Source organism: Streptomyces lacrimifluminis (assembly GCF_014646095.1).
In the GTDB taxonomy this organism is placed as follows: Bacteria; Actinomycetota; Actinomycetes; order Streptomycetales; family Streptomycetaceae; genus Streptomyces; species Streptomyces lacrimifluminis.
The window spans coordinates 172,243-229,913 of the sequence record NZ_BMMU01000013.1 but is presented as its reverse complement, the minus strand read 5'-3'; the positions used below and the strand labels follow the sequence as shown (position 1 = coordinate 229,913).

The following is a 57,671-nucleotide window of genomic DNA, read 5'->3' as shown; positions in this document are numbered from 1 at the left end:
GGAAACTTAGGGGACACGTCGGCCTCCGTTGGTGCGTATTGCACAACATGGTGAGCGATACGCAACATGGTCGGCTCGGTGGCCGCTCCGGTCAAGGGCTGCCGGGTAGCTGTGCCCGTCCTGCTGAGCCCCTACTGAGCCCCTGATGGGCCCCTGTCGAAATCGTCATCCGCCAACTACTTGACGTATGTCTGCACATTCGCGAGGGTGTTCCACCACAAGCAATTGGGTGCACGATGCGCAACGAATTCCCCTGGAAAGGCTTGGCGCGTGGCAGACCTGTATGTGGACGGTGAATGGCGGGAGCCGGTGGCCGGTGGCCGCCGGGACATACGATGTCCCGCCGACGGGAGGCTCGTCGCCACCGTCTCGGAGGGGACACGTCCCGACGCCGAGGCCGCGATCGCCGCCGCCCGCCGTGCCTTCGACACAGGACCCTGGCCGCGTACCCCCGAACGGGAGCGCGGCCAACTGCTTCTGCGCACCGCGGATCTCATCGAGCGGGATGCCAAGGAGTTCGCCCGCGCCGAGTCGCTGGACACCGGCAAGCGACTGGTGGAGAGCGAGTACGACATCGCCGACGTCGTCTCCTGTTTTCGCCACTACGGCGGGATCGGGGGCACGGATGCCGGCCGCGTGATCGACACCGGCCGCGACGACGCCGTCAGCAGGGTGGTGTACGAGCCCATCGGTGTCTGCGGGCTCATCACTCCCTGGAACTACCCCCTCCTGCAGGCCAGTTGGAAGGTCGCCCCGGCCCTCCTCGCCGGCAACACGATCGTTCTCAAGCCGAGCGAACTCACCCCCTCCACCTCGATCCTGCTCATGAAGGCGCTGGCCGAGGCCGGGCTGCCGGCCGGTGTCGGCAACCTCGTGCTGGGGGCCGGGCCCGAGGTGGGCGCTCCGCTCTCCGAGGACACGGCCGTCGACATGGTCTCCTTCACCGGGGGCCTGGAGACCGGCAAGCGCGTCATGGCCACCGCCGCCGCGGGGGTGAAGAAGGTGGCCCTGGAACTCGGCGGCAAGAACCCCAACGTCGTGTTCGCCGACGCCGACTTCGAGACGGCCGTGGACTTCGCCCTCACCGCCGTCTTCCTGCACTCCGGGCAGGTCTGTTCCGCCGGAGCGCGGCTCATCGTCGAGGACTCCCTCCACGACCGGTTCGTGGACGAGGTGGTGCGGCGGGCCCGGCAGATCCGGCTCGGCGGACCCTTCGACGCCGAGGCCGAGACCGGCGCGCTGATCTCCGCCCAGCACCTGGAGAAGGTCGAGGCGTATGTCGCGGTCGGGCTCGCCGAGGGCGCCGTGCTGCGTTGTGGTGGTGAGCGGCCGGACGATCCCGCGCTCGCCGACGGCCACTACTACCCGCCGACCGTGCTCGACGAGTGCACGCAGGACATGCGGGTGGTGCACGAGGAGTCCTTCGGGCCCGTGCTCACCGTGGAGCGCTTCAGGGACGGGGACGAGGACGACGCCGTCCGCATCGCCAACGACACCGAGTACGGACTTGCCGGGGCCGTGTGGACACAGGATGCCGGGAAGGCCCAGCGGGTCGCCCGGCGGCTGCGCCACGGCACCGTCTGGATCAACGACTACCACCCCTATGTGCCGCAGGCGGAATGGGGTGGTTTCGGGCACTCGGGTGTGGGCCGGGAGCTGGGACCGAGCGGCCTGGACGAGTACCGAGAGCCCAAGCACATCTGGCAGAACATCCAACCCCGGCCGCAGCACTGGTTCCGCGGCTGAACGCCGAAAAGAGGTCGATCGTGACCCCAGTACAGACCGAGGTGCCGCAGCGGCGCGGCACGCCCCAGGACTCGGACGGCACGCCGGTCATCTCCGTGCGCGGCCTGTGGAAGGTGTTCGGTCCGAAGGCCGAGCGGGTGCCGGAGTCGGAGGAGCTGTGCGGGCTCACCCGACGCGAGCTGATGGACCGTACGGGATGCACCGCCGCCGTTCGCGACATCGACTTCGACGTGGCGCCCGGCGAGGTGTTCGTGGTCATGGGTCTGTCGGGTTCCGGCAAGTCGACCCTGGTGCGCTGTCTCACCCGGCTGATCGAACCCACCGCCGGTGAGATCGTCTTCGAGGGCGAGAACATCCGCGACGCCGACGACAAGCGGCTGCGCGAACTGCGCCGCCAGAAGTTCTCCATGGTCTTCCAGCACTTCGGGCTGCTGCCTCATCGGCGTGTTGTCGACAATGTCGCCTTCGGCCTTGAGATACGCGGGATGGGCCGGGCCGAGCGGATGAAGCGGGCCCTGGAGGTCGTCGAGCTCGTCGGTCTCTCGGGGTACGAGAACTCCTACCCCGACCAGCTCTCCGGCGGTATGCAGCAACGCGTGGGCCTGGCAAGGGCGTTGGCGGGCGACCCGGAGGTCCTCCTCTTCGACGAGCCGTTCTCGGCGCTCGACCCGCTGATCCGCCGCGACATGCAGAACGAGGTCATCCGGCTGCACCACGAGGTCGGCAAGACGATGGTGTTCATCACCCACGACCTCTCCGAGGCGCTCAAACTGGGCGACCGCATCCTCATCATGCGCGACGGCAAGATGGTGCAGTGCGGGACGGGGGACGAGCTGGTGGGCGCCCCGGCCGACGACTACGTACGCGAGTTCGTGAAGGACGTGCCGCGCGCCGACGTCCTCACCCTGCGCTGGATCATGCGCCCGGCGGTGGACGGTGACGCCCTCGACGGCCCCGAGCTGGGTCCGGACGTCGTCGTACGGGAAGCCACCCGGGCCGTCCTCGCCGCCGAGAAGCCGGTCAAGGTCGTCGAGAACGGCAAGCTGCTCGGCATCGTCGGCGACGAGGAGATCCTCGCGGTCGTCGCCGGACAGGAAGTCGCCGGGCAGGGGCAGGGACCGGGGCAGGGACAGAAAGGCGACGCGCGATGACCGTCGCCATGGAGAAACCCCCGACGCCGGAGCCGCCGCAGCCTCAGGACGCGGTGCCGGAGGCCGCCGTGCCCGTCGCGGCCGTACGCCGGGTCAGCCGGCGCATGGTGGTCGGGGCGATCCTGGTCGTCTGGCTGGTGCTGTTCGCCGTACTGCGCGGCACGCACACCCTGACGCTCGCGGCGGCGGATCTCACCGATCTGCACCGGTGGCTGAACGACGTCAACGACTCGATCGGCGCGAACCGCAACTCCAACCCGCTCTTCCTCTACTTCTTCAACGAGATCCGCCTGGTCATCGACACTCTGGTGACCTTCGTCCAGCATCTGATCTCCCAGCCGTCCGACTCCCGTCCCCTGCCGCAGATCGGGTGGCTCGGCGTCGTCGGCATCGCCGGGTTCGTGTCCTGGGCCGTGGGCAACTGGCGGGTGGCGCTGCTGACCGTGGCCGGGTTCACCTTTTTCGGGCTCCAGGGCCTGTGGCAGGAGAGCATGGACACGCTCGCCCTGACGCTCTCCGCGGTGTTCGTGGCGCTGCTGTTCGCGATCCCGCTGGGTGTGTGGGCGGGGCTCTCCGACCGGGTGCACCGGATCATGACGCCGTTCCTGGACTTCATGCAGACGATGCCCACCTTCGTCTACCTCGCCCCGCTGACCCTGTTCTTCCTCATCGGCGGCGCCTCCGCGACCATCGCCACCGTCATCTACGCGGCTCCGCCGGCGATCCGTATCACCGCGCACGCCATCCGTTCCGTGCCGGAGACCACCGTCGAGGCGGCCGACTCGCTGGGCGCGACCCGGTGGCAGTCGCTGCTGAAGGTCCTGCTGCCGATGTCGAAGCGGACCGTCGTGATGGGCGTCAACCAGACCATCATGGCCGCCCTCGCCATGGTGACCATCGCCGCCCTGATCGACGCGCCCGGCCTCGGCAAGACCGTCATCCAGGCCCTCCAGTCGCTCGACGTCGGTACGGCGTTCAACGCGGGCCTCGCCATCGTCGTCATGGCCATCGTCCTCGACCGGGTCACGACCGCGGCGAGCGTCCGCGAGGAGGCGGCCCGGCGCTCGGGCGGCCGACTCCTCGCCAGGCGGCGGCAGTTGGTGGTGGCGGGAGCGGCCGTCACCGCCGTCCTCGTCTACCTGTCGCACACCTACGTGTGGGCGGCGGAGTTCCCCGGCGAGGGCAGTGTCGGCAGTTCCGTCGCGAGCGGCGCCGACACCGCGAGCACCTGGGTGCAGGACCACCTGTCGGGCCTCACCAACACCTTCCGTGACGCCCTCACCAACGGCCTGCTCAACCCGTTCCAGACCCTGCTCACCGACTCGCCCTGGTGGCTCGTCGGCGCGGTCCTGGTCGGTCTCGGCGTGGTGCTCGGCGGCTGGCGGTCCGGGGTCACCACGGCGGTGTGCGTCGGCCTGCTGGTCGCCACCGGTGTCTGGTCGGACAGCATGACGACACTGGCGTCCACGCTCGTGGCCACGGTCATGACGATGCTGCTGGCCGTCGTGGTCGGCGTCTGGATGGGACGCAGCCCGCTCGCCGACCGGCTCGTCCGGCCCACCCTGGACGCGGCGCAGGTCATGCCGCCGTTCGTCTACCTCGTACCGTTCCTCGCCCTGTTCGGCGCGACCCGCTTCACGGCGATCGTCGCCGCCATCGTCTACGCGGCCCCCGTCGCCATGAAGATCATCGCGGACGGGATACGGAACGTGCCCGCGACCACCGTGGAAGCGGCCACCTCCGCCGGGTGCAACACCTGGCAGATCATCACCAAGGTCCAGCTGCCGATGGCACGCGGCGCCCTGACCCTGGCCACCAACCAGGGTCTGATCTACGTGCTGTCGATGGTTGTTGTGGGCGGCCTGGTAGGCGCGGGCGCCCTCGGCTACGACGTCGTGGCCGGCTTCTCGCAGGGGCAGCTGTACGGGAAGGGGCTGGCGGCGGGGCTGGCCATCGTCCTTCTCGGAGTCATGTTCGACCGGATCACTCAGGCAGCGGCGCGGCGTACCAGCGCGTAAGGAGCTAACCCACCATGGCAAGGCAAGCAACGAAGTGGAGAGCCGGCGCGGTCGGCACAGCCGTCCTCGCCCTCACCCTCACCGCCTGCGGCGGCGCGAAGGTCGGCGACGACTCCTCGGGCTCCGACACCTCCTCTTCCGGGTCCGCAGGGTCCTCGGGGAAGTGCGGCACCTTCAACCTCGCGGTCAACCCGTGGGTCGGCTACGAGGCGAACGCGGCGGTCGTCGCGTACGTCGCGGAGCAGGACCTCGGCTGCAAGGTCACCAAGAAGGACCTCAAGGAGGAGATCGCCTGGCAGGGCTTCGGGACGGGCGAGGTCGACGCCGTCATCGAGAACTGGGGCCACGACGACCTGAAGAAGAAGTACATCACCGACCAGAAGACGGCTGTCGACGCCGGCGCGACCGGCAACGAAGGCCTGATCGGCTGGTATGTGCCGCCGTGGCTGGCCAAGGCGCACCCGGACATCACCGACTGGAACAACCTCGACAAGTACGCGGCGAAGTTCAAGACCTCCGAGTCGGGTGGCAAGGGCCAACTCCTCGACGGCGACCCGTCGTTCGTCACAAACGACGAAGCGCTGGTGAAGAACCTGAAGCTGGACTTCAAGGTGGTGTACGCGGGCAGTGAGACCGCGCTCATCCAGGCCTTCCGCAAGGCCGAGAAGAACAAGGAATGGGTGATCGGCTACTTCTACGAGCCCCAGTGGTTCATGGCCGAGGTGCCCCTGGTCAAGGTCAAGCTGCCCGAGTACAAGGCGGGTTGCGACGCCGACGCGGAGAAGGTCGCGTGCGACTACCCCGTGTACAAGCTCGACAAGATCGTCAGTGCCAAGTTCGCCAAGTCGGGCAGCCCCGCCTATGACCTGGTCAAGAACTTCACCTGGACGAACGACGACCAGAACACCGTGGCCAAGTACATCGCCGTGGACAAGATGACGCCCGAGGCGGCGGCGAAGAAGTGGGTCGACGCCAACCGCACCAAGGTGGACGCCTGGATCAAGTAGTGCCTGAGGTGAAGTGAGTTGAGCATGACTGCCCGGTGGGTGGTGCGCGTACGCGTGCGCCGCCTGCCGGGCATCGCTGTGTTTCGCCCCCGCCGCCCTTACCCCGTTCCCATCCTCGGGGCGCTGCCCCCGAACCCCCGTATCGCGCTGAACGCGCTCGTCCTCAACGCCGGACGGGCTGGGGGCGGGCCCTTGACACCCACCTGCACGGCAGGCACATTGAGTTGCGCAACCTGAGTCATGTTGCGTAGACAGCAACTGACGCTGAGGGCCTGGACTGGTTTTCAACCGGAGGTGCGGCGATGGCGGGACCCCGAGTGGTCATCATCGGAGCGGGCGTCGTCGGCGCGGCACTCGCGGACGAGATCTCCGCGCGAGGCTGGACCGAAGTGACCGTGGTCGACCAGGGCCCGCTGCCCGCCACCGGGGGATCGTCGTCGCACGCCCCGGGCCTGGTCTTCCAGACGAACTCGTCCAGGACGATGACCGAGCTGGCCCGCTACACCGTCGAGAAGTTCTGTTCCCTGGACGTCGACGGCAAGCCCTGCTTCCTCCAGGTCGGCGGCCTCGAAGTGGCGACCACCCCCGAGCGCCTCACCGAACTGCACCGCCGCCACGGCTGGATCACCGCCTGGGGCATCGAGTCCCGCCTGCTGACCGCCGACGAGTGCGCGCAGCAGCACCCGCTGCTGAACCGCGACCGGGTCCTGGGCGGCCTCCTGGTCCCCACGGACGGTCTGGCGAAAGCGGTCCTCGCCGTGGAAGCCCAGATCCGCCGGGCCACCGGGCGAGGCGTGACCTTCCTGCCCCGCCACGAGGTACTGGACGTCCAGCAGGCCGACGGCCGCGTCACGGGCGTCCTCACCTCCGAGGGCGAGATCCCGGCCGACATCGTCGTGTGCTGCGCCGGCATCTGGGGCCCGAAGATCGCCCGTATGGCCGGCCTCAGCCTCCCCCTCACCCCCCTGGCCCACCAACTGGCCTGGACCGGCCCGGTCCCCGCCCTCGCGGGCCAGACGGAGGAGGCGGTCCGCCCGATCCTGCGCCACCAGGACGCCGACCTCTACTACCGCGACCGCTTCGACGCCATCGGTATCGGCTACTACGGCCACCGCCCGATGCCGATCTCGGCCGACGACATCCTCTCCGTCGACGAGGCCGACGCGGCCGGGGCGATGCCCTCGGTCCTGAAGTTCACCGAGGACGACTTCGCGGACGCCTGGACGGAGACGCAGTCGCTGCTCCCCTCCACGAAGGACGCGAAGATCGAGGAGGGCATCAACGGCCTGTTCTCCTTCACCACCGACAACTTCCCACTCCTCGGGGAGTCCCCGGACGTCAAGGGCTTCTGGGTCGCCGAGGCGGTGTGGGTCACCCACTCGGCGGGCGTGGGAAGGGCGATGGCCGAGTTGCTGGTCGACGGTTTCTGCTCCTCCTTCGACCTGCACGAGTGCGACCTCAACCGCTTCGAGCCGCACCAGCTGTCCCCGGAGTACGTCCTGGCCCGCGACTGCCAGAACTTCGTGGAGGTGTACGACATCCTCCACCCCCTCCAGCCGTCCGGGCACCCGCGCCCGATCCGCACCAGCCCCTTCCACACCCGTCAGCGGGAACTGGGCGCCTTCTTCCTGGAGGCGAACGGCTGGGAACGCCCGCAGTGGTACGACGCCAACGCCCCTTTGGTGGAAGGCCGTTCGGTGCCCACCCCGAACGACTGGGCGGCGCGGTACTGGTCGCCGATCGTCGGCGCGGAGGCCCAGGCGACCCGCGAGACGGTCGCGATGTACGACATGACGGCCCTGAAGCGCCTGGAGGTGACGGGCCCGGGTGCCGCCGCCTTCCTCGAATCCCTCACGACCAGCAAGGTCGCCAAGTCGGTCGGCTCGGTGACGTACACCCTGCTCCTGGACCACGACGGCGGCATCCGCAGCGACATCACCGTGGCCCGCCTCGGCCGCGACCTCTTCCAGGTGGGCGCCAACGGCAACCTGGACCTCGACTGGTTCACCCGCCACCTCCCTGCCGACGGGACGGTCCAGGTCCGGGACATCACCCCGGGCACGTGTTGCGTCGGCCTGTGGGGCCCGCTGGCCCGCAAGGTCCTCCAGCCCCTGACGGACGAGGACTTCTCGAACGACGGCCTGAAGTACTTCCGCGCCAAGCGCGCCTACATCGGCAGCGTTCCGGTGACGGCGATGCGCCTGTCGTACGTCGGCGAACTCGGCTGGGAGCTGTACACCACCGCCGACCAGGGCCAGAAACTCTGGGACACCCTGTGGCAGGCGGCGCAGCCGCTGGGCGGGATCGCGGCGGGCCGCGGCGCCTTCAACAGCCTCCGCCTGGAGAAGGGTTACCGCTCCTTCGGCACCGACATGACGTACGAGCACGACCCGTACGAGGCCGGCGTCGGCTTCGCGGTGAAGCTCGACAAGGGCGACTTCGTCGGCAGGGCGGCACTGGAACGCCGTAGGACGGACGTACGCCGGAAGCTCACCTGCCTGACGATCGAGGACCCCCGGTCGGTCGTCATGGGCAAGGAACCGGTGTACCAGGGCGACCGGTCCGTCGGCTACGTCACCAGCGCCGCCTACGGCTACACGATCGGCAAGGGCATCGCCTACGCCTGGCTCCCGGCCGAACTGGCCACCCCCGGAACGACGTTGCACATCGGCTACTTCGACCAGCGCGTAGCGGCGGTGGTCGCCGAGGAGCCTTTGTTCGACCCGACGATGTCCCGCCTCCGTGGGTAGGCGCTCCGCTGGGAGGGCGGCGCCGGACTGTCGGTTCGCTGCGGCGCCGTTGTGGCTGGTCGCTCCCCCACTCTCGGCTTCGCTCGAGCGGGGGGACCCCCATCGCGGCGGAGCCGCAGATCGACACAGCCCCGCGCCCCTTTGGGGTGCTCCACTCACCGTAGAAGACGGAGACGCGCGATGAGCCCCCGTACCCCCGGTGCCGAGCTGCCGGAGCATCCCGACTGGCTGTGGCGTACGCCCGAACCGAAGCGTTCGTACGACGTGATCGTCGTGGGCGGCGGTGGACACGGTCTCGCCACCGCCCACTACCTGGCGAAGAACCACGGCATCACCAACGTCGCCGTGCTGGAGAAGGGGTGGCTGGCGGGCGGCAACATGGCCCGCAACACCACGATCATCCGCTCCAACTACCTGTGGGACGAGAGCGCGGGCATCTACGAGCACGCCCTGAAGCTGTGGGAGGGACTGGAGGAGGAGCTGGACTACCCGATCCTCTTCTCCCAGCGCGGAGTGCTGAACCTGGCCCACAGCCTCCAGGACGTCCGCGACAGCGTGCGCCGGGTGGAGGCGAACCGCCTGAACGGCGTGGACGCGGAGTGGCTGGACGCCGAGCAGGTCAGGGAAGTCTGCCCGATCGTCAACATCTCGCCGGACGTGCGGTATCCGGTGCTGGGCGGCACCTACCAGCCGCGCGCGGGCATCGCGAAGCACGACCACGTGGCATGGGGTCTGGCCCGCTCGGCGGACGCGGCGGGCATCGACATCATCCAGAACTGCGAGGTGACCGGCCTGGACGTGGTCGCCGGCAGGGTGGTCGGGGTGCAGACGACCCTGGGCCCGATCGCGGCGGGCAAGGTGGCCCTGTGCTCGGCGGGCCACACCTCGGTCCTGGCCGCGATGGCGGGCATCGAACTCCCGTTGCAGAGCCACCCGTTGCAGGCGCTGGTCTCCGAACTGCTCGAACCCGTGCATCCGACGGTGGTGATGTCCAACGCGGTGCACGTGTACGTCAGCCAGGCGCACAAGGGCGAGTTGGTGATGGGCGCGGGCATCGACTCGTACAACTCGTACACGCAGCGCGGCGCGTTCCACATCATCGAGGAACAGATGGCGGCGGCCCTGGAACTCTTCCCGGTCTTCGCGCGGGCCCATGTGCTGCGCACGTGGGGAGGCATCGTGGACGTGAGCCCCGACGCCTCACCCATCGTCGGCCTCACCCCGGTGGACAACCTGTACCTGAACTGCGGCTGGGGGACCGGCGGTTTCAAGGCCACCCCGGGCGTCGGCTGGGTCTACGCCCACACGATCGCCCACGACACCCCCCACGCCCTCAACGCCCCCTTCTCGCTCGACCGTTTCACCACCGGCGCGCTCGTCGACGAGCACGGCGCGGCCGCGGTGGCCCACTAGGGACCCTCAAGGGAGCCGAACGACATGCTGCTCATCCCCTGCCCGTGGTGCGGGCCCCGCGACGAGGCCGAGTTCCACTACGGCGGCCAGGCACATGTGCCGTACCCGCAGAACCCGTCGGCCCTCACCGACGAGGAGTGGGCCCGGTACCTGTTCTTCCGCGACAACCCCAAGGGCCCCTTCGCCGAGCGCTGGAACCACGGGGCGGGCTGCCGTCGCTGGTTCAACGCGGTACGGGACACGGGGACGAACGAGATCCTGGCGGTGTACCGGGCGGGCGAGGAGCCCCCGGCGATCGAGGAGACGAGGCGAGCGGCAACTCCGAATCCGGTCTCGGCTGTTACTTCCCCTCGGGTCACTCCTTCGGCAACTGGTGAGCCCCGGACGGCATCTTCAGCCCCTCCGGCGCTTGAGGACGAGGCCCCTTCAGGGCCGACCGGGGGCCTGGGGGCGGAGCCCCCAGAACATTCGGGAAGGGGTGGGGCGGGGGAGGAATCCCAGCCGTTCAGACACCCCACTCGAGGCCGGGTCAACCGCGACGCCCCCCTGGCGTTCACCTTCGACGGCACCGAATACCAGGGCTACGAGGGCGACACCCTCGCCTCGGCCCTCCTCGCCAACGGCATCATCCACACAGGCACCAGCATCAGACTCGGCCGCCCCCGAGGCATCTTCTCCGCCGGCCCCGAGGAACCCAACGCCGTCATCCAGATCGAGGCCCCGTTCCCCGAACCGATGCTCCCCGCCACCACCGTGGAGCTGTACGACGGCCTCGCGGCGACCGGCCTCCCCGGGCAGGGCCGCCTGGCCACCACCCCCGACCCCGCCCGCTACGACGCCGTTCACGCCCACTGCGACCTGCTGATCGTCGGCGCGGGCCCCGCAGGCCTCGCAGCCGCCGCCGCAGCCGCCCGCACCGGCGCCCGGGTCATCCTCGCCGACGACCGCCCGGAGCCGGGCGGCAGCCTCCTGGGCACGGCCGAACACCTCGACTGGGTGGAAGCGACCTCCGCACACCTGGACGCGGCCCCCGACGTACGGGTCCTGCCCCGCACCACGGTCTTCGGCTACTACGACGACAACCACCTCCTCGCCGTCGAACGCCGCACCAACCACCTGGGCGCAGCCGCCCCCGAGAACGTCTCCCGCGAACGCGTCTGGCGTATCCGGGCCCGCCGCGTCGTCCTCGCCACCGGCGCCCACGAACGCTCCCTGGCCTTCGCGGACAACGACCGCCCCGGAGTGATGCTGGCCGCCTCGGCGCGTACGTACGTCAACCGCCACGGCGTCCTGCCCGGCCGCAGGGCGGTCGTGTTCACCACGAACGACAGCGCGTACGCGGCGGCACTGGACCTCACCGCGGCGGGTGTGGACGTCACGGCGATCGTCGACACCCGCCCCTACCCGGGGGAGTGGGCGGAGCGCGCGAGGGCGGCCGGTATCGAGGTGCTGGCCGGACACGCCGTCGTCGGCACGGAGGGCACCGTGGAGGGCACCTCGGAAGGCGACCCGCGCCTGACAGCCGTTACGGTCGCCCTGTACGAAGGAGAGCCCACAGAGGCCGGACGAACCGCGGGCCAGCGGGAGTTCGCCGCCGACCTCCTCCTCGTCTCCGGCGGCTGGAACCCGGTGGCGCAGCTGTTCAGCCAGGCGGGCGGCAAGCTCCGCTACGACGACGCGCTCGGCGCGTTCGTCCCCGACACCTGCCGGCAGGCCGTCGAGGTCGCGGGCAGCGCGGCCGGTGCCATGGACCTGCCGTCGGTTCTCGCGCAGGGCGTGGGCGCGGCCTCCCGCGCACTCGCGGCGGAGGGCTACGCACCCGAGGCGCCCCGCCTCCCCGTCCCCGACCCGGCCGCCCGACCGCACACGCCGCCCATGCACGTGTACGCCATCCCCGACGCCTCCGACACCCGCTCCTTCGTCGACCTCCAGCGTGACGTCAGCGTGGACGACCTGGCCCGAGCCACCGGCGCCGGCATGCGCTCGGTCGAGCACACCAAGCGCTACACGACGGCGGGCACCGCCAACGACCAGGGCAAGACGTCCGGCCTCCTGGCCGGCGGCATCGTCGCCGCCCTCCTCGGCGTCGACATCTCGGCGCTCGGTACGACCACGTTCCGCCCGCCGTACACCCCCGTCTCCTTCGCCACCCTCGCGGGCCGCGACCGGGGCGCGCTGCACGACCCCATCCGGACGACCGCCCTGCACGCCTGGCATGTCGAGCAGGGCGCGCTGTTCGAGAACGTCGGCCAGTGGAAGCGCCCCTGGTACTACCCGCTGCCCGGCGAGGACATGGAGACGGCCGTCCTGCGCGAGTGCGCCGCCGCCCGCGACAGCGTGGCCTTCATGGACGCCTCCACCCTCGGCAAGATCGACGTACAGGGCCCGGACGCGGGCGTCTTCCTCGACCTGCTCTACACCAACATGATGAGCACCCTGAAGGTCGGTATGATCCGCTACGGCGTGATGTGCCGCCCCGACGGCATGGTCTTCGACGACGGAACCGTCATCCGCCTCGCCCCGGACCGCTTCCTGGTCACCACGACGACGGGCAACGCCGCCGCCGTACTGGACTGGATGGAGGAGTGGTCCCAGACCGAGTGGCCGGACCTGCGCGTCCACTGCACCTCCGTCACCGAACAATGGGCCACGGTGGCTCTCGTCGGCCCGCGCTCCCGGGACGTACTGGGCTCCCTCGCCCCCCAACTGGCCGTGGCCAACGCGGACTTCCCCTTCATGGCCTGGCGCGAGACGCCCGTCGCGGGCATCGACGCGCGGGTGTGCCGGATCAGCTTCTCCGGCGAACTGGCCTACGAGATCAACGTGTCACCGTGGGAGGCCCGCGCCCTCTGGGAGGCGCTGTACGAGGCCGGCGCCCCGTACGGCATCACGCCCTACGGCACGGAGACCATGCACGTCCTGCGCGCCGAGAAGGGCTACCCGATCATCGGCCAGGACACCGACGGCACCGTCACCCCGCAGGACCTCGGCATGAGCTGGGTGGTGTCCAAGAAGAAGCCCGACTTCATCGGCAAGCGGTCGTACGCCCGCGCCGACGCCGTCCGCCCCGACCGCAAGCACCTGGTCGGTCTGCTCCCGGACGACCCCGGCACCTTCCTCCCCGAGGGCACCCAACTGGTCGCCGACAGCGTGCTGCCCGCGCCGCCGGTCCCGATGCTCGGCCATGTCACCTCAAGCTACCGCAGCGCCGCCCTGGGCCGGACCTTCGCGCTCGCCCTGATCAAGGGCGGCCGGGAACGCGTCGGCGAACGGCTGTACGCACCCGTGGGCGACCGTCTGGTCCCGGTGACCGTCGCGAGCCCCGTCCTCTACGACCCCGAGGGAGCCCGCCGAGATGGCTGACACCACCACCCTGAGCGCCGCCCGGCCGCACGGCGCCCCGACCTCCTTGCCCTCCCCGTCCCCCGTGTCCGCCCTGTCGCCGGTGTCTCCGCTGGCGCACGAGGCCGGCCGCCTGGCCGCTGCCACCCGCACCTCCGGGGGCGCGATCCGGCTGGCCGAACTCCCCTTCCTGACCCAGCTCGACGTACGCCTCGACTCCAAGGGAGCGGCGGCGGACGCCATCGGCCTCGCGCTGGACCTCCCCCTGCCTCTCGCCCCCAACACCGTCGTACGCGCGGGGAGGTCGGTCGCCCTGTGGCTGGGCCCGGACGAGTGGCTGCTCGTGGGCCCGCCCGGCAGCGAACGGGACCTGGAGAGCCGTATCAGAGAGGCCGCCGGAGACGAGCCGGTCTCCGTCACCGACGTCTCCGCCCAGCGCACCACGCTCCTCGTCACCGGCCCCCGCGCCCGCGACCTGCTGGCCCACGGCTGCGCCCTGGACCTGCATCCGCGCGCCTTCGGCCCCGGCCGCTGCGCCCAGACGACCCTGGGCCGCACCCAGGTCGTCCTGGTCGCCCGGGACGAGCCCAGGGCCGGCTTCTGGGTACTGGTCCGCTCCTCCTTCGCCGGCTATCTGACGGACTGGCTGCTCGACGCGGCGACGGAGTACATGGGCTGAGGAGCCCGACACGGACGTCACCGACCGGACAGCCGCCCGCGACGTCAACCGGTAGCGGACAACTGTCCGCTACCGGCCCACGTGCCTGGAGACTCCCTCGCCGGGAAGCAGCTCATCCTCGGTGCGACCGGTCCCACGGGCCGCCATGTCCTCCGCCCCCACTGTTCAATTCGCCAGGAATGCAGGAATGCTCAGCCGAGAATGTCGGGCTCGTACGGGTCCCGTCCCCACTCGGAGGAACCGAGGGGATAGTTGTACGCGGGCCGTCCCACGTTCCCGCTGGTCCGGAACGGGTTGCCCTTGTCGTCGACGCGTACGACACCCTGCTCGTCTCCGCTGGACCAGGTCAGCTCCAGATACCAACTCACGTTGTGGGCCCGGGCGTCGGCGAAGACATAGAAAACCTCGGGATCGGACTCGCTCACCTTGTACGGGAAGTCCCGCTGCCCCGCCCTGGGCGAGACCGAGGGCCGCCCGGCATCGAGATCCACCCCGAACGACGTCGTCTCCACGCCGCCACCGCACCCGACCCCCATCTCGTAGTCGTTCCAGGCGAGCGGCGCGCTCTTCTCCACCACCCGCACATGCAGCGCCTCCAGGACGACCGTCGCCTTCCCGGTGCCCTGCACGGTGAGGGCGAGCATCTGCCGCCCGCCGGTGATCCCGCCGAGCGCGCTGACCCACCCACGGGCGTCCGGCTCGGTCGGCGGCGGTGGCACCTGCCCGGGCTCCTGGTCGATCAGGAAGTGGGGACCGCACGGGTCCTCCCACTTGTACGGGTTGACCGCCACGTTGGGCGCACCCGCCCCGTCCGCGGAACCGTCGCCAGGCGCCGCCCCGACCCCACCGGTCCGGGAGGCGGAGACGATCGGGGAGGCGGACGGCGAGGGTGAGGGGGAGGCCGTGGGACGGCCATCGCGCGAGGCGGACGGTGTGGCCGATCCGCCCTTCGCACCGGCCGGCGCGGAGGCGACCGGGCTCCGGCCGAGCGCCCCGGAGCCCGCGACCCCCACGGACCGCTCACCACTCCGGTCGTCATCCCCCTTGCCGGGTACGAGACTCACCACGAGCGCGGCGGCGGCGACAGCGCCGACCACAGCGGCCCCGGCGAGGACGACGGTACGCCGACGCCGAGCCGAGGAAGCCCCCACCGCCCCGGTCACCACCCCGGCTTCGTCGGCGGCGGGCGGGACGGGCGTGGCGGGCGTGGCGGGCGTGGCGGTCGTGGCTGGCAGGACGGGCGGGACGGCCGTGTCAGCCTCGGCAGCCACAACTACAGCAGCAGCGGCCTCCTCCACCACCACCGGAGGCCCGCCCGCCTTCTGCTGCTGCCCTCGCATGGCGTCCGCGAGAATCCACCGGCGATGAAGCTCCACCAGTTCCTCGGGCGTCGCCCTGCACACGCGGGCGAACCGTTCCAGGGGTGCGTAATCCGTAGGTACGGCGTCCCCGTTGACGTACCGGTGAAGCGTGGACGCACTCATGTGCAGCCGCTTCCCGAGCACTCCGTAACTGAGCCCGGACCGCTCCTTCAACCGGCCCAGCAGCTCCGGGAACTCATCCCCCGTCACCGTTCCTCCCTCTCTCCGCGTCCCGGACCGCCGTTCCAGGCGACGGTCGTTCCCCCAGGTCAGGGGGGTGTGAGCGTTCCAGCGTTCCAGATGTCCCGGCGTGTGTGGCGGCTGGGACGGATCACGGAACAAGCTCTGGCCATCCAAGCACGCCGCTTCCGGCACCCGGTCAAGTGGCCTGCGGGACAGAGCCGTATCGCCTCGACTCCATCGCATCAATCGCCTCAGGGGAATCACATGTCCGCACGTACCGCCCGCACCCGCCTGCTCGCCGCCGCCGCACTCACCGCGGTCACTCTGACTCTGACGGCGTGCAGCAGCGCGGAGGGCACTCAGGACGAGGGAGCCGCGACGGTGTCCTTGTCCGCCGCGTCCGACTCCTCGCCCACGACGACCGGTGGAACTTCGACGGAGGCCGGACAGGCCGGCGCCAAGGACTCGACGGGCGGTACCGGAAGCACGGGCGGCACCGGCTCAAGCGGGACGACGGGCTCCACAGTCTTCACGGGCTCCACAGGCTCGACGGGCTCGAACGACTCCCAGCCCGCCTCCGGATCAGACTCCGGCTCCGCCTCCGACTCCGGCTCCCAGTCCGCCTTCGCCCCCTGCACGCCCGCCTCCACCAGGACGACCGCCACGAAGGTCACCCGCCCCTTGAACCATCTCCTGCTCACCGTCACCAACACCGGCTCGAAGGACTGTGTCCTCGTCGACTACCCGGCCCTGCGGTTCGGTGCGGCGCAGTCCGTCCCGCCGGCCGTCGAGGAATCCAAGCCGCAGGCCGTGGTCACACTGGCCCCCGGTGAGTCGGGCTACGCGAGCGTCCTCCTCTTCGCGGCGGACGGCAGCGGCTTCGCCGGCTACACGGCCAAGACCCTGGACGTCTACTTCAACGTCAAGAGCCCGAGCGCCGCCCGCCCCTCGCTCCCCGCGAAGGGCGTGTACGTCGACAGCTCGATCAGCGTCTCGTACTGGCAGTCGGACATGGGCGACGCCCTGGCCTGGTGACACCGCGCCTCATGGACACCCGGCCACCGCGGTGACGCTGGGCGCCGACACCTCGTCGTGCCTGATCCGGCCGGACGGGTCCAAGGAGTCGGGGCTGCTGAGCCGCGGTCTCGGAGTGGAATGGCTCTTCGCGAGCCGAGGAACGCTGGACGGCTGTCCAGACGACTCCGGCCCCTGCCCTGCGAACAACGCCCCTCCACAGTGGCTGGCTGGGTCCCTGCTTGATCAGCCAACGGCCACCCGCGAAATCCCGGTGACAGCCGGACAGCCCCGGAACCTGCCCCTTGATCGTCGGGGGAGTGTCCGGGGCTGTGGCGTACGAGTGAAACCTGTTCTGACCAGCAAAAAGGCCCTCCCGAAGGAGAGCTGAGACTTGCGCCCCCGGCAGGACTCGAACCTGCGGCCAAGCGCTTAGAAGGCGCCTGCTCTATCCACTGAGCTACGGGGGCCGGGTGTGGTGGCCTCGGTCAGGGTGGGCCCGGGTGTGGGCTGGTCCCTGATGTTGCCGGGGACAAGGATAGGGCTCTCGGGTCCTTGTCCTGGTTGCTTCGCCTCCGTGGCTCAATGTGGAGGTTCAGTGAAGCGGTCCTGATAATCGCAGGCAGGTACGAATCGTGCACCGCTTTTGCCTTCTCGCGCATCGGGTGTTGTGCACTCGTTATGCCTGGACTGTGCCTACGTCCCAGTCATCCCTTCCGTCCCTTGTGTTCCGTCGGCGCGCAGGCGTGCCCATATGCTTCAGAATTCCCCCAAAATTGGGCATTCTTCACATGTGGTGACCTTGGACGTACGGCCTCAGCTGCTCGACGCACTCTCCGCCCTGCGCGACCGTGTCGCCGCCGCACGCTTCCCGCTGCCCCTGCCTGGGGCTCCACGCGCGCGTGCCAACCGCGACGAACTGCTCGCGCAACTCGACGACTACTTGGTGCCCCGCCTGAGGGAACCTGAAGCGCCCTTGCTCGCCGTTGTGGGCGGGTCCACCGGGGCCGGCAAGTCGACCCTCGTCAACTCCCTTGTGGGACGCCGGGTCAGCGAGGCCGGCGTACTGCGGCCCACGACCCGGACTCCGGTACTGGTCTGCCATCCCGAGGACCATCACTGGTTCAGCGGGATGCGCGTACTGCCCGACCTCACGCGCGTGTGGGTGCCCCACCAGGAGCCGGGGCAGGACCCCGGCGACGATCTGCTGCTCCCCGGTGAGGACGGGGCGCGGGTCCTGCGCATCGAGACCGCCGAGAGTCTGCCGCGCGGACTCGCCCTTCTCGACGCCCCCGACGTCGACTCCCTCGTCGCCGACAACCGTGTCCTCGCGGCCGAACTGATCTGCGCCGCCGACATCTGGATCATGGTCACCACGGCGGCACGGTACGCCGACGCCGTCCCCTGGCATCTCCTGCGCACCGCCAAGGACTATCAGGTCTCCCTCGTCACCGTCCTCGACCGGGTGCCCCACCAGGTGGTGTCCGAGGTGTCCCGGCGGTACGGCGCCCTCCTCACCAAGGCCGGACTCGGCGACGTACCGCGCTTCACCGTGCCCGAACTGCCCGAGTCCGCCTGGGGCGGTGGGCTTCTTCCGGCCACCGCGGTGGCCCCGCTGCGCGCCTGGCTCACCCAGCAGGCGCAAGACCCGGCCAGCCGCCAACGGGCCATGGCCCGTACGGCGTACGGCGTCCTCGACTCCCTCAAGTCCCGCATGCCCGAGCTGGCCGGCGCCGCGGCCGCGCAGTACTCGGCCGCCCTACGGCTCACCGCGGCCGTCGACGGGGCCTACGACAGCGAGCACGCGCGCGTACGGGGGCGGTTGCAGGCCGGTGCCGTCCTCGCCGGGGACGCGCTGAAGCGGTGGCGTGCCTTCCCGCTCGACTGCTCCGCGAGCGAACTCCTCGACGCCCTCGTGGAGAGCCTCTGCGCCCTCCTGCTCTGCTCCGTCACCGCCGCCGACGAACGCGTCGACGACGCCTGGCGCCGCGAACCCGCCGCGGACGCCCCGGAACTGACGGGCCGCGACCCGTCCCAGGAGAGCGTCGAGCACCGCATCGGGGTGGCCGTACGGCGGTGGCGGCGCGAGCTGGAGGAGTACGCCGAGGAGGAGCTGCGGAACCTCGACCGGAGCGCCGCCACGGACGTCGAGGCGGTCGCCGCGCTCGTCGCCACCGCGCTGCTGGGCGGCAGGCGTGCCCGGTCCGCGGGCGAGGGGCTCGCCGAACGCATCAGCGCCCATGGCGCCCTGCGACTGCGTGACCGCGGCGGGCGGCTGCTCGCCGATCACCTGGACCGGGTCATGCACACCGAACGCGAGCGCCGCCTAGCCCCGCTCGACGCCCTCGACGTCCATCCGGAGCCCCAGGCCGAACTCATCGCCGCGCTGTCCGTACTGCAGAAGGAGAGGTGACCGCGGTGACCGACGTCACTGACCACGACCACCACGACGCCTCGGCCGAAAACCCGCCTCCACGGGAGGGTCTTTCCGGCAGCGACACAGCCGAGGAGCAGAAAAAGCAGAAAAAGGAGCGGAGGGCAGAGCAGAAGGAGAGCGAGGAGCAGCACACCGCGGGCGAGGCGCCCGAAAGCGACGCCCCCGGGAAAGCCTCTTCCGCCGATACCGATACCGATACCGATGGCGGTGCAGACGGAAACGGAAGCGGAGACGGCCACGCGCGTGTGGCGGGCGGTGCCGAGTCCGGTGTCCCTGCCGACCACAAGGGCGTCCCCAAGGGCATCCGTACCGACGACCCCCGTACCGACGACCCCCGTACCGACGACCCCCGTACCGGCCCCCGCCCGGAATCCGAGTACTCCGGCGCCTGGGACGACGGACTGATCGCGCGACGTGTGTCCGAGACGGACCCTCCCGCGCGCGAGACGGTCGTCGAGCCCCGGGTCTCCAGCAGCGTCTCCCAGCCCGTGATGCCCCTGGCGTACGACGGGCCGCTGCGCTCGCGGCTCGACGCGCTCCGCGAGCTCGTGGGGCTGTCCCGTACCCGGCTGGACAGCAGAACGCTGGCCGAGGCCGGCCGGGTCCTCGACGAGGCGGCGGCCCGGCGCACGCTCTCCGGGCAGCACACCGTCGTCGCCATCGCGGGCGCCACCGGCAGCGGCAAGTCCCAGCTGTTCAACGCCCTCGCCGGAGTGGCCATTTCGGAGACCGGGGTACGTCGGCCGACCACCGCCATGCCCATCGCGTGCAGCTGGAGCGACGGCGCGGGGACCCTCATCGACCGGCTCGGCATTCCGGGACGGCTGCGCCGGCGCCCCCTGCAGAGCGCGGAGGCCGAGGCGCAACTGCGCGGCCTTGTCCTGGTCGACCTGCCCGACCACGATTCGGCGGCCGTCCAGCACCGCGAACAGGTGGACCGCGTCCTGGCACTGGTCGACGCGGTCATCTGGGTCGTCGATCCCGAGAAGTACGCGGACGCCGTCCTCCACGAGCGCTATCTGCGGCCCATGGCCGGACACGCCGAGGTCATGTTCGTCGTCCTCAACCAGGTGGACCGTCTCCCCGGGGAGGCCGCCGACCAGGTCCTCGACGACCTGCGGCGACTGCTCGACGAGGACGGCATCGCCCTGGGGGAGTACGGCGAACCGGGCGCCACCGTACTGGCGCTGTCCGCGCTCACCGGGGACGGTATCGGCGAACTGCGCGAGGCGCTCGGGCAGTTCGTTGGCGAGCGCGGGGCAGCGGCACGCCGGATCTCGGCCGACCTCGACGCCGCCGCGTGGCAGCTGCGGCCCGTCTACGCCACCGGACGGCGCGCCGGGCTGAGTGAACGGGCCCGGGACGAGTTCTCCGACCGGCTCGCCGACGCGGTGGGCGCCACCGCCGCCGGCCAGGCCGCCGAACGTGTCTGGCTGCGCAATGCCAACCGCGCCTGCGGCACCCCGTGGCTGCGGCTGTGGCGGTGGTGCCAGGACCGGCGCGAATCCTCCACCGGCCGGTTCGCCGTGAGCGAGCAACCGGACGAGGAGGCCACGGCCCGCCAGCGGGTCGAACAGGCGGTGCGTACGGTCGCGGAGCGGGCGTCGGCCGGACTGCCCGCGCCGTGGGCACTGGCGGTGCGTGAGGCGGCCGTACGCGGGGCACAGGGCCTGCCCGAGGCGCTGGACCAGCTGGCGACACGCGCCGGGACGCCCTCGGGACGGCCGCCCAGGCCGGGCTGGTGGCCGGTCGCCGTACTGGCGCAGGCGTCCATGACGGTCCTTCAGATCGTCGGTGGGCTGTGGCTGGTGGCCCAGATCGTCGGCGTCATGGCGCCGAACCTGGGCGTGCCGGTGCTGCTGATGTCGGTGGGCATCGTCGGAGGTCCGGGCGTGGAGTGGAGCTGCCGACTGGCGGCGCGCGGGCCGGCCCGCCGATACGGCCTGGAGGCGGAACGCCGGCTGCGGGAAGCGGCGGCAGGCTGCGGCCGGGCCCGGGTACTGGATCCGGTGGCGGCGGAACTGCTGCGGTACCGCGAGGTGCGGGAGCAGTACGGGCGGGTCACGGGGGCTCGGGCGGTGGTGGGATGAGGCCGGGGGAACCGAGGTCGGGCATCAGCGGGTTCGTGGCTGTGTGTGCGTGTGTGTGGCGCGTGTTCGGCCGGAGAAGTGAGGGAACCGGCAGGTCACAGGGGCCCTGGATCCCGGAGGAGTGAGGTGGGGAGGAGACATGGGTACCTCGGACGGGTGACGGAGTTTTCCACAACCGGCCGGTAGTCCACAGGGCTCAGCGGGCTCGGACCGACGGATGCATTCTGGCTTCGCGGCGATCACGACGGACGCGATCGCCGCGCGGCGGTGACCGGCACGTTCTCGCGGTCACCGTGTCGGAGGCAGCCGTACGGGATGGGCCCGTACGGGTATCCGCCCGGCGCGAGTGCGCCGGGACCGGGAGGGGTGGTTCGCGTGAACGAGACGATGGTGTGCGCGGTCGGCAACGTGGCGACGCAGCCGGTGTACCGCGACCTGGCGTCGGGGGCGTCGGCGAGGTTCCGGCTCGCGGTGACCTCGCGCTACTGGGACCGCGAGAAGAACACGTGGACGGACGGACACACCAACTTCTTCACGGTGTGGGCGAATCGAGCGCTCGCGACGAACGTCGGGGCATCACTGTCGCTGGGCGAACCGGTCATCGTGCAGGGCCGGTTGAAGGTGCGCACGGAGATGCGCGACGGGCAGAGCCGGACGTCGGCGGAGATCGACGCCGTGGCGATCGGCCACGACCTCGCGCGCGGCACATCGGCCTTCCGGCGCTCCGCCGGCCCACCCAAGGGCGAGGCGTCGGCACCGCCCCGTCCCGAACCCAGTTGGGAGACACCGGTGGCCGACGAAGGCGGCACCGGGGCGCAACAAAGGCGGGAGCCCGCGGCGGTGACGTGACCTCAGGCAGTGGTGGGCGCGGGTGCCGACCGAACTGAGGCATATCGGTGGACTGACCGGCATACGGATGATCTTGGCGATAACGATTCCGAGTCGGATCGGTTATCCGATGACAGGACTGGGAAGTGCGGTACGCCACGTCCCTAGGATGCCGGGCATAGCTCACGGGGCTTCTGACGCTGCTGGTGGGACCGCACCCCCCACGTCAACGAGTCCTGCTCGAAGGGGAATTCTGTGTTTTCTTCGTTCTCCGCGCTGTCCGGGCGCCGGCGAGCGCCGGCGGCCCGGCTCGCCGCCGCGACGATGGTGTCCGGCCTCGCCGTCACCGGCACACTGCTCACCGCGGGTCCGGCCGTCGCGGACGCGACCCCGCAGCAGCAGGGCGGGGCGACCGCCACCATAGGCGGGCTGAAGACGTACGGCGCGGCCGTCGTCCACGGGGACGACGGGGACCAGCAGCTGTCCGCGGGCCTGTTCGAGATGTCCGTCGACAACGGCGGCACCCTGCAGACGTACAGCGTCGACCTCCACAACCCGACACAGAAGGACGCCAAATACCAGGAGACGTCCTGGAGCGGCACCTCCCTGGGCGGCAACAAGGACGCGGGCCGGATTCGCTGGATCCTGCAGAACTCCTATCCGCAGGTGAACGACCTCGCGACGCTGGCCGCCCGGGCGGGCGCGGCCGGTCTCACCGAGCAGGACGCGGCGGCGGGCACCCAGGTGGCCATCTGGCGCTACTCGGACGGCGCGGACGTGGACGCCATGGACCCGCGGGCCGAGAAGCTCGCGGACTACCTGGAGAAGAGCGCGCGGAACCTCGCGGAACCCCACGCCTCACTGACCCTCGACCCGCCCGCGGTCTCCGGTCACCCCGGAGAGCGGCTCGGACCGGTCACGGTGCACACCGATGCGGACAGCGTCACCGTGATACCGCCCGCCGACGCGGCGACGAGCGGGGTGCGGGTCGTCGACCAGGACGGCGAGGCCGTCACGTCCGCGGTCGACGGCGGCCAGGTGTTCTTCGAGGTGCCCGAGGACGCGCCGGACGGTTCGGCCGCGCTGAGCGTCCAGGCCTCGACCAGCGTGCCGGTCGGTCGCGCCTTCACCTCCGACAGCAGGAGCCAGACCCAGATCCTCGCCGGCTCCAGCGAGTCCACGGTCTCCGCGACGGCGACCGCGAACTGGGCGGCCACAGGTCCCGTCCCCGCACTCTCGGCGCGGAAGAACTGTGCCCAGGACGGCGTGGACATCACGGCCACCAACAAGGGCGACGAGGCGTTCACCTTCGAGCTGATGGGCTTCGAGCACACCATCGAAGCCGGGGAGTCGCGGACGGTGACGATCCCCTTGCAGGAGGACCAGCCGTACGACTTCACGATTCTGGGTCCGAACAGCTTCGAGCAGCGGTTCGCGGGTGTCCTCGACTGCGAGACCCAGGGCAGTGCGGGCGGCGACGAGGTCCAGACGCTCAGCGAGCCGAGCCCGGCCCTGGCGGGCGACACCTCCGCCGACGGCGTCAACCTGGCCGAGACCGGCAGTTCCAGCGCGACGCCGATGATCGCGGGCATAGCGATCGTCCTGCTGGTGATCGGCGGCGGCGTGGTCCTCCTCGTCGGCAAGAAGGAACCGCACGGGGCAGGCCCCCGGGAGTGAACGTGAGCGACATCGCACCTTGACAACTCAACAGTGTGTGACCGCACGGTGACCCACTGGACCTCGCGGCCCAGGCCCCGCCTGCCAGGCGCCCGGGGCCGCTGACGTACTCGTTTCCCCGCAAGGGTGGCGGTACGGCAAGATGGGGTATTTCTGGCGAGTAGGGGCCCACAAGTGGCCCCTGACCAGCGGCGGAGCCGCCTGGCAAGGGCCACTTGTGGGCCGTGGGCCGTCTGTGGGCCGTCAGGCCGCTGAGGCGAGATCCATCGGGTGGATGGGCCCGAACACGGCTGACACTGCTGCTCGTGTCCGCTCCTCGCTGCTCGGCATCAAGTGCGTGTAGATCCGCAGAGTGAAGCCGGGGTCGGAGTGTCCGAGGTAGATGCTCAACGCCTTGATGTTTTCGCCGGCGTCCAGGAGCACCGACGCGTAGAAGTGCCGTAGCGCGTGCATGCCATCTCTCGGCGCGGAAGCGTAACGCTTGCCGGGTTCCTTGGGCGGGATGACGCCAGCGTGCGACAGTGCGGGCTTCCATACGTGGTCGTCGAAGTAGCTTCGCCAGATGGCCTTGCCCACGGCGCTGGTGAAGACAAGCTTCAGTGTCACCAACGGCCCGTCCGGAGTCTTCCACGGCAACGTGACTTCGACGGGCGGGAACTGCCGCATGTGGTCGCGTAGCCCCACCGCTACCACCGGGCTGAGCGGCGTATCTCGGAGCTTGCCCCTCTTGGGCGGGGCAAATACCAACGAGCCGCCCACGCGCTTGACCTGCTGACGGACGTGCACCCACCCCGTGGCGAAGTTGATGTTCTCTTCAGCGAGCCCGAACACCTCCCCCTGACGGAGCCCGCACCCACCGCCGGCGTCCACGGTGGCCTCGTACCGGTCGGGTAGTCCCGAGCGCACGGCGAGTACGCGCTCTGCGGTCCATGGCTGGACCAGTCGGGGCTCAGCCGTCGGAGCCTTGACCGATTGGGCGTGGCAGGGGTTCTTTTTGATCACTCCGTCGTCAGTGGCAGCGTTGAACAGCGACGACACCGAGTCGTAGATCCCGCGACGGTAATTCGGGTTCGGCACCGCTTCCTTGAGCTTGTTCAACCAGGTGCGCATGTGCTCGGGCTGGAACGAACCCATGGGACGCGTACCCAGGTAGGGGACCGCATGCAACCGGATACGTCGGCGCACGACTTCCTGACTGACCACGTCCGTTGTCAGTCCGCCCAACCATTTCGCGGCGTACTCCCGAAACGTGATCTGTCCGGCCTTCGGGTCGATGAAGTGGCCCGAGTCCATGTCTGCCTTGATTCGGTTCAACCACTTCTCTGCGAGCGTCTTCTGACGGTCAGGGAAGCTCTTGGACTGCTCTGTTCCGTCGGGGCCGACGTAGCGGGCGCGGTAACGGAGTCCGACGCCGTAGCGGTCGCTCTTGACGCGGACGGTCTTGCCGTCGGCATTGGTCAGCCTCTGGCCAATGAATTAGACGAACGTAAGAGCGCCGCGCACCTTGTATAGGTGGGCGGCGCTCTCGCGCGGCTACTGTATTGCTGAATTCCAGGAAAAACTAGTTTCTGACCGTTCCGCTGGAATCTGGAGCTCTACGTTTAGCGTCCACGTGAAACCACTCGATCAAGTGAGTTTCGAACAATATGGCCGCAAAATCTGGGTCCCATTCCGAACTCAAGTCCGGCATTACCCGTTGGCTACGGATGAACGTGACTGAGGGGACCGATTCCATCACGAATGTGACAATCGCCCAAACGCCGTCCTCGCGGTGAGCAAGGACTAGGTCACGAAGAGAGCCGGCGTCCTCTTCGGAGGCAAGTTGGTTGCGAAGTTTTTCTTCTGCGTAATCCTGGAATCTGGCGAGCCACTCGTGCGGTGACAGTCCACCGCGAGGCTCTTGATCTGCCAAACTTCCGCCCCCCTTTCGAGGATCACTCCATGAAGGCTGTGATGATGCCTACCGGGCGACCGTCCCCGGATTGACTGTCCTCTCGTTCCGAAAAGACTACCCGGAACGTCCCAGACCCGGTGTTGTACCTGACGGTCACCTTGCCGCCTGAGGGGCTTCCGTAGTTGCCGGAGTCTAGCGTCTTGTCGATGTACCCGTACAGGGAGGTGTCGTTGATGGGGTGCCCGTCTTGGATGTGCACGTAACCGAAATTTAAGTCCCCCTGCCTCAGTGGAATATCTTCGCCCGACCGTCCGAAGAATGTAACCTTGACCTTCCACTTGCCCGTCGGTGCCGCAACGTGCCCAGCATCGACTACTTGAGAAGCTGTCGTCGGCTGGAACGCCTGAGCTGGCGAGCTCATCTGGTTGTACTTCTAGATTCAGGGTTGGTGTGTCACCTGGGATTCCTGTTGTGTCCACGCGACGGCCTGACGTCACTAGTGGGGAAGTGCTGGCTTCTTCGCCCTCTTGCTACGGATATAGGCTTTTGCTACGTCTGTTCGCGCTGCGGCGGGCGACCGCTCGTTGTCCTGTGTCTTTGCCTAGGTGCGTTGTCAGGCGCCACCGTTCACCGCCATACGCGCACCCAGCCCCACGTGCCCTGAACCCCCACGGACGCCCCCCGTACGGCCTACGCACAGTCGGAAAGCATGTGGAGAGCATTGCGCTTCGGTGCTGGCCTGCCTGAGGTGAATCTCTCTCCTCCCGGGGGGGACCCGCCGCCGAGACCCTCGCGGCCATCGGCCGTGAATGTTCGCCGGGCACCGTATCGCAGCAGGTCGGAGCCCATCTCTCGGGCCGTCTACGGGCCGTCCGAGGGCGGCCAGCGACGGCCAACAACGACCAACAACGACGGGTACCGAGCGCGCGCCCGCCCGCTGCGCCCCTGGTCACGGCCCCTCCGCCATACGGGTTTCCCCCCAGGGGTGGCGGTCAGGCAAGATGGGGTGTATCCCACCACTGCCAGATTTCAAGCTGCCGGACGGTTTCTCTTGGCTGAGTACATTTACACCATGCGCAAGACGCGCAAGGCGCACGGCGACAAGGTCATCCTTGACGACGTGACGCTGAGCTTCCTGCCCGGCGCGAAGATCGGTGTGGTCGGCCCGAACGGTGCCGGTAAGTCCACCGTTCTCAAGATCATGGCGGGCCTTGAGCAGCCGTCAAACGGCGACGCCTTCCTGTCGCCCGGATACACCGTCGGCATCCTCATGCAGGAGCCGAAGCTCGACGAGTCCAAGACGGTCCTGGAGAACGTCCAGGACGGCGCAGCCGAGATCATGGGCAAGCTCAACCGCTTCAACGAGGTCGCCGAGCTGATGGCGACCGACTACTCCGACGCGCTCCTCGACGAGATGGGCAAGCTCCAGGAAGACCTGGACCACGCCAACGCCTGGGATCTCGACGGGCAGCTGGAGCAGGCCATGGACGCGCTGGGCTGCCCGCCCGGCGACTGGCCGGTCGTCAACCTCTCCGGTGGTGAGAAGCGCCGCGTCGCACTCTGCAAGCTGCTGATCGAGGCTCCGGACCTGCTTCTCCTCGACGAGCCCACCAACCACCTCGACGCCGAGTCGGTGAACTGGCTGGAGCAGCACCTCTCGAAGTACGCGGGCGCCGTCGTCGCCGTCACTCACGACAGGTACTTCCTGAACAACGTCGCCGAGTGGATCCTCGAGCTGGACCGCGGCCGCGCGATTCCCTACGAGGGCAACTACTCCACGTACCTCGAGAAGAAGTCCACCCGTCTCAAGGTCGAGGGCCGCAAGGACGAGAAGCGGCAGAAGCGCCTCAAGGAAGAGCTGGAGTGGGTCCGGTCCAACGCCAAGGGCCGGCAGACCAAGTCCAAGGCGCGCCTCGCCCGTTACGAGGAGATGGCAGCCGAGGCCGACAAGATGCGGAAACTGGACTTCGAGGAGATCCAGATCCCGCCGGGCCCGCGTCTGGGCTCCATCGTCGTCGAGGTCAACAACCTCTCCAAGGCCTTCGGTGACAAGGTCCTCATCGACGACCTGTCCTTCACCCTGCCGCGCAACGGCATCGTGGGCGTCATCGGCCCGAACGGCGCGGGCAAGACCACACTGTTCAAGATGATCCAGGGCCTTGAGACCCCTGACTCCGGTGCGATCAAGGTCGGCGACACCGTCAAGATCAGTTACGTCGACCAGAGCCGCGCCAACATCGACCCCAAGAAGACGCTGTGGGCCGTCGTCTCCGACGAGCTCGACTACATCAACGTCGGTCAGGTCGAGATGCCGTCGCGTGCCTATGTGTCCGCCTTCGGTTTCAAGGGGCCGGACCAGCAGAAGCCGGCAGGCGTCCTCTCCGGTGGTGAGCGCAACCGCCTGAACCTGGCGCTGACCCTCAAGGAGGGCGGCAACCTGCTTCTCCTCGACGAGCCCACCAACGACCTCGACGTGGAGACCCTGTCCTCGCTCGAGAACGCGCTGCTCGAGTTCCCCGGTGCGGCCGTGGTCATCTCCCACGACCGCTGGTTCCTGGACCGGGTCGCGACGCACATCCTCGCGTACGAGGGCGAGTCGAAGTGGTACTGGTTCGAGGGCAACTTCGAGTCGTACGAGAAGAACAAGGTCGAGCGGCTGGGGGCGGACGCTACTCGTCCGCACCGCGCCACCTACAAGAAGCTGACCCGGGGCTGATCGATCTTGCGGCACATCTACCGCTGCCCGCTGCGCTGGGCGGACATGGACGCGTACGGCCACGTCAACAACGTGGTCTTCCTCCGCTACCTGGAGGAAGCCCGTATCGACTTCCTGTTCCGCCCGGACAAGGATTTCCAGCAGGGGTCCGTGGTGGCGCGCCATGAGATCGACTACAAAAGGCAGTTGGTCCACCGGCACGCGCCCGTGGACATCGAGTTGTGGGTCACGCGCATAAGAGCGGCGTCCTTCACGCTCACCTACGAGGTCAAGGACGCGGACCAGGTGTACGTCCAGGCCTCGACGGTCGTCGTGCCGTTCGACTTCGCGACACAGAGCCCGCGCCGCATCACCTCCGAGGAACGGGAGTTCCTGGAGGAGTACATGGACGCGGCTGAGGACGAGAACGCGGACGACGAGGGCGGGGCCGTCGCCGCATGACGGCTCTGCACCTCGCCGACGAGGGGGAGGCGGCCGACCTCGCCGCCTTCCTCGCCCGGCTGCTCCACTACGACCGTGGGGCGGCGGTGCGTCTCCAGGCGGCGGGCACCGCCGTCGCCGTGTTCGGGCGACCCCCGTCCTTCGAGGTCCTCGCGATTCGCGCGGCCCGGCTCGCCAAGCCGTACGAGAACGGGCTGGACGTCGCCCTCGACGTCACCGTGTCGGCCGGCGAGCTCCTGGAGGCGGTGGACGAGTCGGCAGCCACGCTCACCGTCCCCGGCGCGGTGACCGGTCCGCCCTGGGCCGGGGTGCTGCCCCCGCGCGGCGGCTGGCGACCGGAGGCCGGCCTGCCCGAACCGGAGGCGCTGCGCGCCATGGTCGCCGCAGCGGTCGCCGAATTCCGTTCCCGTACGCAGGAGTTGGCGCCCGAGCTGCGTACCCGCGCCGAACTCGACCGGATCGGGCGGGAGATCTGGACCCGGACGGTGGGGGACACCCACCTGCCCGTACGGGCCGTGCACGCGGCGCAGTCCCTGGGCTTCCTGCGGCCGGCACAGGGCGCCCGGGCGTCCGGTGAGGCGCCGCTCGCGCTGGTCTCGTCAGGGCCCTGGCTGCGGCTGCGCACCCCGTACGGCTCGATCGCCGTGCGCAGGACGGGACTCGGGGCGCTGGACGTCAGCGTCCGCTGAGAACCGCTCAGCTCTCCGTGTTGACCATCGAGGCCGCCGCGTACGTCAGGTAGTTCCACAGCGTCCGCTCGTGCTCCTCGGAGAGGCCGAGCTCCTCGACGGCGACGCGCATGTGCTTCAGCCACGCGTCGTGCGCGGCCCGGTCGACGGCGAAGGGGGCGTGGCGCATCCGCAGCCGGGGGTGGCCGCGGTTCTCGCTGTACGTCGTGGGGCCGCCCCAGTACTGGATCAGGAACAGCGTGAAGCGCTCCTCGGCGGGGCCCAGGTCCTCCTCCGGATACATGGGCCGCAGCAGCGGGTCCTCGGCGACACCCTCGTAGAACCGGTGCACGAGGCGCCGGAAGGTCTCCTCGCCGCCGACCTGCTCGTAGAAGGTCTGCTCCTGAAGCGTGCCGCGCGGAATCTCGTTCACGTCGGTTCGGCCTCACAATGTCGCTCTGGTCGGCCCCAGGCTCTTGCGGCCGGGGGTCCGGGGGTTGTCCCCCGGTAGGTGCAGCACATCACCCATGGTCTCAGACGGACCGGCCGAGGACTGAAGCCCTAGGACCCCCCGCCCGGGGCCGCACTGACCGTCCGCTTCCGTCTCGGCCGGTATCGGCGCTCGCGTCCCGGCGCCGGGCGCAGGACAGTGGACGTATGAGCGCGCACGCTGTCCACGAGGGCAGGGACGACGACCTCGCCGCCTCGGCGCGGGCCGAACTCCTGCGGGTGATCGAGGCGAGCGGGGCCTGGGACGGTGATCCGGTCTGGCGGGAGGCGTTCGAGGCGGTGCCACGGCATCTGTTCGTGCCGTACTACTACGCCGGTGCCGTGTCCGGCCGGCAGCGGCTGTGGGGCGGGAGCCCCGACGCGCGCACGCGTGAGCGCTGGCTGCGCGGCGCCTACACGGACGCTCCGCTCGCGACCCGGGTGCGCGACGGTGAGCTGGTCTCCTCCAGCAGTCAGCCCTCGCTCATGGCCATGATGCTCGCCGCACTGGAGGTCGAGGACGGGCACAACGTCCTGGAGATCGGTGCCGGTACGGGGTACAACGCGGCGCTGCTCGCGCACCGCCTCGGTGACGCGCTGGTCACGACGGTGGATCTGGACCCGGAGATCACCGAGTCGGCCCGCCGGCATCTGGCCGCCGCCGGACACCGCCCGGTCGTCGTCACCGGCGACGGTGCCCGGGGAGTGCCCGAGCGGGGCCCCTTCGACCGGATCATCGCGACCTGCACGCTCACCTCGGTCCCGCGCGCGTGGCTCGCCCAGTGCCGTCCCGGCGCCCGCATCCTGACGCCGTTCGCCACCGGCCTGGCCGCCCTCACGGTCCTGGACGCCGAGCACGCCGAGGGCCGCTTCCTGCACACGTCCGCCTACTTCGTGCCGTTGCGGGGGACGAGCCGGCCGGAACCCGCCGTCCCGCACCTGGCCGCACTCCCGGCCCGGGCACGCGAGCACGAGCTGTTCCGGTTCCTGCTGACGCTCACCCGGGGCAGCCTGGACCCGCAGGAGGCCTACGCGCTGTGGGAGCGCGAGGACCGACCGGTGCGGGAGCGGTACGGGATCACCGTCAGCGGCGACCGGGAGTGGGCCTGGCTCGACGAACCCACGGGTCCGTACTCCTGGCCCCTGTCTGTTTGACAGTACTGTTCCCGGCCTTGTCCCTGGCCCTGTTCCCGGCCGGTCCCCGCCCTAGCCCCGGCGGATCGTGATCGTCGTCCACGCGCCCACGTGCACCCGGTCGCCGTCCTGCAGCGGTACGGGGACGAAGGGCTGGATGGGTTCCTCGGAGTTGTTGACCGTCGTACCGTTCGTCGAGTTCTGGTCGACGATCGCCCAGCTGCCGTCGGGCTGCTGGACCAGTACCGCGTGCTGGTGCGAGACGCCCGGGTCCTCCGGTGGCACCGCCAGGTCGATGTCCGGGGACTCGCCCGTGGAGTGACGGCGGCGGCCGATCGTGATCTGGTTGCCGGTGAGCCGGCGCTGCTGCTCCGGCGAGTACGCGGGCAGGTTCAGGCCCGCGGCTTCGGGGCCGGAGCGCTGCATCATCGCCATGAAGTACTCGCGGTCCGGGCCGATCGTCGCGGACCAGGTCAGCGGCTGCTGCTGGCCGTAGCCGCCGCCGGGCGCGGGCGGGGCCTGCGCCATGCCGGGCTGCGGGTACCCGTAGCCGCCGCCCTGCTGCGGGGGAGGCGGTCCGCTCGGACCGCCGGACGGCGGGGAGATCACCCAGTCGTCGTCACCGCCGCCGAAGCCGCCGCCTGGCTGCGAGCCACCGCGCCGGCCCGTCTCCTGCGGGAACGCGGGCGGGGGACCGGACGGCTGGAACGCCTGCGGCGCGCCACCGGGCCCTCCAGGGCCTCCTGGCGGCTGGTAGCCCTGGGGCCCGCCGGAGGTGGGAGGGAGTCCGGAGGACGGGTACCCCTGCGATCCGCCGGGTCCGCCGTGTCCGCCGGGCGGGTAACCCTGTGGCCCGCCGGCGGACGTACCACCAGGGCCACTAGGGCCACCAGGATTACCAGGACCGCCGGGGGTGGGTCCCGGCGGCGGGGGGACCGGGCGTGAGGGGTCGTTGCCGAAGGGCGGGATCGGTTCGGCGGGGCGGTTCATCTGCGACGGGCGGGAGCCCTGGTATTCGTAGCCGTCGCCGCCACCGCCGTAGGACGGGCCGGGCGGCGGAGACGGGAACCGCTGGCCGGGGGCCGCGCCTCCGGGGCCCGCTCCGTATCCCTGGCCCGGTCCGGGCGCCGGCGGGCGCGGGGCGGCCGGGGTGTACGAGGTCGCCGTGTTCGTCAGGAAGTTCCACCGGCACTCCTCGCAGAACGGAGCGCCCCCCTCACGCGGGGTGCGGCACTGCGGGCACAGCTCCTGCTCGGCGTCCGGCACGGCGGACAGGTGCGAGCGGCTGCCGGGCGCACCGGTGGCGGAACCCGGCGGCGGATAGCCGTAACCGGGCGCCGGGGGTGGCGGCGGGGGCGGGGGCACGGCACCGGCCATGCGGTGACCGCAGACCTCGCACCAGTCGTCGGAACCCGACTGGTGTCCGTTCGGGCAGGTCGGCATGTCGGCGCTTCCCCCTCTCCTCTGAGCAACGTTTGTTCGGTTACTTCTTTACACGAACAGTCTTTGTGGACCGTGTCTCGAGTGTCATCTCGTCGGCCTCTTCGACCTTCGCCTTCAGTCGCACAGTACCTGCCGCGGCGTCGACGACGTCCACCACCTTCGCCAGCAGCTTCGCAGTATCCGCGTTTCCGGAGGCGCTGGCGAGCTGAACGGCCCGCCCCAGCTTGGCCGTTGCGCCGTCGACATCACCCGCTTTGCGGGCGTCCAGACCCTGCTGGATGACTTGTGCCAGTTCGGCCTGACCCGTGTAGTGCGCGACCTGTGGGTTGATCGACGTCGAGGCCGCCATGTCGTCGGTCCACACGGCCCGGACAAGGCCCTGGGCGCCGAGGTTCTGGGCGCTGCCGTCGGGCTGTGGGATCACCAGGGAGACACGGGCTGCCAGCATCTCCTGGCCCAGGCCGGCGGAGGGCACCTCGACACACACGTGGTAGTCACGCGACTCGTCTCCCCAGGAACCGGTGGGGTAGTCACCGGCGCGCGGGCCCGCCTCCGTGCGGCGGTCGGTCAGCTCCGCGACGGTGGGCGCGACCTGCTTGACGAACTTGATCTCCGTGCCGAGCGGGGTCCACAGCCTGAGGGCGACGTCCGCGACCTCCTTGCCCATGGCCGTCTCCATCATCTGCGTGAAGTCGCCGGCGAGGCCGGCCGGGTCGGCGACGATGTCGGCGGTGCCCAGCAGCGCGGAGGCGATGGCGGTGACCTCCTTGACCTCCCAGTCGGTGCCCACGCCCCGCGCGTCGCAGGTGAAGCGGCCGGCGCAGGAGTCCAGGGCGGCCTTCAGGTCCTCCGGCGACTCGTGCTCGTTGCGGCCGTCGGTGAGCAGGATGCCGTGCCGGATGGCGACCTCGGACGAGGACAGCAGCCGGTCGGCGAGGCGCAGCCAGGTGCCGATGGCCGTGCCGCCGCCCGCGCTCAGCCGGCGCAGCGCCTGCTTGGCCTGCTCGCGGGTGGTGGCGTCGGCGACCGCGAGCCGCCCACCGCCCGGATAGACCTCCCTGGCGACGTGTGTGCCGTCGATCACCGTGAAGTGCACACCGTCGCGCACGGCGTCGATCGCGGCGGCCGTCGCCTCCCGGGCGCCCCGCATCTTGGTCGGCGGGTAGTCCATCGAGCCGGAGCAGTCGACCATGATCGCCACGGCCGCGTCCGGACCCTGGCCCGGTGAGTAGAGGTGGGGCGCCGAGACGCCGGTGCCGACCGTGCCGCCGCCGGTCGCGGTGACCGTCACGATCGCGCTGACCTCACGGCCGCCGTCGGGCAGGTACTCGTTCTGGTAGACGTCGACCGAGAACTGCGGCACGTTCGACTTCGAGAAATTGGCCATGCGTGCTTCGCTCCCCCTCGAGAACCCCACATCCGTGGAGCGTTGACTGTATGCGGACCAGTCCCCTCCGGTCCTTCCGCGGACACCCCCGTGTCAGTGCCCTCAGGCCGATCCTGCCCCCTGCGACGGGGCGGGGAACGGCACGACGGCCACTGTTACGTTGTCGTGGCCCCCACCGTCCAGGGCGTGGCCGACCAGAACCCGGGCGGCGTGCAGCGGGCGCGACGCGGCGTCCGGCGGGAGAATTTCGGCCAGTTCGTCCGCCGCCTCCGCGTAGTTCCACAGTCCGTCCGTGCACACCACGACCACACCTGGCCGGTCCGGTTTGAAGGAAGCGGTGTGCGGCTCCAGTTCGTACGCGTCCGCGCCGAGCCAGCCCGTGATGGCGTGGGCGCGCTCGTCGGCGTACGCCTCCGCCTCGTTCATCAGGCCCGCGGCGACCATCTGCGCGGCCCACGAGTCGTCCTCGGTGAGCCGGGCCGGGGCGGTGGAGCGGTCCAGCGGGACCCAGTAGGCGCGGCTGTCGCCGACCCAGCCGACGACCAGCAGCGTCGGGGTGACGACGGAGCCCACCAGCGTGCAGGCCGGGGAGTTCTGGTGCGGGGTGTGTTCGCGGGCCCCGCCGGGCTCGTCCGCCAGCGCGTTCACGGCGTGCGAGGCGGCGATGATCGCGTCGTGCATCGCCTGCTGCGGGTGGGTGCCCTGGGGCAGGGCCGCCATCAGCGAGTCGCCGGCCGCCCGGGACGCGGCGAGCGAGGCCTCGTCGGGGCGGGTCGCCGAGGAGACGCCGTCGCAGACGATGGCGACCAGCGCGGGCGCGCGGTCGGGCAGCGTGGTGTGGGAGATCGCGTACGCGTCCTCGTTGCGGTGGTGGCGCAGACCCCGGTCGGTGACCGCGGCGAGCGGGCCGACCTCGTCCTCCATGTGGTCGCGCTCGCGCGGCTGGGCGTGGCCGCAGTTCTCGCAGTAGCCGTCGTTGTCGACCCGGCCCGCCCGGCAGGCCACGCACACCTTGGTTCCGGCCGGAGGCGTCGCCGTCCCGGCGGGGGGCGGGGCGGGCGCCTGGAGCGGGTACTCGTCGGGCTCGCCGCCGGCGGGACGGTCGAACCGGACGCCCGTGGCCGGGGAGACCGGTGAGCCCGTGGGCGGCAGCCCGGGCATCGGCGGTCGGCCGGGAACCGGCGGGAGCGCGGTCCCGCCCGAGTCGGTGCCCGGGAGGTCGGTGGCCAGGTGCACGGGCGCCGGCTTGCCGGAACCGCTGGTTTCGGGCGCGTGGGGCCAGTCCACGGAAGCGGCCTCCGGAGGCGGGTGCGGCGCGGACGCGAGGGCGCCGCTCAGGGTGAGCGTCGGGGAGTCACCGGGAAGCGGGGGCACGGCCGACAGGTCGTACCCGCACGCGCCGCAGAACCGGTCGCCCGATTCGAGCGGCTCCTCGCAGCTCGGGCACCGGGACAGGGCGGTCCGCTGGGATGGCTGGGGCATCTGGGACATCAACTACACCCACGTCCGGGGGCGGTAACGGTTGGCGCGTTCCACCAGGTCGATCCTCTCCTCGCCGCCCTGCGCGAGCCGGGCCAGCGCCCGGTACGAGCGTTCCAGCCCGAAGCGCAGACCACGCTCGTCCAGGTCACTGCCGAGCAGCACCCGCCCCCCGACGGCAGGAGGGGCGGAACCCTGGCCATGGGAGAGTACCCAGTCCAGCGCGCAGCCGAGGACTTCCACCGACAGCTGCTCCCGCCGGACCGCGTCCAGACCGTATCCGCCCAGGGCCTCCACCTGCCCGGCGGACGCGATCAGATCGTCCAGGAACGGCGCGTCGGCGGCGACCGCGGTCCGCTGCCGCAACCGGGCCCGTACGGCGGCCACGCGGGCCGCCGTGTAGTGGATCGAGGCCTCCGGGACCGACTCCAGCGTCGTCACGGCGCTACGGCGGTCGCCCGCCGCCAACTGGACGCGGGCCAGCCCGAACGCGGCGCTCACATAGCTCGGGTCGGTCGTCCACACCAGCCGGTAGTACTCGGCGGCGTTGTCGAGCTGACCGAGCACCTCCGCGCACAGCCCGAGGGCCAGCTTGGGCGGACTCTCGCCCGGGAAGGCGTCGTAGATCGCGTCGAACGACAGCGCGGCGCCCTCGTGATCACCCGTCACCAGCGCCGCCACGCCCCGGTACCAGACCACCCGCCAGTCGTCGGGCCGCTCCTCCTCCAGCCTGACCAGCGACTCCAGGGCGGTCGCGGCGTCCCCGTTCTCCAGCCGGGCCCGCACCTCCCGCAGCCGGGTCTCCGTCGACTGGGCCGGCACCACCGCGAGGGCGGCGATCAGCTCCCCGGCCGCCGACGCCAACAACCCTGCCAGGAAGCCCGCGTTGGGGTCGGTCGGGTCGACGCGGGGCACGGGCAGCGCGAGCGCGGCGGCACCGGCGTCGATGGCCTTGACGAGACGCGGGGCACCGGTGAGCGCCCTGGTGGTGCCACCGACGGCGGGAGCGGCCGGCGACGTGGACTTCCGCCGGGGCGTCACCACGCGCGCCCCCAACCGGGACACCTCCCCGTCCAGCGCCCCGAACAACTCCGCGTCCGTGACCTTCACTTCCGGCCCGAACAGCGTCGACAGCGCGGGCCTGGCCCGCCCCGTCTGGAGCGATACGACCTCGCGCAGCACGCCCGTCAGCTGCTCGGACATCTCCTGCGCGGACGCGAACCGACGGGCCGGGTCGGGGTCGGTGGCGCGGACCAGGAGCCGGTAGAACGACTCGTACTGCCGGAAGACCTCGATGTGGTCGGGGTCGGGCAGGGAGTCCACGAACACGTTCGTGTAGCCCTGGAAGTCGAACGTCATGACGGCGAGCGTGCGCGCGACCGTGTACAGGTCGGACGCCACCGACGGGCCGACCTCCGCGACCTCCGGCGCCTGGTAGCCGACCGTGCCGTAGATGGCCGACTCGTCGTCGTCCATTCTGCGGACCGCGCCCATGTCGATCAGCTTCAGCTGGTCCTCGGTCTGGATCGCGTTGTCGACCTTGAAGTCGCAGTACAGCAGGTTGCGGCTGTGCAGATGACCGAGGGCCTCGAGCGCCTCGATGCCATACGCGCACGCCTGTTCCACCGGCAGCGGGTCCCGCTTGCCGGCCGGGGTACGGCGGTCGTTGGCGATCTCCTTCAGCGACTTGCCGCCGACGTACTCCATGACGATGTAGCCGTCGAGGGAGCCCGTGCGCTGGTCGAGGTGCTCCACGAAGTTGTAGATCCGCACGATGTTGGCGTGCTCGATCTCCGCGAGGAAGCGCCGCTCGGAGATCGCGGCGGCCATCGCGTCCTGGTCCCCGGTGTCCAGCAGGCCCTTGAGGACCACCCACCGGTCGGACACGGCCCGGTCCACGGCGAGGTAGACCCAGCCGAGGCCGCCGTGCGCCAGACAGCCCACCACCTCGTACTGGCCGCGCACGATGTCACCGGTGTGCAGCTTCGCCACGAACGAGTACGGGTGCCCGCACTTCGTGCAGAACCCCTCCGTACGCCCCGGCCGGCCCTCGCCGCGCGCCCGCCCCACCGGCGCACCGCAGTCGGAGCGCGAGCAGAACCGCTTGCGCTCGGGCACCTCGGGGTTCTCCAGCACCATCGCGCGCGGGTCGGGCCGCGGCACACCCGGCACCTCGACCAGGCCCGCGCCGAGCCGGCCGCGACCGGTGGACCCGGCGGTCGAACCCGAGCTGCGCACCGACACCGAACGGCCCGTCGACCTCCCCGACAGGGAACGCGACAGTCGGCCGGAGACCGAGCGGCGGGACTGCGAGGAACGGGACGAGCGGGACGAGCGGGAGGAGGCGCGGGAACTGCTGGAGGACGAACCGCCGGTCCTCGAACCCCCCTTGCCGCTCCCGGTGACCCCGGTGGACGGTGAGCCCACCAGGCCGCCGGCCGACACGACCGGCGCGAGACCGCACGTGTCGCAGTACAGTTCACCGCCGCCCATGTCCTCGTAACTGCCCTCGCAGTCGGGCCGCTGGCACTTCTGCTGCTCTGTCTCGGTCATCAGTAGTCCCCCCTCCGGTCACTGGGCCCGGCCTGGCCGGGCACCCGCGGGCCGCCGAAGTACTCGGCGGCGGCCTGCTGGTAGCGCAGCACGGCCTGCTCCGCGACCCGCAGGTCGCAGGGCGCGCTCCACAGCATGCGGCGCGCCGCGTCGTACCGCTCGATCAGCAGCGGGTCCTCCGCGAAGCCGTACCGGGCGACCTTCGCCTTGTACGCGTCGAGCCGGCCGCGCAGCTCGGCGCGGACCGCCAGCGGCTGCGTGACCGCAGTCAACGACTCGCGGGCCCGCATCAGTTCGTCCTCCGCCTTCGCCTCAAGCGACTCCAGGAGCGGCGAGAGACGGTGCCACTGGGCGTGTCTGCGGTAGTCGGCGGCCATCGCCAGCTGCTCCTGCAACGCCGTGGGCGGGCCACTGACGGCAGGCACCTCCGACGCGGCGATCTTCGCCAGCACCTCACCGCGCGCGCTGCGTGCCTCGGCGAGCGTACGGTCCGCGCGGGACAGCAGGTCGCGCAGCTTGACGAGCCGGGCCTCCGCGTCCTGGCGGACCGTCAGCACGGCGTCGATCTCCCGGCGTACGTCCTCCAGGGCGCGCGCCTCACGGTCGTACACGGTGGTGTCCGGACGGCCGCCGCCGGGCGCCGAACTGCCCTGCGCGGGCAGCCAGAACGCCAGCGGGTCGGAGATCACCCGCTCGCGCAGGGCGGTCAGGGTGCGGGTGATGCGCTCCAGATCGTCGCCCGCGGGATGTTCGCCCGGGCGTACGCCCACGGAGTGCGCCAGTTGGCGGGTGCGCTGCAGCTCGGCGGCCAGGAGGTCTATCCGCGCGGGCAGGGCCGACCAGACCGCGTCGGCGGTGACGACCATGTCCAGCGAGGTCGCGTACAGCTCGTTCATCCGCTCCACCAGGCCGGCCAGCGAGTACCGGTGGCTGAGCTTCCCGGCGCCGTGCAGGGTGGGCGCGTTGGCCGTCGCCGTCGCGCTGCCCGCGACCGTGACGCACTCGCCGCGCAGCAGCTCCGTCAGCTCCACCAGGTCCTCGCGGCTGGACCAGCGGCGGCGCGAACGGATGTCACGGGCGGAGCGGAACGTGTCCGAGTACGCGTCGAAGTACGCCCACAGCAGCGTGATCGACGCGTCCGCGGACGTCCAGCGCTCCTTGGTCGTGCCGGTGAGCTCGGCGCCTTCGAGGAGTCTGCGGCCCGCATGGTCCTGGAGGGCGAGGAGCGAAGTCTCGATCGCCTCGTGCTCCGCGCCGAGCCGCGCCAGCGCACGGTCCACCTCGTCCCGGTCCATCACCGGCCCGGTGGCTCCCGTGACGCCCATCGATCACCTCGACTACTCGTGTGGTTGGCTCGTTCGGTCGGCTTGTCCGTCGGTCGGTGAACGTCACTTGTAGCGGGGCACCGGCGGCTTCGCCGACTCCGATTTTGTGCCGAGTGTCGGCGACAGCCACTTGTCGTACGACGCCTGCCAGCCGCCGTCCTGGCGGTACTGCTCCAGTATGCGATTGACCCGTGCCGCCAGGTCGTTCGCACCCTTCTTCACCGCCACGCCGTAGTAGTCGGTGGTGAACGCCTCGCCCTTGAGTTCCACCGTCGGGTCCTGTGCCGCCTGGCTCGCGGCGAGCGCGCTGTCGGTCACCACGGCGTCCACCTGGCCGAGTTGGAGGCGGACGAGACAGTCGAGCTGGCTGGGGACGACCGTCTCGATGTCGGCGGAGGCGACCCCGGCCTTCTTCGCGGCCCGGTCCTTCCTCAGCAGCTCCAGCGCCGTGGAGCCCGCCCCCGAGCAGATCCGCTTGCCGGCGAGCGTCTTGTCGTACCCCTTGATCGTGGAGCTCTTGGGCGCGAGGACCTGCTGGCCGGTGAGGAAGTACGGGGCGGAGAAGGCCACTTCCTTCACCCGGTCACAGGTGATCGTCATCGTGCGGACGATCATGTCGACGCGGCCGTCCTTGAGCGCCGGGATGCGCTGGTTGGTCGGGATGGCCTTGAACTTGACCGCGTTCTCGTCGCCGAGGATGTCCTTCGCGATCCGGTGGACCAGGTCGATGTCGAAGCCCTCCAGCTCCGCCGTCTTGCCGCCGTTCGGATCGCGGTAGCCCCAGCGGTAGCTGTTCTGGTCGACGCCGACGATCAGCCGCGGGTCCTTACGGGCCTTGATCGCCTCGATCGTCTTCCCGTCGAGCGAGGACGGCTGCGGGCTCTGGTCCTGCGGGTTCTCGCACTCCGCCGCGACCTTCGCCTGAATGCCCCGGGCGACGCCCTGGCCGCCGGTACCCGTACTGCCGTCGCCGTGCGACTGGGTCAGCGGGAGCAGCAGCGCGAAGGTCACCGCGAGGGCGCAGACGGCCGCCATCGCCCCGACACCGCCCCAGCCCCGCAGTCCGGTCCGCAGAGCCCGGAGTCCGGTCCGCAGGACCTGGAGACCGGTGCGCGGACTCCGCGGAAGCCGCTGTGCGTTCATCGTCCCGCCCCCTCTCATCGCCCGAACTCCCTTGCCGCCGCACTCCCTTGTGCTGCTTCGTACCGCGTCCGTACTGTTCTTGTCTCGTCGTGTCTTGTCTCTTCGTACCGCATCGGCTCGTACCGCATCAGCGGTACTCCGACAGCCTGCGCCCGATGCCGAGCACCGCGCCCGCCGCGCCCAGCACGGCGAGGGCCGCGGCGCCCAACGGGAGGCCGGTCATCGCGTCCCGGCCGTCACCGGCCGCCCGCTGGAACTCCGCCTGCTCATGGACGATGGCCGTCCTCAGCGCCGTGTCGACGCTGTCGAAGCACTCACCGGTCGGCTTGTCGCTCTTGTCCCCTATGACACGGGCGAGCGCCTGCTGGAAGTCACCCAACTCGTACGCCGCCTGCGCCTCCTCGTGGCGCGACTTCCACTCCTCCATGCCGCCGACGGCCGACGCGACCGGCTTCCTGCCCGCCTGGTCGTCGGCCAGCCGCTCGGCCTGGGCCAGGCCCTTGCCGAGCGTACTCATTTCGCCCTCGAAGTCGTGGTCGTACGCGTCGACGACCTCGCCGTTCACCTCGACCGTCTCCGCGCCGCGCGCCACCAGCGTCAGGTTCTCGTTGCCGCGCGCCTTGAGGGAGGCGATCCGGGCGTCGTGCAGCACGTTCAGCGAGCGGATGCCGTGGTCGTAGGAGTCGTTGAGCCCGGAGCGGGCGAAACTCTGCCCGGCGACCAGCCACAGCAGGACGACGGTCGTGGCGGCCGTCGCCGCCACGAGACCGTGGTTCAGCACCCGGTTCGTACGCCGGTAGTTGCGCCGCTGGGCCCAGACGAGGGCGCCGGTCACCGTGACGCCGAGGCCGATCGCCGCCCATGGGTACGAGGTCGCGTCCGCGTAGTCGGAACTCAGCCGCTGGTTCTCCCTGGCGTAGAGCTTCTCCGCCTGCGGGAGCATCTGCTTCTGCATCGTGTCGTTCGCCAGCCGCAGATACGAGCCGCCGACCGGGAAGCCCAGCCGGTTGTTGGCGCGGGCCCGCTCGATGTAGCCCGTGTACTCCGACAGCAGCTTGTTGAGACTGGCGATGGTCGTCGCGGACTCGGAGTCCGGCTCGGAGTTGGTCGCGGCGGCGGAGAGCTTGCCGGCGGCGTTGCGGATGTCCCTCAGGTAGCGCTCGCGGGAGGTCGACGTCTCGTCACCGCCGGCCAGGAAACCGCTGGAGGCGGCGGTGTTGGCGTCCGCGAGGGAGCTGTAGATGTCCGCGGCGGCGGAGCTGAGGGGCTGGCTGTTGTGCAGCACGTCGTCCGCGGCCGACGAACGGTCGGTCATCTGCCAGGCGGTGACGGCACCGAACGCGACGACGCATACGGCGAGCAGGGCGCCGATGATCCGCAGGCGCCCGGGCTCGGTGGTCGCGGCGGCCCGCAACCGGTCGACGCCCTCGGCGAAGGCGGTGCGGCGCGGGGGCTGTGGGACACCGGGAGCAGGACCTCTGCCCGGCTGTGACGGGATGCCGGGCAGGCCCGCCGTGCCGAGCGGGTCCGGCGAGCCCGTTGCCGGTGGTGCCGCGCTGCTCGTAGATGTCACTGTGACCTCCCCCATGGTCATCCGTCACCGCCAGTATCGCCCCCGGCACTGACAATCCGCACCGGCCTTGACTGGATCTTGATCGGATCGCAGCGCGGCGGCGTTGTGTCGCAGCGGGTGGTGTCGTGTCGGGGCGCGCTGCCATGCATTCGGACACATGCGCGCTCCCCGCACCACCCCTCTGCCCATGAATACGCTGGAGGAATCTGTTCGGTTCCCGTACGAAGCAGGTCAGACCTCGTAGAAGTGTCGTACGCGCGCGTGCGCCTCCGCCGGGGCGTTCGTGTGGTCCAGGCCGAGCAGCGCCGCCCCCAGCACGGGCCGTGCCGTCACCACCCGGGCGACGGCCTTGGGCGCCCGCGCGGCCAGCAGTTCGGTGATGCGGTCCGTCAACCGGGCGTGCTGGGCCGCGAGTACACCCCCGCCCAGCAGAACCGGGGTCTCCTCTTCGAGGAGACCGAGGCGGCGGAGCGCGACCGCGGCCATGGCCACCACCTCGTCGGCCAGCCGGTCCACCAGCGCACACGCCACCGGATCACCGTCCGCCGCCGTGGCGAACAGCACCGGCGTCAGCTCGTGGCGCCGGGCGTTGTCGACGCCCCCCAGGTGCAGGGCCTCGATCAGGGCGTACATGGAGGTGAGCCCGAAGTGGGCGGGCAGGGTGGACACCAGGGCCGTCGGACCGCCCCGCCCGTCCTCCGCCCGCGCCGCGTGCCACATGGCCTCCTCCGCCAGGCCCCAGCCACCGCCCCAGTCGCCGGAGATACGCCCCAGCGCGGGGAACCGGGCCGTGCGGCCGTCCGGGGTCATCCCCACGCAGTTGATGCCGGCGCCACAGACGACGGCGACCCCGCGCGGCTCGGTGATCCCGGCCCGCAGGATCGCGAAGGTGTCGTTGCGTACGTCGACACTCGCGCCCCACGCGCGCGCGTGCAGCGCGGCGGCGAACTGGCGCTCCTCCACGGGGAAGTCGGCGTTCGCCAGACACGCCGAGACCCGGTCGACGGAGCGGACCCCGGCGGCGGTGAAGGCCTCGGCGACGGCGTCGGCCAGCCCGGAGACGGCCGTGTCCAGCCCGTCGGCCGGCGGCCGGAACCCTCCGCCCCGCGCGGTGGCCAGCACCTCCCCGTCGGCGGCGACCACCGCCACGTCGGTCTTGCTGTTGCCCGCGTCGATGGCGAGGACGTGTGCGGTCATGCCCACGCGAGATGCTCCCGGTTGTGCGCGATCAGGGTGTCGGTCAGGGTGTCCGCACAGTCGTACTGGCCGACCAGCGGATGTGCGAGCAGAGCCCGGAAGACCCGGTCGCGCCCGCCGTGCAGAGCGGCCTTCAGGGCCAGTTCCTCGTAGGCGGTGACGTGGGCGATCAGCCCCGCGTACAGGGGGTCGACAGCCGGGACGGCCAGGGGAGTGGCCCCCTGCCTGCCCACCGCTGCCTGCGTCTCGATGACAGCGTCGTCAGGCAGGAACGGCAGCGTTCCCCTGTTGTACGTGTTCACCACCTGGTAGGGGCTGCCGCCCCCGCCCAGCAGCGACGCGGCCAGGTCCACCGCCGCCTCCGAGTAGAAGGCACCGCCGCGCTTCGCCAGCAGTTCCGGCTTCTCGTCCAGGGCGGGATCGCCGTACATCCGCAGGAGTTCCTCCTCCATCGCCGCCACCTCGGCCGCCCGGGAGGGTTTGGTGCGCAGTTCCCGCACGACGTTGTCGTGGGCGTAGAAGTAGCGCAGGTAGTAGGACGGGACCGTCTCCAGGCGGTCGAGGACGGAACGCGGAAGACGGAGGTCGTCGGCGATCCGGTCGCCGTGTTCGGCGAGCAGCCGGGGGAGGACGTCCTCGCCCTCGGGGCCGCCCAGCCGGACGCCCGTCTCCCAGGTGAGGTGGTTGAGGCCCACGTGGTCCAGGTGGATGTCGGCCGGGGTCACCCCCAGCAGGGCGGCGAACTTCCGCTGGAAGCCGATCGCCACGTTGCACAGGCCGACCGCCTTGTGGCCGGCCTGGAGGAGGGCGCGGGTGACGATGCCCACCGGGTTGGTGAAGTCGATGATCCAGGCGTCCGGGTTGGTCCGGCGGACGCGCTCGGCGATGTCCAGGACCACCGGTACCGTGCGCAGCGCCTTGGCGAGGCCGCCCGCGCCGGTCGTCTCCTGGCCGACGCAGCCGCACTCCAGCGGCCAGGTCTCGTCCCGCTGCCGTGCCGCCTGGCCGCCGACGCGCAGTTGGAGCAGGACGGCGTCGGCGCCCTCGACGCCCTTGTCCAGGTCGTCGGTCGTGATGATCCGGCCGGGATGCCCCTGCCTGGCGAAGATGCGCCGGGCGAGCCCGCCGACCAGCTCCAGCCGTTCGGCGGCCGGATCGACCAGCACCAGCTCCTCTATGGGCAGGGTGTCCCGCAACCGCGCGAAACCGTCGATGAGTTCGGGGGTGTAGGTCGATCCGCCGCCGACCACGGTGAGTTTCACTGAGAGTTCCCTTGCTGTCGGGCGCCGGTGGCGTCGTTGTTCATCGGCCGGGGGTCCGGGGGTCGTCCCCCGGGGTGACACAGCATGTAGCGATCAACCCTTCACGCCGGTGAGAGTGACGCCCTCGACGAACGCCTTCTGCGCGAAGAAGAACACGAGGATCACGGGGGCCAGGACCAGCACGGTCGCGGCCATGGTGAGGTTCCAGTCGGTGTGGTGGGCGCCCTTGAAGGACTCCAGGCCGTAGGACAGGGTCCACGCGCCCGGGTTCTCGGAGGCGTAGATCTGGGGGCCGAAGTAGTCGTTCCAGGCGTTGAAGAACTGGAAGAGGGCGATGGCGGCGATACCGGGCCTGGCCATCGGCAGGATGACCTTCAGCAGGGTGCGCAGCTCGCCACAGCCGTCCACCTTCGCCGCGTCCATGTACTCGTTCGGGATCGTCGTCAGGAACTGACGCAGCAGGAAGATCGAGAACGCGTCACCGAACGCCATCGGGATGATCATCGGCCACAGCGTGCCGGACAGGTCCAGCTGCTTCGCCCAGAACAGGTACATCGGGATGACGACCACCTGGGGAGGCAGCATCATCATCGAGATGACCAGCATGAGCGTCAGATTCCGGCCCCGGAAGCGGAACTTGGCCAGCGCGTACGCCACGGGCACGGACGACACGACGGTCAGGACGGTGCCGAGACCGGCGTAGATCAGGGTGTTCTTCCACCAGGTGAGGAAGCCGGGGGTGTCGAAGACCTTGCGGTAGTTGGACCATTCCCAGGTGTGCGGGATCAGGTCCCGGCTGAGTGCCTGCGAGTCGCTCATCAGCGAGGTCAGGAACACGAACACGAAGGGCAGGGTGAAGAAGAGGGCCGCCGCGACGCCGAGGGAGTGGACCGCGATCCATTCCAGGAGTGCTCTGCGGCGGGCCGTGCGCTCGGCGGGCGAGGCGGGGGCCTTGGGCTCGGACCCCATGGGCCGTTCCCGTACGTGAACCATGTCCTGGGGCATGTCAGTCACCTGCCTGGATGAGACCGCCCCGGCGCCGCATCAACAGCGCGGTGAACGCCATCGACAGGGCGAACAGCACCAGGGCGACGACACAGGCGGAGCCGTAGTCGAAGCGCTGGAAGCCGAGGTTGTAGACGAGTTGGGGGAGGGTGAGCGTGGAGTGCTCGGGGTAGCCGGGCTCGAACATGGTGCCCGCGCCCTGGATCACACCCGAGGCGACCTTCCCGGCGACCAGGGGCTGGGTGTAGTACTGCATCGCCCCGATGACACCGGTGACGACGGCGAACATGATGATCGGCGAGATGTTCGGCAACGTGACGTACCGGAACCGCTGCCAGGGTGTCGCGCCGTCCAGCTCGGCCGCCTCGTACTGCTCCCTCGGTACGTCGAGCAGCGCCGCCATGAAGATCACCATCAGGTCGCCGACGCCCCACAGGGCCAGCATGGTGAGCGCCGGCTTGGACCAGCCGGGGTCGTTGAACCAGCCCGGTGCCGGGATGCCGATGCTCTCCAGCAGGGAGTTGACCGGTCCCGTACCAGGGTTGAGGAGGAAGGCGAACGCCATGGTCGCGGCCACCGGCGGGGCGAGGTAGGGCAGGTAGAAGAGGGTGCGGAAGACGCCCGTACCCGTCTTGATCTTCGTGATGAGCATGCCGATCCCGAGTCCGAACAGGACTCGGAGGGTCACCATGATCACGACCAGCCACAGGGTGTTGCGCAGGGCGGGCCAGAAGAAGGGGTAGGACTCGAACACGTACCTCCAGTTCTTCGTTCCGCTCCAGGTCGGCGGCCTGAAGCCGTCGTAGTGCATGAACGAGAAGTAGACCGTCGAGATCATCGGGTACGCGAAGAAGACCGTGAAACCGATCAGCCAGGGCGAGAGGAAGGCGAGGGTGCGCAGCCTCGACCGCCGGTGCTTCGCCCGCAGGGTGTAGGTGGTGGCGGCCATGGCTACTTCGCCTGCGCGATGTCCGTGTCGATCTGCGCCGCCGCCTTCTTCAGGCCCGCCCGCAGATCGGTGACCTTGCCGCTCTCGTAGTCGTAGCCGAGCTGCTGGATGGTGGTGAGGTAGACGCCGCCGTTGACCGAGGCCGGCGAGGTGGTCGAGTTGGGGTTCGCGGCGATGTCGAGGAAGGTCTTGAAGCGCGGGTCGTACTTCAGGTTCGGGGACTTCAGCGCCGCGAGCGTGGAGGGGACGTTGTGGATCGCGTTGGAGAAGCCGACCACCGCGTCCGTGTCGGTGGTGATGTACTTCACCAGTTCCCAGGCCGCGTTCTGCTTCTCGCTGGTGGCGGCGATACCGGCGATGGTGCCGGTGATGTAGCCCTTGCCGTACTGGTCGGCCTGGTCGTCGGGCACGGGCAGCGGGGCGACGCCGATCTCGAAGTCGGGCTTCGCGTCCAGTGCCATGCCCAGGCGCCATTCGCCGTCCAGTTGCATGGCCACCTGGCCGGTCTGGAAGGGGTGCTTGGGGCCCCACTCGTCACCGAGGCCGCTGCGGAACTTCTCCAGCTTCTTGAAGCCGCCGAGGCCGTCGACGAGCTTCTTCTGCAGGGTGAAGGCGTCGGTGACGGCCGGGTCGGTGGCGATCGTCGACTTGCCCGACTCGTCGAAGTACGTGGGCCCGAACTGGCCCATGTAGTGCTCGGTGGTCGTCTCCCAGCCGTGGTAGTTCGGCATGAAGCCGAGCTGGGAGTAGGTGTCGCCCTTGGTGATGGTCAGCTTCTTGGCGTCGGCCTCGAACTCGGACCAGGTCCTGGGCGGACTGGTGATCCCGGCCGCCTTGAAGGCGGTCTTGTTGTAGTAGAGGCCGTAGGCGTCGCCCAGCAGCGGGACGGCGCAGCGGTTGCCGTCGTACTGGGTGTACTCGCTCATCGCCTTCGGGAAGGTCGCCGCCGGGTCGATGCCCGACTTCTCGAAGAGCGGGTTCAGGTCGACCAGCGCGCCCGACGAGCAGAACTTGCCGACGCCGTTGGTGGTGAACGACGAGATCACGTCGGGCGCCTTGCTGCCGCCCGCGCGCAGGGCCTGGTTGATCTTGTCGTCGGTCATGTTGCCGACGACGTTCACGTGGATGTCGGGGTGGGCCTTCTCGAAGCCGGCGATCAGTGACTTCACGCCCGCCACCTCGTTCGGCGCGCTCCAGGCGTGCCAGAAGGTGATGGTCGTGTCCTTGGAGGCGTCGTCCTGGGCGCCCGTCGAGGACTGGCCCGTACAGGCGGTGGCGAGGAGGGCTGTCGAGGCGGAAACGGCGAGCACGGCGGCGACTTTTCTGGATGTTCCGGGCATGGCGAGGTCTCCCAGGGAAGGGTGTGGCAGGACGCGGGACGTGAGGGTGTGGTGAAGATGAGGGTGAACAGGCGGAACTGGGGGTTGCAGTTGCTCGCCAAGGAGCGCGGGCGAGGCCGAATGAGCTCGATCGTGTGATGGTCGGCTTCCGGGCTTGCGGTGCCCTGGGCTGTGTGGGTGAGCGTGCCTGTGTGATCAGGGACGCGGAGTACGGCGTCCGGGGGCACCCCCTCTGGGGGAGTGCGGGGGCCCTCCCGGGCCCGGAGCACGCACAGGATGCGTCCCGCCGCCGGGGTCGGGTACGCCGGGGACCAGCTCGCCCAGGACCGTGCGGGGCGCTCGGCTGAACGGACTCACTCCCGCTCGGTCCACGGGAACGGTTGCTCAGCGCGAGGTGTCGAAGACCTCCTCCCGGGTGGTCGCGAGGGCGCTCTCCAGTGCGCCCCGCAGCACGGGGTGTTCGCGTACGTCGCCCACGACCAGCCGGGGCCGGGCCGCGGCCAGTTCCTCCAGCTCGGCCTGGACCAGACCGCGCAGGGGTTCGCCGCCCGCGGTGAGGGAGGCGCCGCTGAGGACGACGAGTTCGGGGTCGAGGACGGAGACGAGCGAGGCCAGACCGGTGGCCAGGCCGGTCGCGTACGTTTCGAGGAGCCGCCGGTGGGGCCCCGCGTCGATGTCGGCGGCCTGGGCGACGAGGGCGGCTGCGACCTCGGCGTACGGGCCGTTCGGGACGGGGCTGATGCCCAGCTCGCGGGCGAGCCGGGGGATGACCTGTGAACCGGCGAGTTCCTGGTAGCCGCCGCTGCCGGCCCTGCTGACCTGCCGGACGAGGGGTGTGCCCGGCACGGGCAGGAAGCCGACCTCACCGGCGCCGCCGGTCCAGCCGCGGTGCAGTCTGCCGCCGAGGACGAGCGCGGCGCCGAGTCCGCCCTCGTTCCACAGGAGGACGAAGTCGTCGTGCCCCCGGGCGGCACCGAGCCGTTGTTCGGCGATGGCGACGAGGTTCACGTCGTTCTCGTACTCCACCGGCATGGGCAGCGCGGCGGCGAGTTCGTCGAGGAGGGCCGGGGAGTGCCAGCCCGGGAGGTGGGAGGCGTAGCGCAGCCGGCCGGTGCCCGGGTCGAAGGCGCCCGGCGTCCCGATGACGAGCCGCCGGAGGTCGGCCGGGGCCAGCCCGGCCGCCTTGACGGCGCCGTCCAGGGCGTCGGTGACCTGTTGGACGACGGGCCTGGCGGGGCGTCTGCCGGGGGTGGGCAGCTCGTACTCGCCCACGGTCCGGCCGGTGATGTCGGCGACCGCGGCGAGGACGCGTTCGGGGGTGACGTCGAGCCCGGCGGCGTACGCGGCGGTCGGGTTGACCTCGTACAGCTGGGCGTTGGGGCCGGGGCGGCCCTCGGTGGTGCCGGTCGCCAGTACCAGCCCCGCCGCTTCCAGGCGGGCGAGGAGCTGGGAGGCGGTCGGCTTGGAGAGGCCGGTGAGCTTGCCGATCCGGGTGCGGGACAGGGGGCCGTGCTCCAGGAGGAGGTCCAGGGCGGCCCGGTCGTTCATGGCGCGCAGGACGCTGGGGGTGCCGGGCGTGCCCGCGGTTCCTGCCATGGGTGTCTGCACCTGCCTTTCCGTGCCCAGCTTTTCACAGCGATGATGACTGTTAGGAAGGTTTCCTATCGGATGGCGAGAAGATAGGACCGGACCAAGGGGGCCGTCAAGGGGCAATGAGAGAGGCGGCGCCCCCGGATCGGGGGCGCCGCCTCTTCACGTACGTCTTCCGCTGTCCCTGCCGGCTACCTCGGCGCGCCCGGCGGAGCGACCAGCGGGGTGGCCGCCTGGGCCTGCGGGGAGCCCGTGTTGGAGTACGCCGACGGGGCCGCCATGCCGGCCGTCGGGTCCAGGGGCTCCTCCTCCGGGATGACCGTGGTGCCGCCGACGATGCGGATGCCCGCCGCGTCCAGGGCCCGCTTGACGCGCCAGCGCAGTTCGCGCTCCACCGTCAGGGACTTGCCCGGCATCGTCTTCGCCGTGAGGCGGATCACCATCGAGTCCAGGAAAACGCTGTCCAGGCCCAGGATCTCGATCGGGCCCCACAGCAGCTCGTTCCAGGGATCCTCCCGGCTCATCTTCTCGCCGACCTCGGCGAGCTTCTCCTTCAGCCGCTCCAGGTCCTCGTCCGAGCGCACGGTCACGTCGACGCCGGCCGTGGCCCAGCCCTGGGAGAGGTTGCCGATGCGCTTGACCTCGCCGTTGCGGACGTACCAGATCTCGCCCTGGTCGCCGCGCAGCTTCGTCACGCGCAGGCCCACCTCTATCACCTCGCCCGACGCCACCCCCGCGTCGATGGTGTCGCCGACGCCGTACTGGTCCTCCAGGATCATGAACACGCCGGAGAGGAAGTCCGTCACCAGGTTGCGGGCGCCGAAACCGATCGCCACGCCCGCGACACCGGCGGAGGCAAGCAGCGGGGCCAGGTTGATCTGGAACGCGGAGAGGACCATCAGGGCCGCGGTGCCCAGGATGATGAAGCTCGCCACCGAGCGCAGCACGGAGCCGATCGCCTGGGAGCGCTGACGGCGGCGCTCGACATTGACCAGCAGGCTGCCCAGCGCCGTGCCGCCGGACGGGCCGTCGGCCGTCTGGACCGTGCGGTTCATGCGCTCTATCAGCTTGGTGATCGCCCGCCGGACCGCCACTCTCAGCGCCACCGCGATCACCACGATCAGCAGCACCTTGAGGCCGATCGCCAGCCAGGTGGACCAGTTCTGCTCGACCCAGCTGGCGGCGTTCGTCGCGCTCTCCTGGGCGTCCTGGAGCGACGGGACCAACGCGGTCGGTGACTCCGAGGGAGTCGGTGACGGCGACGGACCGGCGGCGAGTAGGACGGCGGGCAAGGACACGGGGGGTACCTCCAAAGCGGCCTGCCCCCGGTACGGATGGTTACGACGGTCGGCTCGACGGTGAGCTTGTCATTCAGGTCACGGAAAGGTCACCGGAAGGGCAGATCCACCACACTAACGGGGCAACGTGTGCGGATCGCCGCGATGTTCGAGGGAGAGACCGCGCTCACCTGGGGATGAAGAGGGTGTGGTCCCGGCTCGTGAACGCAAGGTGTGGTCGAAAACACTCCCAGCCCGTTACCGGGACGTGGTGGCGCTGCCGCCGGGCGAGAGGGGAGACTGACTACAGATCGTCCCGGCGCGAGCCACGCGCCGCCGACGCCCAAGGAGGCATCCGTGCCGCATGTCCTGGTACTCAACGCGTCGTACGAGCCACTCGGCGTCGTACCGCTCCGGCGCGCGCTCGTCCTCGTCCTGGAGAACAAGGCTGTCTCCCTGGAGGAATCGGGCGCCTTCATGCACAGCGCGACCGTTACTGTCCCCGCACCCAGCGTGGTCCGGCTGAAGAGGTTCGTACGGGTCCCCTACCGGGGGCCCGTTCCACTGACCCGTAGGGCGCTGTTCGCCCGCGACGGCGGCCGGTGCATGTACTGCGGCGCCGCCGCGACCAGCGTCGATCATGTCATCCCGCGGTCCCGTGGCGGTCAGCACCGCTGGGACAACGTGGTGGCGTCGTGCCGTCGCTGCAACCACACGAAGGCCGACCGCCATCTCTTCGAGATCGGCTGGCGGCTGCGTCACAAACCCGCCCCGCCCACCGGTCTCGCCTGGCGCATCATCGGCACAGGACACCGGGACCCGCGCTGGCTGCCGTATCTGCAGCCGTACGGCGCGGACGACGCGATGGCCCGGATCGACGGCATCTCAGCCTGACGTCCGGGCTTTCTGATACCTGAATACGGACACTTGTGCGGATGCGATCCGGCCCCGGGAACCCCCGTTCCCCAGGGCCGGATCAGTCATGCCCGGCCGCTCACACGTACCTGAGCTCCGCCGGATGCACCGAACGGCGCAGCAACGGCAGGGACGTGGCCGCGGCGAGCAGGCAGCACACGTACACCGCCGGCGCGACCAGCAGCGCCGTGTACGGCACCGAGCGGCTGCCGTCGTGGGCGATCCCGGCGAACCAGCCGCCGATCAGCAGGCCCCCGGAACCCGCCAGCAGCAACGCCGGCGCGAGCGGCAGGGCCGTCTCCAGGAGCAGCGCCCGGCCGAGCACCGCGCGCGGCACTCCGGCGGCGGCCTGCGCGGCCAGGCCCCGGCGCCGGGTCGCCACCGACTCGGCGGTGCCGACGCCGAGCCCGCAGAGCGTGATCACCAGGGCGACCAGGACGGCGGCGCCGGTCAGGTCGATGCCGGTGGTGTAGAAGGACAGGGGCGAGGCCGCCATCTTCTCGCCGCGGTCGCGCAGCGAGGTCAGCAGCACCTCCCGGAGGCCGACGAACCCGGTGCCCACGACGGTCACCAGCAGCACCGCCGCATGGGTGCGGGCGGCGGCCCACGGGTCGTCGCGCAGCCGCTCCGCCGCGATCAGTGTCGCCGGATCGGCGGTACGGGCCGCCAGGATCCGCCCCGTGAACCGGGCGGTGGCGCCGGTCAGCCACAGGGCGCCCACACCGGTGCCGATCACCACGGCGAACACCAGCACCGGGGCGGTCTCGTACCCGCCGAACGTGTCCGGCGCCAGCAGCAGACCCACGAACAGCAGACCCAGGGCCGCCATCGGGACCGGCATCCCCGGGCCACGCCCCTCGCGAGGCGGCACCCGCCGTACCCGGCCCAGCGGCGAGGCGACCGCGCGTCGCAGCGCCAGTACGCTCACCAGCGCCCCCAGCACCGGTACGGCCGCCGCGACCAGCGCGATCCCGAACCAGAGGAGTACGGGCGGCTGCCGCCACTCGCCCTGAAGGAACAGCACGCAGAACACCGCGGCGACCGCCGAGCCGAGCAGACAGGCGAGCCCCGACTCCAGCGCCGCGATCCGCCGCACCTGCGCCGCACCGGCCCCCGCCAGCCGCAGCGCGGCCAGCCGACGGTCCCGGTGCACGGCCCCGACCCGCGCACACTGCCCGAGGAACCCGATCACGGGCACGAGCAGCAGCACGAGGGTGAGCACCACACCTGAGCGTTCCCCGGGCCGGTCCAGGAGTCCGCTGGCGAAGGCGATGTGGCGGTACCCGCGTATCGCGGCGACGGCCAGGGCGGCCAGCGCGAACCCGGTCGCGAGCGCCGCCCCGAGCGCCGTGAGCGCGACTCGCCACCACTCCCGCCGGTCGGAACCCCGCGTGAGCAGCCAGGCGAGCCGCACATCGGCGCGCAGGGAGCCGCTCCTGGAGCCGCCGGCCCCCTTGTCGCCGGCCCTCGTGCCTGAGGAATCCCTGCCGTTGGGCCCCTCGGACCCCGCGGAGACCACGCCGGCGATCACGAGGTCACCTCCGCCGAGGTCTCGGCGCCGTCGGCGGCCAGGGCGCCGTCGCTCAGCCTGAGCTCGCGGTCCGCGTACGCCGCCACCTGGGCGTCGTGCGTGATCAGCAGGACCGCCGTGCCGGACTCGCGGGCCGTGTGTGTCAGCGCCCCCATCACCTGCTCGCCCGCGAGGGAGTCCAGCGCGCCGGTCGGCTCGTCGGCGAAGACCACCTTCGGGCCGGTGACCAGGGCACGGGCCAGCGAGACACGCTGCGCCTGCCCGCCGCTCAGCTCGCCCGGCCGCAGCAACTGCTGCCCGAGCACCCCGAACCGTTCGAGCCACTCGCCCGCCCGCTCGTGCGCCGCTCCCCGCGCGGTCCCGGCGAGCAGTAGCGGCAGCGCGACGTTGTCGAGGACGGTCAGCTCCGGAATCAGCTGCCCGAACTGGAAGACGACCCCGAACTCGGTGCGCCGCAGCTCGCTCAGCCGCCGCTCGGGCAGTGTGTCGAGCCGCTCCCCGGCGCACTCGACGGTGCCCGCGTCCGGCCGGACGATCCCCGCCAGACAGTGCAGCAGCGTCGACTTCCCGCTGCCGCTGGCCCCCGTGACGGCCAGGATCTCGCCGGCCCGCAGCGCGACCGAGGCGCCGCGCAGCGCGGGTGTCCTGCCATACGTCTTGGCCAGGCGGCGGGCCGTGAGCAGGGGTGGTGCGGTGTCCCCGCCGGACGGTTCCCCGTTGGTGGTGGTCATGCCGTGTCGACCTCCGCGGTCAGTGTGGTGAGCCGGTCCGCCGTGGTGGTCATCCAACGGAGGTCGGCGTCGAGGTGGTTGAGGGCGTAGTCCGCCGAGAGCACGGTCGAGAGGTCCGAGCCCGGCGCGGTCTTGACCGCTGTCAGCTCCCGCATCCGCGCCATGTGCGCGGCGCGCTGGTCGAGCAGATACGCGGCCGGGTCCCCGCCGGCCAGGATCGCGACGACGACCTTGGCGAAGATCTCGTTGACGACGTGGGGTGCGGGTGCGCTGATCTGTCGTACCCAGTCGGCGAGTTCATGCTTTCCGTCGGCGGTCGTCCGGTACTTCGTGCGCTCCGGACCGCCGTCCGTGTCGGTGCCGTCGACCTCCGCGAGCCCGTCGCGCACCAGGCGCTGCAGGGTCGTGTAGACCTGCCCGTAGGCCAACGGCCGGGCCTGCGGGAAGCGTTCGTCGTGCCGTCGCTTGAGGTCATAGCCATGGCTGGGTCCCCCGGCGAGCAGCCCCAACAGGATGTGGCGGGTGCTCATGACCTCATTATGCACTCGATACATGTACTGAGTGAATAGTGGAGCCCGATGAGATTCGCCGAGGAGGCGCGGAAAGGTGGGTGAGCGGTCAGTCCGCCACCGCGTACGCCTCCACCGACCACAGCGAATACCCGTACCGGGTCGCCCTCTTGTCCCCCTGCACGCGTACGAACCGGACGTCCCGCTCGTCCATCCGCACCGACTCGTGCCCGCCCCGCCCGACCGGGACCGTGGCCGCCGTACGCCAGGTGCGCCCGTCCGGCGACACCTGGACGCGGAACGCGGCGGCGTGCGCGTCCTGCCAGCGCAGCTCGACCCGGCCCAGCCGCGCCGGCCGGTCGAGCCGCACCTGCCACCAGGCGTCGTCCTCGACCGGCGACGACCAACGCGTCCCGGACTTCCCGTCGTTGGCGGCCGGCGCCGGGAAGTCCGCCGTCTCGTCCCCGGACGAACTCGCGGCACCGCCCAGCGCGAGATCCGGGCCGCCCGTACGAGGGAACGCCCGCACGGTGAGCGTGCGCGTCGCGTCCCCGGCGGTCAGCGCGACGGGGTACGTTCCCGCCCGCGTCCCCCGCTCCACGGCGACCTCGGCCACCGCGTCGACCGGGACTCCGCGCGGCAAGGTCAACGGGCGCCCGGGGAGCTGGACTTCGACGCCCCGGGGAGCCTTCGCCGCGAGCTTCGTGTCCCGGACGTCGGCGGGACGCGACGAGGTCAGCCGCACCGGCACCCGTACCGCCGTACCGCCGATCTCCGCGTCCACCTCCGCACCGGTCCCCTTGCCGTGCCCCAACTCCAGCTCCACCGACGGGGAGTCGCCGAACCAGGGGACGAGGTGCCGTACCCCGGAGGGTGTCGGACCGCTCACCCGGACGGCGTCCGCGTGGGCCCGGACGGGGAGTTGGGTCGCGCCGGTGCCGGACAGCGCCCCGAGGACGCGCCAGCCCTCCCCGGGGACGCGCGCCTCGACGGTGCCCCCGGTTCCCGGGACGCTCAGGACGGTGACAGTGGCCAGGGCGCGGGCGCGCGGGAAACGGACGGTGCGGCCGTCCGACGCGGAGGGTTCGCGGTCGAGGCCGGCCCATTGGGCGAAGGCCCGCTGTGCCCGGAGGAGGAACGGGTCCAGCACGCCCTTGCCGACGGTCACCCGGGACGCGGCGGAGGTCAGGGAGTGCCGTTGGCGGGCGAGGGCGAGGTACGCCTGCCAGGCGGTCGCCGTGTCGCCCGCGCGCTGTGCCCGCAGCATGTCGACCGCTGTCTCACCGGCCTTGCCGTATCCCGCCAACTGCTCTGTCCAGGGGGCGACTTCCTCGGCCAGGGCACCGGGCGCGTGCGCCAGCCGGGCCGGTGTCTCGCGCATCACCGTGAACGCCGACCGCAGTTGGCGCTCGGCCTCCTCGTTCGCCACCCGGTTCGCAGGGCCGTCCGTCGCCGTGCGGGCCTGCCAGAGCGACTCGATCAGCGGGCGGAGATACGCCGACTCGGGTGCGCCCAGGACCGAGGACGCGTCGTTTCCGGCGAGGGCGCGCAGGGCCTCCTCGCGGCCCGGGTCACCGGCGGCGAGGTCGGTGACCGCGGCCCGCCAGGACGCGTCGGGGCGGTAACCACGCGGGTTCCAGGCGTAGTCGGCGGCCGTGAACAGAGGGATACGGGAGGCCTGGGGCTGGACCATCGCGTTGGCGAGCAGGGCGGCCGACCGGGTGGCCACGGCCGGTTCGCGGCCGGTGTAGGGGCCGAGGAGGATCCGGCCCTGCGCGTAGTCGTTCACCGGGTAGTTGTCCATGGTGACCAGTGGATGCGCGAACACGGCCTTCGTGTCCGCCAGTTGGCGTCCCGTGATGGTCCGGGGGACGACACCCACGCCCGTCCAGGCGACCTCGACCTCCGGGGCCAGTGCGTTCGCCAGCGCCTGGCGGTAGGCCGTCGTGCCGTCCTGGAAGTACTCGGTCGGCATCAACGACAGCGCGGCGGCGGACGGGTGATGTGCCCTCAGGTGGCGGGCCACGGCGTTGGTGACCCGCGCCTGGGCCCGGGCCGCCGCCCCGGGGCCGGAACCGTACCGCTCCTCGTCCGCCTCGCAGTGCCACTCGCTGTAGCTGACGTCCTGGAACTGCAACTGGAACGCCCGGAAACCGAGCGCCCACATGGCGTCCAGCTTGCCGGCCAGCGCGCGCACGTCGGAGTCCGACGACAGGCACATCGACTGTCCCGGGGCCACCGCCCAGCCGAGCGTGACGTGGTTCTGCCGCGCCCGCCGCGCCAGCTCCCGGAACTCCGCCCGACGCGCGGCGGGGTAGGGCTCGCGCCAGCGGGCCTGGCGGTAGAGGTCGTCACCGGGGGCGTAGAGATAGCGGTTCTGTTTCGTCCGGCCCATGAAGTCCAGCTGGGCGAGCCGCTGTTCGCCCGTCCAGGGGGTGCCGTAGAAGCCCTCGGTCGTGCCGCGTACGGCGGTGCCGGGCCAGTCGCTTATGACGACACCGGCGAACTCGCGCTTCACTCCCAGGAGTTGACGCAGGGTCTGGACCCCGTGGAACAGCCCGTCCGCTCCGGCTCCCGCGAGGGCGACGGTGCCTCGGCCCGCGACCCTGCCGACGGCGAGCCGGTAGCCGCCGGACGGGAGGTCGGCGCGGGGGTCGGCACCGAGGGCGGTGAGGGCCCGGTCGGCGGCCTCACCGCCGACCAGGATCGTCAGTGCGCCCGGAGCGGCGACGCCCGCGCCGACCGGGCGGGAGCCCGCCTCCCGCACCAGCGCGCGCAGCGCCCCGACCGCGTACGGGTCGGCCTCCGCGTCGGCGACCAGCGCGACCTCGTCCGTGACCGCGACCGGCCCGCCACCGCTCGCGCGCAGGGAATGGGGGCGGGGCCACACCGACGGTGGAGCCGCGGCGGACCTGTCGGCGGACGCGCCGCCGGGGGAGGGCGGGGCGGCGACCGCCTCGGGAGCCGATGCCAGGCTCGCCCCGGTCACGACGGCGATCACGAGGGCGACCGCCCCCTTCCCGCGCCCGTGCAGCACGCCACCACTTCCCGTCTCTCGACCCGCCCCGCGTCTCCCGACGATGCGTCAGGAGACCATCGAGCCCACCATCCGTGCGGTGAGGGTGTCAACGAGAGTGGCCGATGTGCCGGATTTGCCCCAGCGTGGACGTGTCGCGCGGGGGGAGGGAGAGCGGAGAGGGACCGAAGAGGCACGAGAGGTGACGGAAGGGTGGCGGAAAGGGGGCGGGAGCCGGCCGGGGGGCGACGGAAGAATCGCGGAATGTGACCGGAGACGCCGTGGTTCGTCCGTTCCTACACGTCTGCGGGCGCGCCCACTGGGTAGGGCTGCGGATGAAACCCGCCAACCGCCGTCAGCCGTCGTACGCGACAAGGAGGCCTCCGTGGCCGTACCGGCCCACATCTT

General features: G+C 70.8%; 42 protein-coding genes and 1 tRNA gene (2 of these 43 only partly in view). 19 read left to right on the top strand and 24 right to left on the bottom strand.

The window, feature by feature from the left end; genetic code table 11:
- Positions 1–17 carry the 5' end (the start) of a formyltetrahydrofolate deformylase gene (gene purU, locus IEY89_RS21115; RefSeq protein WP_189149006.1) on the bottom strand. 865 nt of this gene lie to the left of the window's left edge, so the window shows 17 of its 882 coding nt (coding positions 1–17); it begins with the start codon at positions 15–17; its stop codon lies off the left edge, out of view.
- A 253-nt stretch (positions 18–270) separates the two neighbouring features.
- Here purU and IEY89_RS21110 point away from each other — a divergent pair, with 253 nt between their 5' ends.
- The 8 genes from IEY89_RS21110 to IEY89_RS21075 all read left to right on the top strand — a co-directional run bounded on the left by IEY89_RS21110 (position 271) and on the right by IEY89_RS21075 (position 14,106).
- On the top strand, positions 271–1,746 hold the full coding sequence (locus IEY89_RS21110) for an aldehyde dehydrogenase family protein (protein ID WP_189149005.1): 1,476 nt from the start codon (positions 271–273) through the stop codon (positions 1,744–1,746).
- A 20-nt stretch (positions 1,747–1,766) separates the two neighbouring features.
- Positions 1,767–2,897 (top strand): quaternary amine ABC transporter ATP-binding protein, encoded by a 1,131-nt coding sequence (locus IEY89_RS21105; protein ID WP_189149004.1) that lies wholly within the window; start codon positions 1,767–1,769, stop codon positions 2,895–2,897.
- Positions 2,894–4,915, top strand: coding sequence for an ABC transporter permease (locus IEY89_RS21100; protein ID WP_189149003.1), 2,022 nt, complete (start codon positions 2,894–2,896; stop codon positions 4,913–4,915). The genes IEY89_RS21105 and IEY89_RS21100 overlap by 4 nt, the downstream gene beginning before the upstream one ends.
- Before the next feature lie 14 nt (positions 4,916–4,929).
- Entirely contained in the window at positions 4,930–5,922 is a 993-nt protein-coding gene (locus tag IEY89_RS21095; RefSeq protein ID WP_189149002.1) for an ABC transporter substrate-binding protein, read from the top strand.
- 302 nt (positions 5,923–6,224) lie between these two features.
- Entirely contained in the window at positions 6,225–8,672 is a 2,448-nt protein-coding gene (locus IEY89_RS21090) for a GcvT family protein (protein ID WP_189149001.1), read from the top strand.
- Positions 8,673–8,852: 180 nt separating this feature from the next.
- The gene (locus IEY89_RS21085) at positions 8,853–10,085 is read left to right on the top strand and encodes a sarcosine oxidase subunit beta family protein (RefSeq protein ID WP_189149000.1); all 1,233 of its coding nucleotides are present in this window, start codon (positions 8,853–8,855) and stop codon (positions 10,083–10,085) included.
- Positions 10,086–10,109: 24 nt separating this feature from the next.
- Positions 10,110–13,448, top strand: a complete 3,339-nt coding sequence (locus tag IEY89_RS21080; RefSeq protein WP_189148999.1) for a sarcosine oxidase subunit delta family protein — start codon at positions 10,110–10,112, stop codon at positions 13,446–13,448.
- Positions 13,441–14,106, top strand: a complete 666-nt coding sequence (locus IEY89_RS21075) for a sarcosine oxidase subunit gamma (protein ID WP_189148998.1) — start codon at positions 13,441–13,443, stop codon at positions 14,104–14,106. Before IEY89_RS21080 ends, IEY89_RS21075 begins: the two co-directional genes overlap by 8 nt.
- 191 nt (positions 14,107–14,297) lie before the next feature.
- Here the strand turns inward: IEY89_RS21075 and IEY89_RS21070 are convergent, their stop codons facing one another.
- Positions 14,298–15,677 (bottom strand): helix-turn-helix domain-containing protein, encoded by a 1,380-nt coding sequence (locus tag IEY89_RS21070; protein ID WP_229695337.1) that lies wholly within the window; start codon positions 15,675–15,677, stop codon positions 14,298–14,300.
- 237 nt (positions 15,678–15,914) lie between these two features.
- On the opposite strand from IEY89_RS21070, the gene IEY89_RS21065 reads away from it, so the two are divergent.
- Entirely contained in the window at positions 15,915–16,685 is a 771-nt protein-coding gene (locus tag IEY89_RS21065) for a DUF4232 domain-containing protein (protein WP_189148996.1), read from the top strand.
- Positions 16,686–17,061: 376 nt separating this feature from the next.
- Here IEY89_RS21065 and IEY89_RS21060 read toward each other — a convergent pair.
- Positions 17,062–17,134: transfer RNA gene (locus IEY89_RS21060), tRNA-Arg, on the bottom strand.
- 323 nt (positions 17,135–17,457) lie between these two features.
- On the opposite strand from IEY89_RS21060, the gene IEY89_RS21055 reads away from it, so the two are divergent.
- The 4 genes from IEY89_RS21055 (at position 17,458) to IEY89_RS21040 (ending at position 23,696) form a co-directional block, all read left to right on the top strand.
- A complete protein-coding gene (locus IEY89_RS21055) occupies positions 17,458–19,077 on the top strand; it encodes a dynamin family protein (RefSeq protein WP_189148995.1) in 1,620 nt (539 codons plus the stop codon).
- A gap of 5 nt (positions 19,078–19,082) precedes the next feature.
- Positions 19,083–21,191: a YfjP family GTPase gene (locus IEY89_RS21050; protein WP_189148994.1), complete on the top strand. Its 2,109-nt coding sequence runs from the start codon at positions 19,083–19,085 to the stop codon at positions 21,189–21,191.
- Positions 21,192–21,566: 375 nt separating this feature from the next.
- A complete protein-coding gene (locus tag IEY89_RS21045; RefSeq protein WP_189148993.1) occupies positions 21,567–22,040 on the top strand; it encodes a single-stranded DNA-binding protein in 474 nt (157 codons plus the stop codon).
- A gap of 234 nt (positions 22,041–22,274) precedes the next feature.
- Positions 22,275–23,696, top strand: a complete 1,422-nt coding sequence (locus IEY89_RS21040) for a TQXA domain-containing protein (RefSeq protein ID WP_229695336.1) — start codon at positions 22,275–22,277, stop codon at positions 23,694–23,696.
- Between the two features lie 243 nt (positions 23,697–23,939).
- On the opposite strand, the gene IEY89_RS21035 is transcribed toward IEY89_RS21040, so the two are convergent.
- Positions 23,940–25,010 carry a tyrosine-type recombinase/integrase gene (locus IEY89_RS21035; protein ID WP_308437454.1) on the bottom strand — a complete coding sequence of 357 codons (1,071 nt, stop codon included), beginning with the start codon at positions 25,008–25,010 and terminating at the stop codon, positions 23,940–23,942.
- A gap of 620 nt (positions 25,011–25,630) precedes the next feature.
- Positions 25,631–26,011, bottom strand: a complete 381-nt coding sequence (locus tag IEY89_RS21030; protein WP_189148992.1) for a hypothetical protein — start codon at positions 26,009–26,011, stop codon at positions 25,631–25,633.
- A 630-nt stretch (positions 26,012–26,641) separates the two neighbouring features.
- Between IEY89_RS21030 and ettA the strand changes: the two genes are divergently transcribed.
- From ettA to IEY89_RS21015, 3 genes are read left to right on the top strand one after another with little or no spacing between them, the layout of a single operon-like run.
- On the top strand, positions 26,642–28,306 hold the full coding sequence (gene ettA, locus IEY89_RS21025; protein WP_189148991.1) for an energy-dependent translational throttle protein EttA: 1,665 nt from the start codon (positions 26,642–26,644) through the stop codon (positions 28,304–28,306).
- Positions 28,307–28,312: 6 nt separating this feature from the next.
- Positions 28,313–28,747, top strand: coding sequence for an acyl-CoA thioesterase (locus tag IEY89_RS21020; RefSeq protein ID WP_189148990.1), 435 nt, complete (start codon positions 28,313–28,315; stop codon positions 28,745–28,747).
- Positions 28,744–29,436 carry a DUF8185 domain-containing protein gene (locus IEY89_RS21015; protein ID WP_189148989.1) on the top strand — a complete coding sequence of 231 codons (693 nt, stop codon included), beginning with the start codon at positions 28,744–28,746 and terminating at the stop codon, positions 29,434–29,436. Before IEY89_RS21020 ends, IEY89_RS21015 begins: the two co-directional genes overlap by 4 nt.
- 7 nt (positions 29,437–29,443) lie before the next feature.
- Here IEY89_RS21015 and IEY89_RS21010 read toward each other — a convergent pair whose 3' ends face one another.
- Positions 29,444–29,848 carry a globin gene (locus IEY89_RS21010; protein ID WP_189148988.1) on the bottom strand — a complete coding sequence of 135 codons (405 nt, stop codon included), beginning with the start codon at positions 29,846–29,848 and terminating at the stop codon, positions 29,444–29,446.
- Between the two features lie 224 nt (positions 29,849–30,072).
- On the opposite strand from IEY89_RS21010, the gene IEY89_RS21005 reads away from it, so the two are divergent.
- On the top strand, positions 30,073–31,059 hold the full coding sequence (locus IEY89_RS21005) for a methyltransferase domain-containing protein (protein WP_189148987.1): 987 nt from the start codon (positions 30,073–30,075) through the stop codon (positions 31,057–31,059).
- Between the two features lie 51 nt (positions 31,060–31,110).
- On the opposite strand, the gene IEY89_RS21000 is transcribed toward IEY89_RS21005, so the two are convergent.
- From IEY89_RS21000 to IEY89_RS20935, 14 genes are all read right to left on the bottom strand, one after another.
- Positions 31,111–32,481, bottom strand: a complete 1,371-nt coding sequence (locus IEY89_RS21000) for an FHA domain-containing protein (RefSeq protein WP_189148986.1) — start codon at positions 32,479–32,481, stop codon at positions 31,111–31,113.
- 40 nt (positions 32,482–32,521) lie between these two features.
- Complete coding sequence (locus IEY89_RS20995; RefSeq protein ID WP_189148985.1) at positions 32,522–33,868, bottom strand: vWA domain-containing protein; 1,347 nt, start codon at positions 33,866–33,868, stop codon at positions 32,522–32,524.
- A 102-nt stretch (positions 33,869–33,970) separates the two neighbouring features.
- The gene (locus IEY89_RS20990; protein WP_189148984.1) at positions 33,971–35,362 is read right to left on the bottom strand and encodes a PP2C family protein-serine/threonine phosphatase; all 1,392 of its coding nucleotides are present in this window, start codon (positions 35,360–35,362) and stop codon (positions 33,971–33,973) included.
- A complete protein-coding gene (locus IEY89_RS20985) occupies positions 35,363–37,900 on the bottom strand; it encodes a serine/threonine-protein kinase (protein ID WP_189148983.1) in 2,538 nt (845 codons plus the stop codon).
- On the bottom strand, positions 37,900–39,225 hold the full coding sequence (locus IEY89_RS20980; protein ID WP_189148982.1) for a hypothetical protein: 1,326 nt from the start codon (positions 39,223–39,225) through the stop codon (positions 37,900–37,902). The genes IEY89_RS20985 and IEY89_RS20980 overlap by 1 nt, the downstream gene beginning before the upstream one ends.
- A 63-nt stretch (positions 39,226–39,288) precedes the next feature.
- Positions 39,289–40,260 (bottom strand): glutamate ABC transporter substrate-binding protein, encoded by a 972-nt coding sequence (locus tag IEY89_RS20975; RefSeq protein WP_506004849.1) that lies wholly within the window; start codon positions 40,258–40,260, stop codon positions 39,289–39,291.
- 235 nt (positions 40,261–40,495) lie between these two features.
- Positions 40,496–41,956, bottom strand: a complete 1,461-nt coding sequence (locus IEY89_RS20970) for a GlnX family signal transduction membrane protein (protein WP_189148980.1) — start codon at positions 41,954–41,956, stop codon at positions 40,496–40,498.
- 216 nt (positions 41,957–42,172) lie between these two features.
- Positions 42,173–43,144, bottom strand: coding sequence for an N-acetylglucosamine kinase (locus IEY89_RS20965; protein WP_189148979.1), 972 nt, complete (start codon positions 43,142–43,144; stop codon positions 42,173–42,175).
- A complete protein-coding gene (locus tag IEY89_RS20960) occupies positions 43,135–44,400 on the bottom strand; it encodes a 6-phospho-beta-glucosidase (protein WP_189148978.1) in 1,266 nt (421 codons plus the stop codon). The genes IEY89_RS20965 and IEY89_RS20960 overlap by 10 nt, the downstream gene beginning before the upstream one ends.
- A gap of 93 nt (positions 44,401–44,493) precedes the next feature.
- A complete protein-coding gene (locus IEY89_RS20955) occupies positions 44,494–45,393 on the bottom strand; it encodes a carbohydrate ABC transporter permease (RefSeq protein WP_189149028.1) in 900 nt (299 codons plus the stop codon).
- 13 nt (positions 45,394–45,406) lie between these two features.
- Positions 45,407–46,354 (bottom strand): carbohydrate ABC transporter permease, encoded by a 948-nt coding sequence (locus IEY89_RS20950; RefSeq protein WP_189148977.1) that lies wholly within the window; start codon positions 46,352–46,354, stop codon positions 45,407–45,409.
- A 2-nt stretch (positions 46,355–46,356) separates the two neighbouring features.
- Positions 46,357–47,694, bottom strand: coding sequence for an ABC transporter substrate-binding protein (locus tag IEY89_RS20945; protein WP_189148976.1), 1,338 nt, complete (start codon positions 47,692–47,694; stop codon positions 46,357–46,359).
- 384 nt (positions 47,695–48,078) lie between these two features.
- On the bottom strand, positions 48,079–49,290 hold the full coding sequence (locus IEY89_RS20940; RefSeq protein WP_189148975.1) for an ROK family transcriptional regulator: 1,212 nt from the start codon (positions 49,288–49,290) through the stop codon (positions 48,079–48,081).
- A 185-nt stretch (positions 49,291–49,475) separates the two neighbouring features.
- Positions 49,476–50,582 carry a mechanosensitive ion channel family protein gene (locus IEY89_RS20935; protein WP_189148974.1) on the bottom strand — a complete coding sequence of 369 codons (1,107 nt, stop codon included), beginning with the start codon at positions 50,580–50,582 and terminating at the stop codon, positions 49,476–49,478.
- Positions 50,583–50,918: 336 nt separating this feature from the next.
- Between IEY89_RS20935 and IEY89_RS20930 the strand changes: the two genes are divergently transcribed.
- Positions 50,919–51,455: an HNH endonuclease gene (locus IEY89_RS20930; protein WP_189148973.1), complete on the top strand. Its 537-nt coding sequence runs from the start codon at positions 50,919–50,921 to the stop codon at positions 51,453–51,455.
- Positions 51,456–51,555: 100 nt separating this feature from the next.
- Here the strand turns inward: IEY89_RS20930 and IEY89_RS20925 are convergent, their stop codons facing one another.
- From IEY89_RS20925 to IEY89_RS20910, 4 genes are all read right to left on the bottom strand, one after another.
- On the bottom strand, positions 51,556–52,902 hold the full coding sequence (locus tag IEY89_RS20925; RefSeq protein WP_189149027.1) for an ABC transporter permease: 1,347 nt from the start codon (positions 52,900–52,902) through the stop codon (positions 51,556–51,558).
- A gap of 101 nt (positions 52,903–53,003) precedes the next feature.
- On the bottom strand, positions 53,004–53,738 hold the full coding sequence (locus IEY89_RS20920; RefSeq protein ID WP_189148972.1) for an ABC transporter ATP-binding protein: 735 nt from the start codon (positions 53,736–53,738) through the stop codon (positions 53,004–53,006).
- Positions 53,735–54,268 (bottom strand): PadR family transcriptional regulator, encoded by a 534-nt coding sequence (locus tag IEY89_RS20915; RefSeq protein WP_189148971.1) that lies wholly within the window; start codon positions 54,266–54,268, stop codon positions 53,735–53,737. The genes IEY89_RS20920 and IEY89_RS20915 overlap by 4 nt, the downstream gene beginning before the upstream one ends.
- Positions 54,269–54,356: 88 nt before the next feature.
- Complete coding sequence (locus IEY89_RS20910) at positions 54,357–57,284, bottom strand: glycoside hydrolase family 84 protein (RefSeq protein ID WP_189148970.1); 2,928 nt, start codon at positions 57,282–57,284, stop codon at positions 54,357–54,359.
- Positions 57,285–57,648: 364 nt separating this feature from the next.
- On the opposite strand from IEY89_RS20910, the gene IEY89_RS20905 reads away from it, so the two are divergent.
- Positions 57,649–57,671, top strand: partial view of a hypothetical protein gene (locus tag IEY89_RS20905; RefSeq protein ID WP_373287267.1) — the 5' end (the start) only. Its footprint extends 193 nt past the window's final position; 23 of the gene's 216 nt are visible here — the first part of the coding sequence; the start codon lies at positions 57,649–57,651; its stop codon lies off the right edge, out of view.

Coding starts and splice junctions, on each gene's coding strand:
- IEY89_RS20980 (WP_189148982.1), bottom strand. CDS start 39,225: ATGGGCGTCACGGGAGCCACCGGGCCGGTGATGGACCGGGACGAGGTG.
- IEY89_RS21005 (WP_189148987.1), top strand. CDS start 30,073: ATGAGCGCGCACGCTGTCCACGAGGGCAGGGACGACGACCTCGCCGCC.
- IEY89_RS20945 (WP_189148976.1), bottom strand. CDS start 47,694: ATGCCCGGAACATCCAGAAAAGTCGCCGCCGTGCTCGCCGTTTCCGCC.
- IEY89_RS20995 (WP_189148985.1), bottom strand. CDS start 33,868: ATGGCCAATTTCTCGAAGTCGAACGTGCCGCAGTTCTCGGTCGACGTC.
- IEY89_RS21000 (WP_189148986.1), bottom strand. CDS start 32,481: ATGCCGACCTGCCCGAACGGACACCAGTCGGGTTCCGACGACTGGTGC.
- IEY89_RS21085 (WP_189149000.1), top strand. CDS start 8,853: ATGAGCCCCCGTACCCCCGGTGCCGAGCTGCCGGAGCATCCCGACTGG.
- IEY89_RS21080 (WP_189148999.1), top strand. CDS start 10,110: ATGCTGCTCATCCCCTGCCCGTGGTGCGGGCCCCGCGACGAGGCCGAG.
- IEY89_RS21015 (WP_189148989.1), top strand. CDS start 28,744: ATGACGGCTCTGCACCTCGCCGACGAGGGGGAGGCGGCCGACCTCGCC.
- IEY89_RS20985 (WP_189148983.1), bottom strand. CDS start 37,900: ATGACCGAGACAGAGCAGCAGAAGTGCCAGCGGCCCGACTGCGAGGGC.
- IEY89_RS21100 (WP_189149003.1), top strand. CDS start 2,894: ATGACCGTCGCCATGGAGAAACCCCCGACGCCGGAGCCGCCGCAGCCT.
- IEY89_RS21065 (WP_189148996.1), top strand. CDS start 15,915: ATGTCCGCACGTACCGCCCGCACCCGCCTGCTCGCCGCCGCCGCACTC.
- IEY89_RS20975 (WP_506004849.1), bottom strand. CDS start 40,260: ATGGCGGCCGTCTGCGCCCTCGCGGTGACCTTCGCGCTGCTGCTCCCG.
- IEY89_RS21090 (WP_189149001.1), top strand. CDS start 6,225: ATGGCGGGACCCCGAGTGGTCATCATCGGAGCGGGCGTCGTCGGCGCG.
- IEY89_RS21030 (WP_189148992.1), bottom strand. CDS start 26,011: ATGAGCTCGCCAGCTCAGGCGTTCCAGCCGACGACAGCTTCTCAAGTA.
- IEY89_RS21095 (WP_189149002.1), top strand. CDS start 4,930: ATGGCAAGGCAAGCAACGAAGTGGAGAGCCGGCGCGGTCGGCACAGCC.
- IEY89_RS20970 (WP_189148980.1), bottom strand. CDS start 41,956: ATGGGGGAGGTCACAGTGACATCTACGAGCAGCGCGGCACCACCGGCA.
- IEY89_RS21075 (WP_189148998.1), top strand. CDS start 13,441: ATGGCTGACACCACCACCCTGAGCGCCGCCCGGCCGCACGGCGCCCCG.
- IEY89_RS20915 (WP_189148971.1), bottom strand. CDS start 54,268: ATGAGCACCCGCCACATCCTGTTGGGGCTGCTCGCCGGGGGACCCAGC.
- IEY89_RS20940 (WP_189148975.1), bottom strand. CDS start 49,290: ATGGCAGGAACCGCGGGCACGCCCGGCACCCCCAGCGTCCTGCGCGCC.
- IEY89_RS20920 (WP_189148972.1), bottom strand. CDS start 53,738: ATGACCACCACCAACGGGGAACCGTCCGGCGGGGACACCGCACCACCC.
- IEY89_RS20950 (WP_189148977.1), bottom strand. CDS start 46,354: ATGGCCGCCACCACCTACACCCTGCGGGCGAAGCACCGGCGGTCGAGG.
- IEY89_RS20955 (WP_189149028.1), bottom strand. CDS start 45,393: ATGGTTCACGTACGGGAACGGCCCATGGGGTCCGAGCCCAAGGCCCCC.